We start from the raw sequence: 57,671 nt of genomic DNA on the forward strand, positions 1-57,671 counted from the left end.
ACCAGCGGGCAGGACGTAAACGTGAGCGTGGCGCCACAGTGAAGGGCCGGTTCCGCGACCGGCGCTTTTCCTTTTCTGCTAATGTTTGAGTCCTGATACATAAGCTTGGGCCAACTGCCGTGCGTCCGGCACGCCATCGTTCGCCCGCCGGCTGCCTGCCGCTGTAATGGTTTGTAATACGTCGGGCCGCCCGAAGTGCCGTGAAATCGGTCCTGGAACGGCCGAGGACGCGGCTGCAGGTTTAAAGTAAGGGCCGCCGGTCCGCAGCGGCTCACAGAAGCCTCCGGGCACGGCGGGACAACAGGAACGGGGAGCACCACGCAGCAGGCGTGGCGCAGGGCAGAGGGTTCGCATGAAAACGAAGGGGATCGACCAGGCCAAGGGCTTCGTCGAAAGTCACTGGACGCCGGCGACAGGAACCGGCCGGAGCCGCGTGTCGCCATGGCTGGTGCTGCTTGTCCTGCTGCTGCTGGCGGGCGGCGCCTGGCTGGCCTGGCGCGCCTGGTTCGCACCGAAGCCCCCGCCCGCCGCGCCCGCCACCATCCCGGTCAGCACGGCACTGGCCCGCCAGGGCGACGTTCCGCTGCGTATCAGCGTCAACGGCAACGTGACTTCGCTGTCGACGGTCGAGGTGCGGCCCCAGGTGTCCAGCACCGTGCGCACCGTCCATATCCGCGAGGGTCAGGACGTGCGCCCCGGCGATCTGCTGTTCTCGCTCGACACCCGCATGGACGAGGCCAATCTGGCCCGGGCGCGGGCGCAACTGCTGCGCGACAAGGCCGATTACGACGACGCGATGCGGGCACTGGCACGCAGCCAGGAACTGCTGGGGCGCAACTTCATTTCGCAAAGCGCGGTGGACACCGCCAAGGCGCGCGTCGATTCGCTGGCAGCAACCGTGCGCGCCGATCAGGCGGCCATCGAGGCCAGCCAGGTTGCCGTCAGCTACGGCCAGATCCGCGCCACGATCGCCGGCCGTACCGGAGTGATCAACGTCTTCCCGGGTTCGCTGGTGCAACCGGGCAGCACGACGCCGATGGTCACGGTGGCGCAGATTCGTCCGATCGCGGTGACCTTCACCCTGCCCGAGCGGCAGCTGGCCGCGCTGCGCGAGGCGCTGAACGCGGGACCGGTGCCGGTCATGGCGCAGCCGAACGACGGCAACCCCGAGCCGGTGCGGGGCCGCATCACCTTCGTGGACAACACCGTCGATCCGCAGTACGGCACCATCCGCGTCAAGGCGCAGTTCGACAACAACGAGCAGCGGCTCTGGCCGGGCACCTACGCGCGGGTCGAGGCGGTGGTGCAGACGTTGACCGGCGTGGTGTCGGTGCCGCCGCAGGCGGTGGTGACCGGACCCGAGGGCCGCTTCGTCTATGCGGTGGGCGCGGACGGCAAGGTCAAGGCGATGCCGGTGCAGTTGCGCGCGGCAACCGCCGACGCTGCGGTGGTCGAGGGCGTGCCGGCCGCCACCCGCGTGGTGGTCGAGGGTGTGCAGAACCTGCGCCCGGGCGTGCTGGTGCGGGAAGTGCCCGCCGCGGGAGGAAATGCCGGCGCCAGCGCCGGCAAGGCCGCTGGCCCCGCCGGACATTGACGCCATGACACTGTCCGAACTTTGCATCCGCCGTCCTGTGATGACGGTGCTGCTTTGCATCGCGCTGGTGGTAACCGGCATCGTGCTGTACCCGACGATCCCGATCGCGGCGCTGCCCAGCTTCAACTCGCCGGTGATCCAGGTCACCGCTACCCTGCCCGGGGCCAGCCCGGAAACCATGGCGGCCTCGGTCGCCACGCCGCTGGAGAAGCAGTTCTCCACCATCCCCGGCGTGTCGGTGATCACCTCGGCGAATACGCTGGGCAATTCGAGCATCACGATCGAATTCAACAGCGACCGCGATATCGACGCGGCAGCGGTGGACGTGCAGTCGGCGCTGTTCCGCGCGCAGCGCCAGCTGCCCACCGAGATGACGGTGCCGCCGTCCTACCGCAAGGTCAATCCGGCCGACGCGGCGGTGATCCTGCTGGCGATCAACTCGCCGGCGATGAGCCTGGCCGAACTCAACGCCTATGGCGACAACCTGATCGCGCCGACCCTGTCGACCCTGCCAGGTGTCGCCCAGGTGCTGATCTACGGCCAGAAGCGTTTCGCGGTGCGGGTGCGCGCACGGCCTGACGCGCTTGCCGCACGCGGCCTGACGCTGGACGAACTGGCCTCCGCGCTGAACCGGGCCAACGCCAACACGCCGGTCGGCACGCTGGACGGCCCGCGCCAGATGCTGACGATCCAGGCCAACCGGCAGCTGGCGAACGCCGAGGCGTTCCGGGACATCATCGTGGCCAGCCAGCCCAACGGCGCCGTGGTGCGGCTGTCGGACGTGGCCGAAGTCGAGGACAGCGTCGAGACGCTGAAGACCGGCAGCTGGCTGAACAACGAGCGCTCCATCGTGCTGGCCGTGCAGCGTCAGCCGGATGCCAACACGGTCGCCGTGGTCGACGCCATCCGCGCCGAATTGCCGCGCCTGATCCAGCAGATGCCGTCGTCGGTCAGCGTCAACGTGGTCAACGACCGTTCGCGCTCGGTGCGCGAGTCGATCCACGACGTGCAGTTCACCCTCGCCCTGACCGCGGCGCTGGTGATCATGGTGATCTTCCTGTTCCTGCGCCGTGCCGCGGCCACGCTGATTCCGACCGTGTCGCTGCCGATCTCGCTGATCGGCACCGTGGCGCTGATGAAGGCGTTCGGCTACAGCCTGGATAACGTGTCGCTGCTGGCCATCACGCTGGCGGTGGGGCTGGTGGTCGATGACGCCATCGTGATGCTGGAGAACATCGTCCGGCATATCGAGGAAGGCATGGCGCCGCTGAAGGCGGCACTGGTCGGCTCGCGCGAGATGGGCTTCACCATCGTGTCGATCTCGGTGTCGCTGGTCGCGGTGTTCATTCCGATCTTCTTCATGCCGGGGGTGATCGGGCTGCTGTTCCACGAGTTCGCCGCGGTGGTGTCGCTGGCCATCCTGGTCTCGGCGCTGGTGTCGCTGACGCTGATCCCGATGCTGTGCGCGCGCTATCTGTCCGCGGAGAACGTGCCGGTCGACGAATCGCAGCACGCCTATGGCGATGCGCCCGCGCATGCGGCGTCCCGGCCGGCGCAGAAGCAGTCGCTGGGCATGCGCTCGACGCAGTGGTTCGAGAACCTGTTCGAGTTCACGCTGCACCGCTATGCGCGCGGGCTGGACTGGTGCCTGGCGCACCGGGGCGTGGTGCTGGGCATCGCGGCGCTGACCTTCGTGCTGACCGCCGTGCTGTTCGCGGTGATCCCCAAGGGGTTCTTCCCGGAAGAGGATATCGGCCAGATCCAGGTCAACGCCGAAGGTCCGCAGGACATCTCGTTCGAGGCGATGTCGGAGCGCCTGCGCGATGCCGCGGAGCGGATGCGCCGCAATCCGGCCGTCAAGAGCGTGGTGGTGTCGATCGGCGGCGGGCCCTCTCCCGCCATCAACACCGGCCGCATGTTCATCGAGCTGCAGCCGCACGGCGAGCGCCCGAAGATGCCGCAGGTGGTCGAGTCGCTGCGGCGCGATGTCGCCGGCGTTCCCGGCCTGAACGTCTATTTCCGCCCGGTGCAGAACCTGCAGCTGGGCGGCCGTCAGAGCAAGAGCCGCTACCAGTACACCTTGCAGAGCGTGAAGGCGGCGGACCTGCAGACGGCAGCCGACCGGATGATCGAGAAGATGCGCGCCGACCCGATCTTCCGCGACGTGACCAGCGACTCCCAGCAGGCGGGCCTGGAGGCGCAGCTGTCGATCGACCGGGACAAGGCCAACTCGCTCGGCGTGCAGATGCAGGACGTGCGCACCGCGCTGTACAGCGCGTTCGGCGAGCGGCAGGTGTCGACCATCTACACGCCGCTGGACAGCTACTACGTGATCCTGCAGGCCGCGGAGGTGGACCGGCTCGACGAAACCGCCTTCGCCAAGATCTACGTGCGCAGCAACACCGGCCAGCTGGTGCCGCTGTCCGCGTTCGCCACCACCGAGCGGCGTGTCGGGCCGATCGCGGTCAACCACCAGGGGCAGCTGCCGGCGGTAACGATCTCCTTCAACCTGGCACCCGGCGCGGCGCTGGGCGACGCCTCGGTGAAGATGGAGCAGTTCAAGCGCGAGACCGCGCTGCCGCAGACCATCTTCACCAATTGGGGGGGCGACGCGGCGGTGTTCCAGTCGTCGCAGGCGACGCAGGTGATCCTGCTGATTGCCGCGATCGCGGTGATCTACGTGCTGCTGGGCGTGCTGTACGAGAGCTACATCCATCCGCTGACGATTCTCGCGGGCCTGCCCTCTGCCGCGGTCGGCGCGCTGCTGACGCTGTTCCTCTTCCGCGTCGAGCTGTCCCTGATCGCGATCATCGGCGTGCTGATGCTGATCGGCATCGTCAAGAAGAACGCCATCATGATGATCGACTTCGCGCTGGCCGCGCAGCGCGAGCAGGGCATGGTGCCGGCACGGGCGATCCGGCAGGCCTGCCTGCTGCGTTTCCGCCCGATCATGATGACCACGCTGGCGGCCATCATGGGCGCGCTGCCGATCGCGCTGGGCCTGGGTGCCGGTGCCGAACTGCGCCAGCCGCTGGGGCTGGCGGTGGTGGGCGGACTGCTGTTCTCGCAGGTGATCACGCTGTTCATCACGCCCGTGATCTATCTGGCGCTCGATCGCTTCTCGGGCAACGGGCCGCTGGAAATCGATGCGGACGGCAACCGCGTGCCGATTACCGCGGGCGGGCATGCGCACGGCTGACAGCCGCTGCGACCGCACGGCGACGCCGGGCACAGGCGGCTCGCCACGCCTTGCACTTGCCCGCGCCGCTGTCGCGCTCGGCGCGCTCGGCGCGCTTGGTGCAATTGGTGCGCTGCTTGCCGGCTGTGCCGGCCCTGCCCCGCAGCGCGCCTCCCCGCTGCCGCTCGCCTCGCATCGCTACGTGCTGCTGGGCGAGCAGCACGACAACGCCGACGGCCACCAGTTGCGGCTGCAGGCGCTGCAGGAATCGGTACGGGCCGGCTGGCGTCCGGTCATCGCCATGGAACAGTTCGACCGTGAGCGGCAGGGCGAACTCGACCGCGCTCGCCGCGAGCGTCCCGGCGACGCCGATCATCTGATCGCCGCCGCGGGTGGCCCCGGCTGGGACTGGTCCTTGTATCGGCCGGTCATCGCGCTGGCCTTGCAGTACGACCTGCCGCTGGTAGCGGCCAACCTGTCGCGCGCCGACGCCAGGCGCGTGGTGCGCGAAGGCGTGGCCGCGGTATTTGCCGCGCCGCAGCGCGCGCAGCTGGGGCTCGATACGCCGTTGGCGGCCGAACTGGCGCAGGCGCAGCAGGCCGGCATCGCCGCCGCTCACAGTGCGCAGATGCCCGCTTCGCTGCTGCCCGGCATGGCGGCGGCGCAGGTCGCGCGCGATGCCGTGATGGCGCATGTCATGGCGGCCTCGAGCGACGGCAGCCCGCCACCCCGGCCCGTGGTGCTGATCGCCGGCAACGGCCATGTACGCAAGGACATCGGCGTGCCCCGCTGGCTGCAAGAGCGGCAGGGCACGGCGGTTGCCGATGTGTTCGCCGTCGGTTATCTGCCAACCGAAGCCGGCGCTGGCGAGGACGGCGGTGACGCCGCGCCGGCGGCGGCCTTCGACCGGATCGTTGCCATCCCCGCCGTCCGCCCGCGCTGAAGGCGACCCGGTCAGACCGGGCCGAACAACTCCTCCGCCACGCTCGGATGCAGCCGCACCGTGGTTTCCAGATGCGACAGGCGCAACCCGAGCCGGATCGCCACCGCCATCGCCTGCACGATCTCCGGGGCGGCGTTATCTAGAATATGAATGCCGAGCACTCGTTGGCTGCGTGCGTTATAGATGATCTTGATTAGCGAGGGGATCGTGCTGCCGGCGAACCGGCTCTCCAGCGACACGAAGCGGCGCAGGCTGACGCCGATGCGCGCGGCGCTGCCCGCCGCTTGCACCGCCTGGGCTTCGGTCATGCCGACGCTGCCGACGGCCGGCTCGCTGAACACGGCAGTGGGGACGACATCGAAGTCGGGCCGCTCGCTGCTGCGGGCAAACAGCCGGTCGGCCAGCCAGCGCCCCTGCGCGATGGCCACCGGTGTCAGTTGCGGGCAGTCGATGACGTCGCCGATCGCATGCAGGCCCCGCACGCTGGTGCGGAACTGCCGGTCCACGCGCAGGTTGCCCGATTCGGCGCGGGCCACGTCGAGCGCGTCCAGTCCCAGCGTATCGAGCACCGGCTCGCGGCCGATGGCGGCCAGCACGGCCTGCACCCGCAGGCTGTGCACGTGCTGCGGGTCGGCGCCGTCGCGCTGCCGGTAGCAGACCTCGGTCGCGCCATTGGACTGGCTCAGCATGGTGACGTCGGTATTGAAATGCAGACGCACCCCCTTGGCGCGCAGGGCCTCGCCCAGCGCCGTGGCGATGGTTTCGTCGAAGTTCTCCAGCAGCCGCGGCCCGCGCACCAGCAGATCCACCTTGACCCCGTAGCGCGACAGGATCGAGGCCATCTCCACGGCGATATAGCCGCCGCCGACCACGGCCAGCGAGGCCGGCACGCCGGTCCAGCCGAACACGTCGTCGGAGGTCGCGGCCAGTTCGCCGCCGGGGACCGGCAGCGCCGTGGGCCGCGAGCCGGTGGCGATCAGGGTGCGCCACGCCTGCAGGGTTTCGTTGCCAACCTGCACGAAACCCGGCGACACCACGCTCGCCTCGCCATGCAGCAGCTGCACGCCCGCTTCCTGCAGCCGCTGCTTGTAGCTGGCATGCAGCCGGGCCATCTCGGCGGTGACGCGGGTAATCGCATCGTTCCAGTCCTCGCGTCCGCCGGTATGGGCCAGGCACCCGCTCAGGATGGAGGCCAGGCTGGCGCCATAGCTGAGCATCTTCTTCGGAATGCAGCCACGGTTCACGCAGGTGCCGCCGATGCGATCGCGCTCGACCAGGATCACGCTGGCGCCATGGGAAGCCGCCCGCATCGCCGCGGCGACACCGGCAGAACCGCCGCCAATCACGACGAAGTCCGCCTGGCGATAGGGGCCGGCCTTGGCGGGCTTGCCCCGGGGTACATGCTCCATCCTCGGCTCGGCGGATACCTTGTAGGCGCTCTGGCGTTCGTGTCCGGTGTCACCCTGGCGTCTGCTCATCTTGCCTCCTGTCGCGGCTTGCCGGCCGCATGTCGATTGGACGTTGCGATGCAAAGGATCCGGGGCGGCACCGTGCGTGCGGCCCGGCTATGAGATGGCCTCCAGCCCGGCGACGGTGCCTTCGGCCCATTGGCGCAGGAACGATTCGCCGTCGCGCCGCCCCAGGTCGTATGCAAGCGCCATGCCTTGCGGGCGGGTGTAGTCCCAGCTGGAGATGGGCACGCGCTGCGATGGCTGCAGGTAGAGGCGCCGCTGGCCGTCGATCTCCATCGAGAAGCAGCGCGGCCGCGGGTACAGGCGGGTCATCAGCACCAGCACGTCGCCGGGGCCGCGGTCCAGCGCATCGACCGGGACGTTGTCGACCAGCCCGCCGTCAAGCACGGCACGGCCATCGCGCCGCAGTACCGGCGTAAAGGGCGGCGTGCAGGAGGACTGCAGCAGCAGGTCGGCCAGTGCCTCGGGCGTGGGACAGTCCTGCGCGCGCACGAACTCGGGATGAAAACCCAGCGTCCTGCCCAGGCGCGGATGCAGCGTCTTGAGCAGATGCTTGTCGATGTTATAGGCGACCAGGCCCGCCAGCACCGCCAGGCGTGGCCCACACCAGCGCGGAATATGCGCGACGCCGATGCGGATTTCCGGCGCGGCGCGCAGCCGTTCCATGCGGCCGTCCGACAGGATCGACAGCAGCGCCGCGCGGTAGATGCCGTAATGCGGGAACACGCGCTGGTTGCCCAGCAGGTTGCGCCAGTACGCATTGCGCTTGTTGCCGGACAGCACTTGCTCGTAGTAGGCCATTACCTCCCGCGAGGCGTGGGTGTAGAGCATGCAGGCCGTGGCGGCACCGGCCGAGATGCCGGCGATCACGCGCGGGCGCAGCTGCAGCTCGGGCGCGACGGTGTCCCACCATCCGGCCTGCCACCAGCAGCGATTGCCGCCGCCGGCAAAGACGACCTGGTCGAAGGGACCCGATACCGGGTGCGCTGCCGTGCCGGTTTGCCCGGTTGCGGAAGCGGCTGGCATGGGCGCTTCAGAGCAGCGCATAGGTGGTGGTGGCCTGCACCGCCAGCTTGCCGTCATGCCCGCGTAGTTCGATGGCGCCGAACACCACCGTCTTGCCCATGCGCAGCACCGAGGCGCGCACCAGCATGTCGCCCTCGATCACCGGGCGCATGAAGTTGGTGGTCAGGCTCACGGTGGTCATCGGCTTGAAGCCGCCAAGCTGGCTGGCGATGGCCACGATCATCGCGGTGTCCGCCGCGGACATCAGTACCTGTCCGCAGACGACGCCGCCCGCGTGGCGCAGCGAGGGATCGAAGGGCAGCAGCAGCGTCACGCCATCGGCTTCGACCCGGTGCGCGCGCAGCCGCAGCTGGCGCACCCACGGCGCGAGAACTTCGTCGAGGATGGCATCGGCGTCGGCAAGGGAAAGGGTCGGCTCGGGCATCGGTGTCCTGTCGAACGTGGCGGCCGCCCGGCCCCGTCACCCCTTACTCGGTCTCCTCCGGAGCGGCTCGATATTTGAGCCAATGATACAGGGGGCCGGTGCACAGCACCACGAAGGCCATCCGGATCACGTGGAAGGCGGTAACCAGCGGCACGCCCAGCTCCAGCACCTTGGCGGTGATGCACATCTCGGCGATGCCGCCCGGCGTGGTGCCCAGGATCATCGTCGCCGGATGCTCGCCGGACAGCGCGGCCAGGCTCCAGCCGAACAGCGCGGACACCAGCAGCGCCACCAGCGTGTAGAGCGCGATGCCGGACAGGAAGCGCGGCGCGGTATGCAGGAATTCGCGCGAGAACCGCACGCCCAGCGACACGCCGATCAGCAGTTGGCCGGCATGGCTCATCGAGACGGGAATCGCGGAGAGCTCGATGCCCGAAGCGGTCAGCAGCGCGGCAGCGATCAGCGTGCCGATCACGAAGGGGTTGGGCAGATTGAACCGCCGCATCGCCAGCGCGGCGGCCACCGTGATGGCGATCAGCAGGGCAAGGCCGGGCAGGTCCACCGTGCGGGGCCCGGGAATATAGGGGTCGAGTCCGTGAATGCCGTTGTACTGGTACAGCGCCGGCACCAGGACTACCACCAGCAGCACGCGCAACGAATGCGCGGCGGCGACCTGGTCGATGCGCGCGCCATTGCGCTCGGCCAGGTTGGCCATCTCCGACGCACCGCCGATGGCGGTCGAGAAGAACGCGGTCTTGAAGGCGACCCCGGTGGTCTTGCGCACCAGCAGCGCGCCGGCGGCGCCCAGAGCCACCGCGAACAGCGAACTGCCGATGATATAGGGCAGGAAGTCGACCAGCTTGGCGACCACCGTCGGCGTGAAATACAGCCCCAGCGAGGTGCCGATGGCCCACTGCCCGGCATTGCGCGCCTGCGCAGGGGCGCGCAGGTCGGCGCCCGCCATCCGCATCGAAGCGACCGACAGCAGCGGACCGATCATCCAGGGCAAGGGGGTGCGAAGCCATTCGCACAGCAAGGCGGCGGCAAGGGCGAGCAGCAGCGTCTGCGCGATCGGACGCCAGCGGGAGAGAAAGGATGACATGGAAGGGCTGGCTGGCGCGCTGCGCCGCCGCTTTCTTGTATGACGGCCCTGCGCCCCCGAGAGGGCGCAGGGCCGGGCCCGGGTCCGAGGCGACCCGAGGTCGGCTGGCGGCGCGGTCGGCGCCGCCAGCCTGCATTGTGCCGCGAACTAGCGGGCGCCGTCAGCCATCTCGCGCGTCGCCGAGCGGCGCGCCAGCCAGCCCAGCAGTCGGGGCACCACCACCACGGCCACCGTCAGTGCGAGGATCGAAGCCGAGATGGGATGGCGCACGAACTGGCTCCAGTCGCCCTGGCTGATCGACAGCGCATTGCGCAGCTGCTTCTCCGCCAGCGGACCGAGGATCATGCCGACGATCACCGGCGCGGTGGGAAAATCGAAGCGCCGCATCGCCATGCCCAGCAGGCCGATCGCAAAGAGCAGCAGCAGGTCGAAGGCGGACTGGCGGATGCCATAGGCGCCCAGGCTGGCGAAGATCAGGATGCCGCCGTAGAGCAGCGGCGTGGGAATCCGCAGCATCCGCACCCACAGGCCGATCGCCGGCAGGTTCAGCACCAGCAGCATCACGTTGCCGATATAGAGCGAGGCAAGCAGGCCCCACACCAGATCGCCGGAAGTCTGGAACAGCATCGGTCCGGGCTGCAGGTTGTAGTTCTGGAACGCGGCCAGCAGGATGGCGGTGGTGCTCGAGGTCGGAATGCCCAGCGTCAGCAGCGGCGCCAGCGCGGCGGTCACGGTGGCGTTGTTGGCGGCCTCCGGTCCGGCCACGCCCTCGATCGCGCCGCTCTTGCCGAACTCCTCCGGATGCGCCGACAGCTTCTTCTCGCTGGCATACGACAGGAAGGTCGGAATCTCGGCGCCGCCCGCGGGGATCAGGCCGAACGGAAAGCCGATCGCCGTGCCGCGCAGCCAGGCCGGGATCGAGCGCTTCCAGTCCTGGCGCGTCATCATCACCGGGCCGGGCTTGTTGATGCCGCCATCGGCCTGCGGGAAGAACGCGTTGAACAGCGCCTCGCCCACCGCGAACAGCCCGACCGCGACCACCACGATGTCGATGCCGTCGTACAGCTCCTGCACGCCCCCGGTGTAGCGGGTCTGCCCGGACAGCGAATCCATGCCGACCAGGCCGATGGCCAGACCGATGAACAGGCTGGTCATGCCGCGCAGCAGCGACGAGCCGAGCACGGCTGACACCGTGGTGAAGGCCAGCAGCATGATCATGAAATACTCGCCGGGGCCGAACTGCAGCGCGAAGTCGGCCGCGACGGGGGCAAACATCGACAGCAGCACCGTGGCGATGGTGCCGGCGACGAAGGAGCCGATTGCCGCGGTGGCCAGCGCGGGACCGGCGCGACCCCGCTTGGCCATCAGGTTGCCTTCCATCGCGGTGATCATGGTCGACGACTCGCCCGGCGTATTCATCAGGATCGAGGTCGTCGAGCCGCCGTACATGGCGCCGTAGTAGATGCCGGCGAACATGATCATCGCCGCGGTCGGCTCGACCTTGGCGGTCAGCGGCAACAGCATGGCGACGGTCAGCGCGGGCCCGATCCCCGGCAGCACGCCGATCGCGGTGCCGAGAAAACAGCCAACCAGCGCCCACATCAGGTTCAGCGGCGTGATGGCGACGGCGAAGCCGTGCATCAATTGGTTAAGGGTATCCATCATCGATCTCCTGGCGGTGTGGACCGTTGCGGGCAAGCGTGCAACGATCAGCCGCCGGCGCGCTCAAGCAGCGGTAGCAGGGGCAGCTCGATGCCGAGCAGGGCGTCGAACAGCAGCCACATCGGCACGGTCAGCGCGAGGCCGATCAGGGCGTCGCGCAGTGGTCGGCGGCTGCCATAGCCGCGCGCCACGCAGGTCATCATCAGGGTGCTGGCGAGCACGAAGCCGATCGTGCCGATCAGCACGATATTGAGCACCAGACCTGCCGCCACCCAGAGGAAGCCGCGCGGGCTGTGCGGCCGGCTCGGCAGCGAGGCGTCCTCGGCCGGCATGGCTTGGAAGCCGCCGCGCAGACCCTGCAGCGTCAGCAGCGCGCCGCACACCGCCAGTCCCACCGCGACCAGCGTGGGCAGGAAGCGCGGCGACAGGCCGGCATAGCCGGCATCGCCCGAAATACCGGAGAGGCCGGCGAAGAACAGGGCCGACAGCAGCAGCACGACGATGCCGATGACGGTGTGGGACGGTTTCATGCGGAACTCCTGCCAGAGGGGCGGCCGGCAAGGAAGCTCGGTTCCGAGCCCCGGCCGCGCGGGTGCGAAGCGATGCAGGTGCCTTACTTGGCCACGCCCAGTTCACGCAGGATGGCGCCCAGGCGAGCCGATTCCGCGTCGACGAACTTGCCGAACTCGTCGCCGGTCAGCAGGAACGGCGTCCAGTCGTTCTTGGTCAGGGCGCTCTTCCACGACGGGCTTTCGGTGGCCTTGACCACCGCCTCGGTCAGCGCCTGGCGTTGTGCGGCGTTGATGCCCGGCGCACCGTAGACGCCGCGCCAGTTGTAGAGCTCGACGTTGATGTTCTGCTCGCGCAGGGTCGGGATGTCGGCGACCCGGTCCTTGGCCGTCACCGCCAGCGCGCGCATCTTGCCCGAGCGGATGAAGGGCAGGAATTCGGAGACGCCGGCGATGCCCGCCGTCACGTGGCCGCCCAGGATCGAGGCCGACGCTTCGCCGCCGCCCTGGAACGGCACGTAGTTGATCTTGCGCGGATCGACACCCACTTCCTTGGCCAGCAGCCCGGCCAGGACATGGTCGATGCCGCCCTTGGAGCCGCCGCCCCAGCTGACACTGCCCGGATTGGCCTTCAGTTGCGCGACCAGTTGCTGCATCGACTTGATCGGCGAGCTGGCCGGCACGGTGATGACCAGCGCGTCGGACAGCAGGCGTGCCACCGGGGTGGCGTTCTTCAGCGTCACCGGCGATTTGTTCGCTTCGATCGCGCCGACCATGACGGCGCCGGTCACCATCAGCGCATTGGGATTGCCCTTGTCGGTGTTGACGAACTGGGTCAGCCCGATGGTGCCGCCGGCACCGCCACGGTTGTCATAGGACACCGACTTGGCCACGCCGGCCGACACCATTGCCGCGCCGAGGGCGCGCCCTGCCTGGTCCCAGCCGCCGCCGGGATTGGCGCCGATCACGATCTTGGCGGTATCGAGCGCGAAGGCGGGCGCCGAGGCGAAGGCCGCCACCAGCGTCACCGCGGCGGCAGCGCCGGTGCAGCCCTGGCGGAACACGGCCGAAAAGCGAGGGAAGGAATGTCGCATGGGAAGTCTCCTGTGCCGGCTGGGCGGCAATCAAAGGGGGCGCGACGGCAGAGGCTGGGGCAAGGGCGGCAGGCGGCGCGGGCCGGGCCAATCCAGCCGGATCGGCCAGCGCCTTGTCTCCTGCCCGTGCAGTCCGCTGTGGCGCCGGGCGATGTCATCGTTGTTGTGGTGCGCGAAGGTGTGCGCGCATGGCGCATGAGGGCGCCATGGCAACGATTCTAGGAGCGGCTAACTGTCAAAACGCTGTCAAAAGCGGGGCCGCGATGCCGGGGTTTACGCTTAGGCCGGCCTGGACCGGCCTGGGCCGGGCTAGACGCGCGCCAGCGGCAAGCGCAGTGCCGCGCGCAGGCCCGGGCCATGCTGTCCCTCGTGAGGGGGGGACTGGCGCCGGGCGTCGCCCAGCGTGACACTGCCGCCCGAGCGCGCCGCCATCTCGCGCGAGATGGCCAGCCCCAGGCCAGAGCCCGGCTGCTCGGTGCCGACGCGCCGATAGAATCGCGCAAATACCTGGTCGCGCTCCTCGGCGGGAATGCCGGGGCCGTTGTCCTCGACCACCAGGCATGCCTGCCCGTCCTCGCGCGCGGCCCACAGCGTGATATGGCCCCCGCGCGGGCAGTACTGGATCGCGTTGTGAACCAGGTTGGCATAGGCCTCGCGCAGCAGCGCCGGATCTGCCCGGACCCACAAGGGCGGCGCTTGCCCCTCCTGCCCCTCCTGCCCGCCCTGCCCGCCTTCTTCCCCCTCAGCCCAGCCAAAGTCCTGCTGGCGCGCGCGGGCGAGCGGCAGGTAGTCCAGCGCGACCTGACGCGCCAGCGCGGCGGCATCGACGAGCGGCAGCGCGGCTGCGCCCTCGGCCGCATTGGCGGCATCCCCCGGCTCTTCCTGCCCCTGCCAGCCCTTCGCCGGCTTGCCGCCCTGCTGCCGTACCCGTGCCAGCATCAGCAGCTGGGACGTCAGCCGCGACGCCTGCTCCAGCTGCGCGACCGCCGCGTGCAGCGCTTCGCGCGCGGCAGGCAGGTTGCGCTCCCCTTCGAGTTGCCGTCCGGCGAACTCGGCCTGCGTCTTGACGATGGCCAGCGGCGTGCGCAACTGGTGCGCGGCGTCGGCGATGAACTGCTCCTGCGCGGCCGCCATCGCTGCCGACCGCCCCACATGCCGGTTCACCGCGTCGACCAGCGGCCGCACCTCCGCCGGCACCGTCGCGGTATCCAGCGGCGTCAGATCGTCTGCCGGACGCGCCTCCACCTCGTCGCGTACCCGCGCAAGCGGCGCCAGCACCAGGCTGATGCCGCCAACGAGAATGGCGGCGCTGGCGACGATCAGCAGCGCGTCGCGCGCCAGGGTATTGCGCCAGACAGCGGCCACCAGCGCGGCGCGCGGTTCGGCTGACTCGGCCACCTGGATGATCACCCGCATCTGCGCATCGGGGCGGTAGACCGGTCGCGCCAGCGCCGCGATGCGCACCGCCTCGCCGCGATAGCTGGCGTCGTAGTAGCGGGGGGCGTTGCTGGTCAGGCCTGCGGCACCGCCCGTCGGCAGCGGCAAGTCCTCGTATCCTGTCACCGTCTCCACGCTGCCGCCCCGCTCCAGCGCGATGCGGTAGAACACCCGGGTTTGCGCCGCGGTCTCGAACATCTCCATCGCGGCATCGGGCAGGGTCAGCTGGATCGATTCCCCTGCCATGCCGATGGCATTGTCGATCGCGCGCACCGAGCCGAACAGCGACCGGTCATAGGCGGCGTTGGCCGCTTCGCGCAGCGCGTGATAGGTCAGCCAGGTGTCGATCGCCATCATCGCCGCGAGCGCCGGCAGCAGCAGCACCAGCAGTTGCCGCCGCAGGCTCGCGCGCAACCAGCGTCCGCCCGGCACGGTCAGGCCGCCTCCGCTTCCAGCAGATAGCCGAAGCCGCGCAGCGTGACGATAGTGACGCCATGCCCGGCCAGTTTCTTGCGCAGGCGATACACCAGCACCTCGATGGCGTCCGGACTGACGTCGGCGTCCAGCGAGAACACCTTGTCCAGCAGCTGCGCCTTCGTCAGCGGCTGGCCGCTGCGGGCAAGCAGCGCGCCCAGCAGCGTCGATTCGCGCGGGGTCAGCGGCAGCGGGGCGCCGTCCAGGGTGAAGGATCGCGTCTCGCCATCGAACACCAGCGTCCCGCACTGCAGCCGTGGATGCGCGCGGCCGCGGCTGCGGCGGATCAGCGCGAGCAGCCGCGCTTCCAGTTCGGCGATGGCGAAGGGCTTGGCGAGGTAGTCGTCGGCGCCCAGGTTCAGGCCGCGCACGCGCTCGTCCAGCGTGTCCTGCGCGGTCAGGATCAGTACCGGCGTGCGGTCGTCGCGCGCACGCATGGCGCGCAGCACCGACAGGCCATCCTTGCCCGGCAGGCGCAGGTCCAGCACGACGGCGTCGTACTCTTCGGCCTGCAGCCGGGCGTCGGCCAGCAGGCCGTCGGCGACGTGCTCGATGACGAAGCCGCCCTGCCCCAGCGCGCGCGTCACCCAGTGCGCCAGTTCGTTCTCGTCCTCCACCAGAAGAATACGCATGCCGGCCTCCTTGCCGGTTTCGATGGCCGCGGTTTCGATCCCCCGTCTTGCCGCGATGCGGGCGCCTATAATACGCTGCGCCTGCGCCAATGGGCGCCCGGCGGCGCCATCCCGCACAGCCGCCCGTTCGCCTCCTCGCCCGCTCCCCTTGCCCGCCATCGGCCCGGACAGACGCGCCGCGCCCCATGCCCTCCCATCCTGATTCTCCGCCCTCCCCGCTTCGCCGCCGCCTGCTGCTCGGCGGGGGCGGCCTGCTTGCCGGTGGCGCCGGCGTTCCAGCTGCTGCGGGTGCTGGCGAGCAGGCGGCCGCTCCCCAGGGGTATCCGCCCGACTACGGCCGGCTGATCGCCGCGGCGCTGCGCGAGGGCGTGGTCAATATTCGCGCCTCCACCGACGAACCGATCGCCCGTCCCCTGGTGGCGGCGTTCGAGGCGCGCTACCCCGGCATCCGGGTGCGCTACCGGGACATCAACACGGTCGAGCTGCACGCCGGTTTCCTGCAGGAAGCGGCGCGGCCGGTGCGCGAGGACCATGCCGATCTGCTGTGGAGCACCGCGATGGACCTGCAGATCAAGCTCGTCAATGACGGGTACGCGCTGCCCTACCGCTCGCCCGAGCGCGGCGCGCTGCCCAGCTGGGCCAGCTGGCGCGACGAGGCCTGGGGTACCACCTTCGAGCCGGCGGTGATCGTCTACAACAACCGCCATTTCGCCGGCCTGCCCTTGCCACGCAGCCGCAGCGCCCTGGCGCGCCTGCTGCAGGACCAGGCCGCGCGCCTGCGCGGGCGCGTCGTCACCTACGATATCGAACGCTCGGGGATTGGCTACCTGCTCGCCCAGCAGGATGCCCGGATGGGCGGCGAGTTCTGGTATCTGGCGCAGTCGCTGGGTCGTGCCGGCGCCCGGCTGTCGGCGTCCACGGCGGAGATGATCGAGGGCATCGCCAGCGGCGAACTGGCGCTCGGCTACAACGTGCTCGGCACCTATGCACTGGCGTTGATGGACCGCGGCGCACAGATCGGCGTGATCGCCCCGTCGGACTACACGCTGGTGATGTCCAGGGTCGCGCTGATCCCCCGGCGCGCACCGCATCCCAACGCGGCGCGGCTGTGGCTCGATTTCCTGCTGTCGCGCACCGGGCAGGCGCTGCTGGCGCAGTCGGCGTCGCGGCTTTATACGATCCGCACCGACACCCGCAGCCCGCATACCGCGGTCGCGCTTGCCGAGCGGCTCGGCTATGCCTTCAAGCCGATCAGCGTCGGTCCGGGCCTGCTTGCCGGGCAGGACAGGTTGCGGCAGCAGGCCTTCGTCGCGCGCTGGCGGGAGGCGATGCGCGGATGACGCCTCCCGGCGTGTTGCGCGCGCCTGGCTATTGCGGGGGCAGCAGCCCGAAGCCGCCGCCCTGGCCGTCCTCGTCGTGCTCGTCCTGCCGCGGCAGCGACGCCGCGCAGCCATTGCTCTGCTGCGTCAGCGCGGCCACCTCCTCGTGCAGGCGGGCCATCGGGCGCGGCACATAGCCCTGCCGCAGCGACGGCGACAGCCGCAGCGTGTCGATGAAGGCATCGGCCAGCCGCTCTGCATTCACGTCCAGATCGAAGTCGCCCGGCGAGAACAGCCAGTGCGCGAGCACGCCGCCTATCGCGGCATGGAAGGCGTTGACCGCCAGTTCGAGATCGAGATCTGCGGGCAACTGCCCCCGTTCCATGGCCAGCCGCAGGTGCTCGCGCATCTTGACCATGCCCTCGGCGTGCGACTGCCGCTGGCGTTCGAGGATGGCGCCGTTGTCCTGCACCATCTCGCACTTGTGGAAGATGATCTCGAACACCCGACGCCACTGGGGATTGGTGACGGTCTCCCGCATCACGAAGGCGCAGATGTCGCGGATCCCGCCGAGCGGATCTTCCTGCCGTGCGATGCGCTGCGGCTCGCACAGCGCCTCGACCGGCAGATGCACGCGATCGCACATGGCCGCGAACAGGTCGCCCTTGTTCTTGAAATGCCAGTAGATGGCGCCGCGCGTTACCCCGGCTGCCTCTGCGATATCGGCCAGCGATGGCCTCGCCACGCCGCGCGCATGGAACACTGCCTCGGCGGCATCGAGGATGCGATGCCGGGTCTCCAGCGCTTCTTCCTTGGTACGTCGAACCATGGCGGGCTCTCAGCGAACGGTGGAAGACGGTAGCCGGCGGGCAGCGCCGGTGACTGTTACTGCTGTGACTATGAAGTCACGAGGATACTGCGACACGGCTCTCCTGATGGGTGACGGCTTGGGAATGCTGCACTGCGGGAAACGGCGCGTGCGGTTGTGCTTTCCGCGCAACAGATGAGGGCGGCGGCCGCTTTTCGCAACGCATTATTTTCTTACATACATGCTTGAATGTATATATACTACGCGCCAGTCACAACCAAGAATATCCGGCCAGACCCGCATGCTGATGCGCCACTGACACCAGCCTGCAACCTGTTGTGACGCATTCGCGACCTTTTGTCGCGTCTGTCACATCGTCCTTCAGTTTTGTGGCTAGTATTGTTCCCTTTCCCTCGCCGCCTTGCAGCGCCGAGGGCTCTGCCGCAAGACGAGCACGCCGGCCTTCGAGCCGGCGTTTGGCGTTCCGGCCGATCTCAATTTCCTACACGGGGTTATCGATGAGGAAGTCCCACCGTTCAAGTTTGCTTGCCGTTGCCGTCGTGGTCACGGCCCTGACGCTGTCTGCCTGCGGAGACAAGGCGCCTGAAGCCGCCGCGCCTCCGCCGCCGGAAGTCGGCGTCGTCACCGTCACCCCGTCGCGGATGCCGGTCATCAACGAACTGCCGGGACGCCTCGAAGGCGTGCGCACCGCCGAGGTGCGCGCGCGGGTCGAGGGCATCGTGCTGTCGCGCAACTATCGCGAGGGCGGCGAGGTCAAGGCCGGCCAGGTCATGTTCAAGATCGACCCGGCCCCGTATGAAGCGCAACTGGCCTCGGCCCGCGCCGATCTGGCCCGCGCCGAGGCCAACGCGGTCGCCGCCCGGCAGCGGGCCGAGCGTTACAAGCCGCTGGTTGCCGTCAATGCCGTCAGCAAGCAGGAGTACGACGAGGCGGTTGCCGCCGCCGGCCAGGCCAACGCCGAAATCGCTGCCGCCCGCGCCGCGGTGCGCACCGCCCAGATCAACCTGGGCTACACCACGGTGACCGCGCCGATCTCCGGCCGCGCCGGCCGCGCGCTGGTGACGGAAGGGGCCTTGGTCGGCAACGGCGAGGCGACCCGCCTGGCGCTGGTCGAGCAGGTCGATCCGATCTGGGTCACCTTCACCCAGCCGGCCACCGAAGTGATGCGCCTTCGCCGCGCCATCGAATCGGGCCAGATCCAGAACGTGAACGGCGGCGCACGCGTACGCCTGTTCCTCGACGACGGCACCGAATACAGCGAAACCGGCCGGCTGTTGTTCTCGGACATGACGGTCGACCCGACCACGGGCGCCATCACGCTGCGCGCGCAGTTCCCCAACAAGAACCGCGAGCTGCTCTCGGGCACCTTCGTGCGGGTGCGGGTGGAGCAGGGCATCGACGAGAACGCACTGACCGTGCCCCAGCGCGCGCTGATCCGCAACGCCAAGGGGGCCATGGTCATGGTCGTCGGCGCCGACGGCAAGGTGGGCGCCGTGCCCGTCAAGACCGGCATGGCGATCGGCGACCGCTGGCTGATCACCGAAGGGCTCAAGGGCGGCGAGCAGGTAATCGTCGAAGGGCTGCAGAAGGTGCAGCCGGGCGGCGTGGCCAAGGCGGTGCCGTTCCAGCAAGGGCAGGGCGCCAGCGCCCCGGCGGCGCAGGGTATTGCGGCACCGGCGGCAGCCCAGGGCGGTGCCAGCGGCGCGGCCGCGCCGGCTTCCGGCGCGCAGGCTCAGCAAGGCCAGAAGGGCTGAGGGCTGAGGGCTGAGTGCGCACGAAGCAGGAAACCAGATAGCGGAACAATTAGGGAGCCAGCCTCATGGCCAAGTTTTTCATCGACCGGCCGGTGTTCGCGTGGGTCATCGCGCTGATCATCGTGCTGGGCGGGATACTGTCGATCCTGAATCTACCGGTCGCGCAGTACCCCAATATCGCCCCGCCGATCATTTCGGTCACGGCCACCTATCCGGGGGCATCCGCCAAGACGCTTGAAGATTCGGTCACCACCGTGATCGAGCAGGAGCTCAATGGCGCGCCGGGCCTGATGTATTACAACTCGACCAGCGAGTCGACCGGTCTGGCGACGATCCAGATCGCGTTCCAGCCCGGCACCAATGTCGACCTGAACGCGGTGGAAGTGCAGAACCGCTTGAAGCGCGTGGAAGCGCGCCTGCCCGAGCAGGTGCGCCAGCAGGGCGTGCAGGTGCAGAAGGCCGGGAACAACTACATGATGTTCCTGACCGTCTCGTCCAAGTCTGGCACCGCCAGCGCGGTCGAGCTGGGCAACTACGTGTCGGCCAGCGTGCTCGACTCGATCCGCCGCGTGCCGGGCGTCGGCCAGGCCGACCTGTTCGGTACCGAGTACGCCATGCGGATCTGGCTCGATCCGGACAAGCTGATCGGCTTCAACCTGACCCCGCAGGACGTCACCAATGCGGTGGCCGAGCAGAACGTCCAGGTTGCCGTCGGTGAGCTGGGCGCGACGCCGTCGCCTCCCGGCACCGAGCTGAACGCGACCATCACGACTGAAAGCCGGCTTTCCACGCCCGAGCAGTTCGCCAACATCCTGCTGCGCGTCAACCAGGATGGCTCGCAGGTGCGCATCCGCGACGTCGGCCGCGTCGAGCTGGGCGGCTACGACTATTCGACGGTGGCCCGCACCAACGGCCGTCCGTCCGCGGCCATCGCCATCAAGCTGGCGCCGGACGCCAACGCGCTGTCGACCGCGACCGCCGTGCGCGAGCGGATGGAGGAGCTGGCGGCCAACTTCCCGCCGGACTACACCTACACCGTGCCGTACGACACGTCGGCCTTCGTCAAGATTTCCATCGAGGAAGTCATCAAGACGCTGCTCGAAGCCGTGGTGCTGGTGTTCCTGGTGATGTACCTGTTCCTGCAGAATTTCCGTGCCACCATCATTCCGACGCTGGTGGTGCCGGTCGCGCTGATGGGAACGTTCGGCATGCTGCTGGCCTTCGGTTTCTCGATCAACGTGCTGACCATGTTCGGCATGGTGCTCGCCATCGGTATCCTGGTGGACGATGCCATCGTGGTGGTCGAGAACGTCGAGCGGATCATGAGCGAGGAGGGCTTGTCCCCACGTGAAGCGACCCGCAAGGCGATGGGCCAGATTACCGGCGCCATCGTCGGCATCACGCTGGTGCTGACCGCGGTGTTCATCCCGATGGCGTTCTTCGCCGGCTCGGTGGGCAACATCTATCGCCAGTTCTCGCTGTCGCTGATCGCCTCGATGGCCTTCTCGGCGCTGCTGGCGCTGACGCTGACCCCGGCCCTTTGCGCCACCATGCTCAAGCCGGTGGAAGCAGGGCACCATCACGAGAAGAAGGGCTTCTTCGGCTGGTTCAACCGCACCTTCGCGCGCGCCTCGACCGGCTATCAGGGCATCGTCGCGCGCATCCTGGCGCGCAGCGGGCGCTACCTGATCCTGTACGCGCTGATCATCGCCGCCGTGGTGCTGCTGTTCACGCGCCTGCCGTCGTCCTTCCTGCCCGACGAGGACCAGGGCTACATGATCACGGTGGTCCAGTTGCCGAACGGCGCCACGCAGGAACGGACGCTGGGCGTGCTCAAGCAGATCGAGGACTACTACCTGCAGAAGGAAAGCGAAGTCGTCGACCAGATGATCACGGTGGCCGGCTTCTCGTTCTTCGGCCGCGGCCAGAACGGCGGTATCGCCTTCGTGCGGCTGAAGGACTGGAGCGAGCGCACCGGCGCCGACCAGACCGCGCAGGCGCTGGTCGGCCGGGCCTTCGGCGCGCTGTCGTTCATCAAGGACGCCATCATCTTCCCGCTGAACCCGCCCGCGATCCAGGAACTGGGCAACTCCTCGGGCTTCGACTTCCGCCTGCAGGACCGCACCGGTCAGGGCCATGAGAAGCTGATGGAAGCGCGCAACATGATGCTCGGCATGGCCGCGCAGAATCCGGTGCTGGTCGGCGTGCGTCCGGAAGGCCAGGAAGATGCGCCGCAGCTGCAGATCGATATCGACCGCGAGAAGGCGAGGGCGCTGGGCGTGGCCATCGCCGACATCAATCGCACCGTGTCGATCGCCTTCGGTTCGTCGTATGTGAACGACTTCATCTACGAAGGCCGGGTGCGGCGCGTCGTGGTGCAGGCCGAGGGCAGCGATCGTCAGCTGCCGCAGGATCTGACCAAGCTGCGCGTACGCAATGCCGACGGCGAGATGGTGGCGTTCGACGCCTTCGCGACCTCGAAGTGGATCATGGGCTCGCCGCGCCTGGAGCGCTACAACGGCCTGCCGGCGGTCAAGATCTCGGGTCAGGCCGCACCGGGGCGCAGTACCGGCGACGCGATGAAGGCGATGGAGGAAATGGCCGCCAAGCTGCCGCCAGGCTTCGGGTACGAGTGGTCGGGCCAGTCCTTCGAGGAGCGGGTCGCGGGTGCCCAGGAACCGATGCTGTACACGCTGTCGCTGATCATCGTGTTCCTGTGTCTGGCCGCGCTGTATGAAAGCTGGTCGATCCCGGTGGCGGTGCTGCTGGTGGTGCCGCTGGGCGTGCTCGGTGCACTGCTCGGCGTGACGCTGCGCGGCATGCCCAACGACGTCTACTTCAAGGTGGGCCTGATCGCGACCATCGGTCTGTCGGCGAAGAACGCGATTCTGATCGTGGAATTCGCCAAGGACCTGCAGGCGCAGGGCAAGAGCCTGATGGATGCGACCCTGGAAGCGGTGCATCTGCGCTTCCGGCCGATCCTGATGACCTCGTTCGCGTTCATCCTGGGCGTGCTGCCGCTGGCGATCTCCACCGGCGCGGGCTCGGGCAGCCAGCGCGCCATCGGTACCGGCGTGATGGGCGGCATGATTACCGCGACCGTGCTCGCGATTTTCCTGGTGCCTGTGTTCTTCGTGGTCATCCGCAAACGCTTCAAGGGTAGCGAGCGTCAACGCATGCTCGACCAGAAGTGGCACGACCCGAAGGAGGAAATCTGATATGACAAAGACTCTGACCGCGGTGCTGCTGCTCGCCGGCGTGTTGTCCGGCTGCACCCTGGCGCCTCGCTACGAGCGGCCGGGCGCGCCGGTGTCGACCAGCTTTCCGGCGGCGCCGGAAGGCTACGGCCAGGCCGAACCGAAGAGCGGTGAAACGCGCCGCGCCACGGAAATCGGCTGGCGCGAGTTCTTCACCGATCCGCGCCTGCAGGCGATGATTGCCACCGCGCTGGAAAACAACCGCGACCTGCGTACCGCCGCGCTGCGCATCGAGGAAGCGCGCGCGCAGTACCAGGTCACGCGCGCCGACCTGCTGCCGACCGTCAACGCGACCGGCGGCTACACGCGCCAGCAGATCTCCGGCGCCGCGTCGCCGGTGGGTACCGGCTATATCGCCGAGTACTGGCAGGCGGGCGGGGCGGTGACCTCGTACGAGCTGGACTTCTTCGGCCGCGTGCGCAGCCTCTCCAATGCGGCGCTGTCGCAGTACTTCGCCACCGAAGAGGCGCAGCGCGCCGCGCATATCTCGCTGGTGTCGGAAGTCGCCAAGGCCTACCTCGCCGAGCGGTCCTATGACGAGCAGTATGTCATCGCGCAGAACACGCTGAAGACGCGCGAGGAATCGCTGCAGCTGGCTCGCCAGCGCTTCGAGGCCGGCGCCACCTCGGCACTGGACCTGCGCGACAACGAGTCGCTGGTCGCGCAGGCGCGCGTCTCCGCCGCCGAACTGGCACGTCTGCGGGCGCAGGCCCGCAACGCGCTGGAACTGCTGGTCGGCACGCCGCTGGCTTCCATCCCGAACCTGCCACCGGCGCCGATGCTGTCGGAGGAGCGGCTGATCTCGGATATCCCGCCGGGTCTGCCCTCGGATCTGCTGGAGCAGCGCCCCGACATTCGCCAGGCCGAGCAGGCACTGCTGGCCGCCAACGCCAACATCGGCGCCGCGCGCGCGGCTTTCTTCCCGCGCATCACGCTGACCGGCAGCGTCAGCAGCATGAGCCGTGACTTCAGCGGCCTGTTCGAAGCCGGCACCAAGGCCTGGGCCTTCACTCCGCAGCTCGTGCTGCCGATCTTCGACTTCGGCCGCAATATGTCGAACCTGGACCTGGCACACGTACGCAAGAACATCCAGATCGCCAACTACGAGCGCACCATCCAGACCGCCTTCCGCGAGGTGGCAGATGCCCTGGTGGCACGCGGCACGCTGGAAGAGCAGGTCGCCGGTCAGGAGCAGGTGCGGGAAGCTGAAACGCAACGCTTCGAACTGGCCAACCTGCGGTTCCGCAGCGGCATCACCGGCCAGCTCGAATTGCTCGACGCGCAGCGTCAGCTGTTCACCGCCGAACAGGCACTGATCCAGGCGCGCCAGCTGCGCCTGAACAACGCCATCGACCTGTACCGCGCGCTGGGCGGCGGCCTGACCGAAACCGGTCCGGTCGCGACGGCAGCGACGCCGCAGACGACCGCCACGCCCTGACAGGCGCGGCGAAGGCATCAGGGCGCCCCTCGGGGCGCCTTTTTTTTCGTCCGCGATTTGCTAAAGGATCGTCCGCTATCGGCAAGCTGCCCAGTTGGAGCGACGTAAGATGGCTTGTCGGTTCGATCGTTGTTACGGGCCCGGTTGCTTCTTTCCGGCGCCGCTTGTGATAACGACTTTTGCGGGAGCCAGCTGCCATCCCAGTTCCTTGCTGGGCGCACGCTGTCACGATGGCAGCTGGCCTTTTTTTCCTCAAAGATGCTGCACATGCAGCGCTGGTTGCCGCAGCCAGTTCACATCGAGTTGATCAGGAGGCCTTGGATGATCCGGCGCGGAGCGCCCCTAACTGCGCCCGCCGTATTGCTCGGGGACATCCGGACTCTTATCCAATCGGCGCAACAGCGCGTGGCTTCAGCCGCCAACGCTGAGCTAACTCTACTCTTCTGGCAAATTGGTCTGCGAGTGCAGACGGAGGTCCTTGCTCGTCAGCGCGCCGGCTATGGTGAGGAGGTCATCTCCGCCCTTGCTGCCCAATTGGTCCAGGAGTTTGGCCGTAGCTTCGCGGAGAAGAACCTGCGTCGAATGGTTCAGTTCGCAGCGACATTTCCAGACCAACGAATTGTCGTGACACTGTCACGACAATTGAGCTGGTCTCACTTCGTGGCACTGTTGCCGCTCAAAGACCCTCTTCAGCGCGAGTTCTACGTTCACATGGCGAGGGCCGAGCGCTGGAGCGTCCGCACATTGCGCGAGCGGATCGACTCGATGCTCTACGAGCGTACGGCTTTGTCCCGGAAACCGGCGACACTAATCGCGCACGAATTGGCGACCATGCGCGAGTCTCAGCGAATGTCACCGGCGCTTCTTATGCGCGATCCCTACATATTGGATTTTCTGGGACTCCAGGATACCTGGCAGGAGGGAGATCTCGAAGCCGCCATCATTCGTGAAATGGAGGCATTCCTGCTGGAATTGGGCGCCGGCTTCACCTTTGTCGCCCGGCAGAAGCGCATCCAGATTGACAACGAGGATTTCCACTTGGACCTGCTGTTCTACAACCGCAAATTGCGCCGGCTGGTAGCGGTTGAGCTGAAGGTCGGCGAGTTCAAGGCAGCGTACAAGGGCCAGATGGAGCTTTACCTACGATGGCTGGACAAGCACGAGCGCGAGCCGGAGGAAGCATCGCCCTTGGGCGTCATTCTCTGCACCGGCAAGAAGTCGGAGCAGATCGAGTTGCTGGAACTGGACAAGTCCGGTATTCATGTCGCGGAATACCTCACTAGCCTGCCCCCGAGAAGCCTGCTGCTGGATCGCCTGCGGCAGGCGGCTGAAAGAGCCCACGCTACGTGCACTTCAGGTGTAGTCGAGGCGGAGCAAAGCGGCCTATCAAGCTGAAGGTCCTTGACGCGGATACAAAAAAGCCCGGCGCTCATACGAGCTCCGGGCTTTTTGCATTGCACCGTTCGCGCGGCAGCGCCGCGCGGTAGGGGCGTCAGCTCTTGACCGGCGCCGCCGTCTTGCCCTTGCCGAGCATCCGGTTGATCTGCCATTGCTGGGCGATCGACAGGATGTTGTTCACCACCCAGTACAGCACCAGGCCGGCCGGGAAGAAGAAGAACATCACCGAGAACACCAGCGGCATGACCATCATCACCTTGGCCTGGATCGGGTCCGGCGGCGTCGGGTTCAGCTTGGTCTGCACGAACATCGACACGGCCATCACGATTGGCAGGATAAAGAACGGATCGGGTACCGACAGATCCTTGATCCAGCCCAGCCACGGCGCGCCGCGCATTTCCACCGACGACAGCAGCACCCAGTACAGCGCGATGAACACCGGAATCTGGATCAGGATCGGCAGGCAGCCACCGAGCGGATTGACCTTCTCGGTGCGGTACAGCGCCATCATCTCCGTGTTCATCTTCTGCGGGTCGCCCTTGTAGCGCTCGCGGATGGCGGTCATGCGGGGCTGCAGGTCCTTCATCTTGCCCATCGAGCGGTAGCTTGCCGCCGACAGCGGGAAGAACACCAGCTTGATCAGCACGGTCAGCGCGATGATCGACCAGCCCCAGTTACCCAGCAGGCCGTGCAGCTTCTCCAGCAGCCAGAACAGCGGCTTGGCCAGGATGGTCAGCCAGCCGTAGTCCTTGACCAGTTCCAGGCCCGGCGCGATCTGCTCGAGCATGTGCTCTTCCTGCGGGCCAGCGAACATGCGTGCCTGGGTGCTGACGGTTGCGCCCGGGGCGATCTCGCCCAGCGGCTGCTGCACGCCGACGCGGTACAGGTTTGGATCGATCTGTTCCACATAGAAGCTGTGCTGCTTGCCGGTCTGAGGCAGCCATGCGGAGGCGAAGTAGTGCTGCACCATCGCCACCCAGCCGTTGTCGGCCGGGGCGGGCAGGGTGGCCTTGCCCTTGGTGATGTCTTCGAAGCTGATCTTGTGATACTTGTCGGCGTCGGTGTAGACGGCCGGACCCGTGAAGGTGCTGTAGAACTGCGACTGCTCGACCTGGGTGCCGTCGCGCGCCAGTTCCATGTACAGCGTCGGCGAGACCGGCTGGGCACGGCTGTTGGTCACGTCAAAGCGCGTGTCCACGACGTAGCTGCCCTTCTGGAAGCGATACGTCTTGACCAGCCGCACACCGTCCTTCTCGGCGGTCAGCACTACGTCCAGCGCGCCGGCATCGCCCAGCTGGCGCGGGCCCGGTGCGGCGGCAAAGACGGTAGTGTGATTGGGCAGGTCGCCGTTGATCAGGCCCGAGCGCGCCATATAGGTATGGGCGGCGCTGCGCTGGAACAGCACGACCGGGTTGCCGGCTTCGTCCTTGTGACGCAGCAGTTCCAGTCGCGACACGATGCCGCCAGCGGTATCGATCTCCGCACGAACCACATCGGTCGTCACGACGATCTTCTCGCCCACGGGCTGCGCGGCCTGCGGAGCTGCCGCCGGCGTGCCGGTCGGCGAAGCGCCGCCAACGGCCTTGGGCACGTCGCTGCGCGCTTCCGGGGCGCTGGCCGGCGACGCGGTGGTGGCAGCGGGCTGCGAGGCGCTCGGGAAGAACATCGAGGCGTGGCCGTTTGCGCGCTGCCAGTTGTCGTAGAGCAGCACGAGGGACATCGAGAAGATGACCCAGAGTATGGTGCGTTTGATATCCATGTCTCGCTGTGTCGGGGGAATTTCAGGGTCGGGGCAGGCGATGCGTGACGGCGCTCCGGTCCTGCCGGCCAGTCTCCGCCGCATTGGCGGTAGAGCAGGGCGGCACCGGATCATACCCGCCTTGCGCGAAAGGATGGCAGCGGCAAAGCCGGCGCGCGGCCAGCCAGCTGCCACGGCCGGCGCCATGGGTGACGATTGCCTCGCGCGCGTAATCGGAACACGTCGGCAGGAAGCGGCACTGCGAGCCGAAATACGGGCTCAGCGCCACCTTGTAGGCGCGAAGCAGGGCAAGCCGTAGCGGCTTCATACGGCGCTCCGGAAGTCAGGAGCCGGCCGGCGGCGATGGCGGCGGCGATGGTGGCGATGGTGGCGGTAGCGGCGGCAGTGGCCGGGCGGCCACCTCCATCAGCCCCCTCAGTTCGGTCAGGCAGGCTGCCCGGACGGCACGCCGGCTGGCAAAGGCCGCACGGGGGAATTTCGCCTGCAGGCGCAGCAACACGTCCCGGCCAGCCAGTCGATCCTGGCACTGCCTGAACAGTTCCCGCACCGTGCGCTTCACCAGATTACGCTCGACGGCGCGCGGCGCGAACTTCTTGCCCACGACAATGCCGAGCCGGGCCTGCGGAAGACCGTTGGGCCTGACATAGAGCACGAAGTGTTCGCTGCGGCGGCGCGGGCGCAAAGCAAAAACGGATGAAAACTCATCCGTCTTTGTGAGCCTCGCGGCTTTGGGGAAGGCATGCGTCGGCACGCTGGGGCCGATGCGCTGCGGGTGGGATGGCACGAGGCCGCCCACACCCGCGGCTGGTCCTTAGACCGCCAGGCGCTTGCGACCCTTGGCGCGGCGCGCGTTGATCACGGCGCGGCCGCCACGGGTCTTCATGCGCACGCGGAAGCCATGGGTACGCTTGCGGCGGGTAACGGAAGGTTGGTAGGTACGTTTCATGTTGCACTCTCTGGTTGATCTTGGCGTCCCCGGCTGCCGCGCAGGGTGCCAGGGCCGCCGCGTATGGTTCGCTTGGGCCGCCGCGGATGCGGTAACGCCGACGATGGAGGTTGTTCCGGTTGCCGGCCAAGTGCCGGCGCCCATCTGCTGTTTGGGGCTGGCGGGACGGCCAAACCGCACCGCGTCCCGGCCGCCGGTCATTCAGATCGACGAAAAGGACGCGAGGGCCGGAGTCAGACCCGGCGATGCGCATACGTGATCCCCTGCCGCATCGCAGAACCCGCCATTTAACTGATTTTTGCGGAAGCTGTCAAGGCAGTAAACCGTGCGGAGAAGCGCCTTCCCGGCCAACGCCACTTTTGTCCACAGTATCGCAGTGCAACAGAGAGGGTGCCTGAAATGCCACATTTGCGTCGATGAGGCGGGCTTTTTGCCTTTGAAATCAACGGTTTCGCTAAATAAAGTGCTTCCTGCGGCGCTGCTGCTTCTCGAGTTGTGCACAGCCATCCACCGCATCTTCACAAGTTGTCCACAGACTTATCCTTTGTGGATAACTTGGCGAGGGGGGTACAATCCCGGTCCAAACACAACACGGCCTGCGTGGCGCACGCGACCCGGGTGTTGGATGCATGCAGGCCGGTCGGTGGCGAGGGGGGTACTCGCCGCCTGCCATGACGTGGCCGCCATGCCCTTCCCGGAGAGAGCGGCGCCTTTTTTCTTTCGGCGATCGAGAAACGGCGTGGCACCAGGCGACCGTGGCACTAGCAAACAAGAACCAATGCAAGACTTCTGGCAGGCGGCAGCCGCGCAACTCGAGCGCGAACTGACGCCCCAACAGTTCAAGACGTGGATCAAGCCGCTGGCTCCCGTTGCGTTCGATGAGGACGCGCTGGCGCTGCGCATCGCCGCGCCCAACCGATTCAAGCTGGACTGGGTCAAGAGCCAGTTCGCCGGCCGCATCACTGCGCTCGCCTGCGAGTACTGGGAAGCGCAAGTCAGCGTCCACTTTGTCCTCGACCCGACGGCTTCCGGCCGAGCGGCGGCCGGATATGCGGCTCCCGCTCCCCATCCTGCCTATCCGCAGACGGGCGGCCACGGCGAGGCCGGCATGAACGGCAACGCGGGCGGTCCCGGTCAGCCGGCCGGTCCTGCCGCCCACCTTGCGCCGCCGTACGCCGGCAACCCGGCCGGGGCGGCGGCGTATCCGTCCGCGCCTGGTCAGCCGCTCGGCTATGGCGCCGCCGAGCAGCCGGGCGCGGGCGTGGCTGCGCCCACCCCCTATCCGGGCGCGGAGATCAACGCGCAGCATGCTGCCGCTCACCCGGGGGGTACGCATTCCGGCGCTGCACATTCCCGCTATGGCTCGACGGGCTATGGCTCGACGGGCTATGGCGCGCAGGGCATGGGTGCTGGCGGAATGGGCCAGGCCGTGCCGCAGGGAATGCATGGCGGCGCCGACGGCCAGGATATCGACATCCCGCAGCTGGACCCCGCCGAGGCCGCCGCACGCTCGTACCGCGTCGCCCAGCCACCGCTGCCCGGCGCCCAGCAGCCGGACACGGTGCATGAGCGCTCGCGTCTGAATCCGATCCTGACCTTCGACAACTTCGTCACCGGCAAGGCCAACCAGCTTGCGCGCGCGGCGGCGATCCAGGTTGCCAACAATCCGGGCAAGTCGTACAACCCGCTGTACCTGTACGGCGGCGTGGGCCTGGGCAAGACTCACCTGATCCACGCCATCGGCAATTTCATGCTGATGGAAAATCCGCGCGCGCGGATCCGCTACATCCATGCCGAGCAATATGTGTCGGACGTGGTGAAGGCATACCAGCGCAAGGCGTTCGACGAATTCAAGCGCTACTACCATTCGCTGGACCTGCTGCTGATCGACGATATCCAGTTCTTCTCCGGCAAGAACCGGACGCAGGAGGAGTTCTTCTATGCGTTCGAGGCGCTGATCGCCAACCGCGCCCAGGTCATCATCACCAGCGATACCTATCCGAAGGAAATCACCGGCATCGACGACCGGCTGATCTCGCGTTTCGATTCGGGGCTCACCGTGGCCATCGAGCCGCCCGAGCTGGAGATGCGCGTGGCCATTCTGATGAAGAAGGCCGCCGCGGAAAACGTCTCGGTGCCGGAGGAAGTCGCCTTCTTCGTCGCCAAGCATCTGCGCTCGAACGTGCGCGAGCTGGAAGGGGCGCTGCGCAAGATCCTCGCCTTTTCCAATTTCCATGGCAAGGACATCACCATCGAGGTCACGCGCGAGGCGCTGAAGGATCTGCTGACCGTGCAGAACCGCCAGATCTCGGTGGAGAACATCCAGAAGACGTGCGCCGACTTCTACAACATCAAGGTCGCCGACATGTATTCGAAGAAGCGACCTGCCAATATCGCGCGGCCGCGTCAGATCGCCATGTATCTGGCCAAGGAGCTGACGCAAAAGAGCCTGCCCGAAATCGGCGAGCTGTTCGGCGGCCGCGATCACACCACCGTGCTGCATGCGGTGCGCAAGATTGCCGACGAACGCAGCAAGGACGCCCAGCTGAACCACGAACTGCACGTCCTGGAGCAGACGCTCAAGGGCTAGACGAGCCAGTGCCGTCCGCCGGGGCGGCTGCGGCCGCCGTGCTGGCATACTTCGGTAGTGACGGCACGATCCCGGCGCGCCGCGCAAGCCCTGGCATTGGCCGGAAAGCCGCGCCCGGCAAGGCTTTGCAGCTCGTCCGCCAGGTTTGGGGGATCGTGCCTTTTCATGCACAATACGTGCGCGGGCCGAAGGCTCGCAACCTTTGCCCGGACAACGGTTTCAGGGTAAAATGGCGCATTAACTTCTTGATTACTAAGTGATTTTGGAGTTATGCGGAAAAGCCGCCGCGCGGGGCGGCCTGGCGGACGCTGAATACAAACGACGAAGGACAGAAATCGATGCAATTGGTCAAAACCTCGCGAGACAATCTGCTGCGTCCGCTGCAAATCGTGAGCGGCATTGTGGAACGCCGTCATACCCTCCCGATTTTGGCCAACCTGCTGATTCGCAAGTCCGGCGCCAACGTATCCTTCCTCTCCACCGATATCGAAATCCAGATCACCACGCACGCTGAATGCGGCGTGGGCAGCGACGACGTGGCGACCACCGTCGCGGCCCGCAAGCTGCTCGATATCCTTCGTGCCATGCCCGAGGGCGACGTAGCGCTGTCGCTGACCGACAAGCGCATGACCGTGCAGTCGGGCAAGAGCCGGTTCGCGCTGCAGACGCTGGCCGCGGAGGAATTTCCGACCGTCGCCGAAGCGACCGAATTCACCGCGGGCGTCACGCTGCCGCAGAAGACCTTCAAGCATCTGCTGGCGATGGTGCATTTCGCCATGGCGCAGCAGGACATCCGCTATTACCTGAACGGCATGCTGCTGGTGGTCGATGGCAAGAAGCTGATGGCCGTGGCGACCGACGGTCACCGCCTGGCCTATTGCGCCGTCGAGCTCGAGCAGGAGCCCTCGGGCGCTGGTACCCGCCAGGAAGTCATCATTCCGCGCAAGACCATCCTGGAGCTGCAGCGTCTGCTCGAGGACAACGACGATCCCGTGCAGGTGCAGCTGGCCGCCAACCAGATCAAGTTCACCTTCGCCAACGTCGAGCTGATCTCGAAGCTGGTGGAAGGCAAGTTCCCGGATTTCCAGCGGGTCATTCCGAAGGGCTACAAGAACGCGTTCTCGATCGACCGCGTCCAGCTGCAGCAGGCGCTGCAGCGTACCGCCATTCTGACCACCGACAAGTTCAAGGGCGTGCGCTGCATCCTCGATACGCACACCCTGAAAATCAGCTCGACCAACGCCGACCAGGAAGAAGCGCAGGAAGAGCTCGAACTCGATTATTCGGGCGACGCGCTCGATATCGGCTTCAACGTGACCTATCTGCTCGACGTGCTGGGCAACCTGAAGAGCGAGCAAGTCCAGGTCAGCCTCGGCGACTCGAATTCGAGTGCGCTGATTACCGTGCCGGAAGACGACGACTTCAAGTACGTCGTCATGCCGATGCGCATCTGATGCTCCACTCTCCGATGTCCGCCCGAGAATCCGTTGGCGCGGGGCGAGCATCGGACGATACGAACAACCGGAGCATCGGACGGCAAGCTGGCCGGCCCCGACGTGGCGCTATGTGACACCACGGCGCGCCGGGCATAGCAGGGGCAGGATCTTCGGGGATCCGCCCCTTTGCCGTTTTTATGTAACCGCCATGCGGAATTCCCGTCGCCCGCGCAAGCGCGCGCGGCGGGCCATTCGTATTTGCCGTGAGTAGGAAAACATGACCCAACAGCAGAACCCGCAACAGGAAAACAGCTACGGCGCCTCCTCGATCCAGATCCTGGAGGGGCTGGAGGCGGTACGCAAGCGGCCGGGCATGTATATCGGCGACACCTCCGATGGCACCGGCCTGCATCACCTCGTCTTCGAAGTACTCGACAACTCGATCGACGAAGCGCTGGCCGGCTATTGCACCGAGATCCAGGTCACCATCCACACGGACAACTCGATCTCCATCGTCGATAACGGCCGCGGCATTCCGCACGGCATCAAGTTCGACGACAAGCACGAGCCCAAGCGCAGCGCGGCGGAAATCGCCATGACCGAGCTGCACGCCGGCGGCAAGTTCAACCAGAACAGCTACAAGGTGTCCGGCGGCCTGCATGGCGTTGGCGTGTCCTGCGTCAACGCGCTGTCCAAGTGGCTGCGCCTGACGGTGCGCCGCGATGGCCAGGCGCATTTCATTGAATTCGCGCAAGGTGCGGTGCAGAACCGCATCGTGGAAACGGTCAACGGCCCGGACGGACAGGCAACCGAAGTCTCGCCGATGAAGGTGCTCGGGCCGACCGACAAGCGCGGCACCGAGGTGCATTTCCTGGCCGATGAAGTGATTTTCACGAACGTCGAGTTCCACTACGAGGTGCTGTCCAAGCGCATCCGTGAACTGTCGTTCCTGAATAACGGCGTGCATATCAAGCTGACCGACCAGCGTACCGGCAAGGAAGAGGACTTCGCGTTCTCTGGCGGCGTGAAGGGGTTTGTCGAGTACATCAACCGCGCCAAGTCCGTGCTGCACCCGAATATCTTCTACGCGAATGCGGAGAAGGAGGGCATCGCCGTCGAAGTCGCCATGCAGTGGAACGACGGCTATAACGAGCAGGTGCTCTGCTTCACCAACAATATTCCGCAACGCGACGGCGGCACCCACCTGACCGGGCTGCGTGCGGCGATGACGCGCGTCATCAACAAGTACATCGAAGAAAACGAGATCGCCAAGAAGGCCAAGGTCGAAACCAGCGGCGACGACATGCGCGAAGGCCTGTCGTGCGTGCTGTCGGTCAAGGTGCCCGAGCCCAAGTTCAGCTCGCAGACCAAGGACAAGCTGGTGTCGTCCGAAGTGCGTCTGCCCGTCGAGGAACTGGTCTCCAAGGCACTGACCGACTTCCTGCTGGAAACGCCCAACGACGCCAAGATCATCTGCGGCAAGATCGTTGACGCCGCCCGCGCCCGTGAAGCCGCACGCAAGGCCCGCGAAATGACCCGCCGCAAGGGCGCGTTCGACGGCATGGGGCTGCCGGGCAAGCTGGCCGACTGCCAGGAGCGCGATCCGGCGCTGTCCGAACTGTTCCTGGTCGAGGGCGACTCCGCAGGCGGCTCCGCCAAGCAGGGGCGCGATCGCAAGTTCCAGGCGATCCTGCCGCTCAAGGGCAAGATCCTGAACGTCGAGCGCGCGCGCTTCGACAAGATGCTGTCCAGCCAGGAAGTGCTGACGCTGATCACCGCGCTGGGCACCGGCATCGGCAAGGACGACTACAACCTGGACAAGCTGCGCTATCACCGCATCATCATCATGACCGATGCGGACGTGGACGGCTCGCACATCCGCACGCTGCTGCTGACGTTCTTCTATCGGCAGATGCCCGACATCATCGAGCGCGGCTACGTCTACATCGCGCAACCGCCGCTGTACAAGGTCAAGCATGGCAAGGACGAGCGCTACATCAAGGACGACAGCGAGCTGAACGCCTACATGCTGCGCCTGGCGATGGAAAAGGCATCGCTGGTGCGTCCGGATGGCAGCGATATCAGCGGCGATGCCCTGGCCGAACTCGCGCGCCAGTACCAGCTGGCCGAAGGCGTGATCACCCGCCTGTCGCGCGTGGTCGATAGCGATGCGCTGCGCGCCATTGCCGACGGCGTCGAGCTGAACCTCGACTCCGCCGAAGGCGCCGAAGCCTCGGCCCGAACGCTGAAGGCCAAGCTCGCCGAGATGCATGCCAAGCGCCTGAACGGTGCCGCGGTCAACGACGACGGCACCGCCGACGTCTACGCGCAGTACGACGAAAAGAACGAGAAGCACCGCCTGATGGTCGCGCGCCGCCACCACGGCAACGTGCGCCTGTCGCATATCGACTCGGAGTTCGTGCACGGCGCCGACTACGCCGCGCTGGCGCTGGCCGCCAAGACCTTCCAGGGCCTGATCCCCGACGGCACCAAGGTGCGCCGTGGCGAAGGCGAGAAGATGCGCGAGCAGACCGTCAGCGACTTCCACGCGGCGATGCAGTGGCTGCTGTCCGAAGCGGAGCGGGGCGTATCGCGCCAGCGCTACAAGGGCCTGGGCGAGATGAACCCCGAGCAGCTGTTCGAAACGACGCTGGACGTGACCCAGCGCCGCCTGCTGAAGGTGCAGATCGAGGACGCGATCGCCGCCGACCAGATCTTCACGACGCTGATGGGCGATGAAGTGGAGCCGCGGCGCAACTTCATCGAGAGCAATGCGTTGGTGGCGCGGAATATCGATGTCTGACACCGTGGCGGCGTCGTAGGGCAAGGGGCCGTCCCTTTGCCATGCGGCACCACGCGCAACGCCCACAGCCCGGCCCTCGCGCCGGGCTGTTTCATTGCTGCCTGACCCGGTAGGTCGATTGCACCAGCCCCGACGGAAAACTGCGGCTGGACACCAGCACAAGATCGACGTCGCTGGCCAGCGTGCCGAACAACGGTCGTCCCGATCCAATCAGCACCGGGGCCGTGGTGATGACCATATCCTCGACCAGTCCTTCCCGCAGGAACGACTGCACGACCTGCCCGCCATCGAGATAGATGCGTCGCACGCCCTCGCCGGCCAGCGAGTCCATCAGTTCCCGCGGTGACGCGCCGGTGAAGCGTACCTTCCCCTGCAATGCCTCGGGCACCGGCGTACCGGCCAGCTGCCGGGACAGCACTACAACCGGCCTGTCATAGGGCCAGGGGTCGAAGCTCGACACCTTCTCATAGCTGCCACGGCCCATGACGATCACGTCCTTGTCCGCGATGAAGTCGTTGTAGCCGTGATCCTCGGTGGGGTCGTCACGTTGCAGCAGCCAGTCGATGTCGCCGTCCGAGCGGGCGATATAACCATCGAGGCTGATGGCGATGAAGACATGCGCGGTGGTCATGGAAGGGTCTCATTGTTCTTGTTGGGCTGTATAGCCTACCTTCCCGGATCGGCGCATTCAAGCGAATCAGTGAGGGCCAGGATGGGTGTGTCCGCCATGGCGCGAATGCCCATCCGCGTGGTGTTCCTCATGCTCGTGGTCGTCGTGCGGCGCGACCCCTTCGCGGGATTTCAGCGTCCAGAACTTCGCCTGGGCCAGGTCCTGCTGCACGCCGCGGCCCGTTTCGTAGGCGATGCCGAGAGTGCGCTGCGCGATCGGGTTGCCTGCCTCGGCCGCGCGTTTCAGCCAGTTGATGGCGGTCGGCATGCTGCGCCTGACGCCCCGGCCTTCCGCGTACGCGACGTACAGCTCGTACTGCGATTTCGGCGCGCAGCGGTCGTTGCTGGTGGCGGTGCGCTTGTACCACTGAAATGCTTGCGCGTGATCCTGCGGCGCTCCCCCAAGGCCGTTCTTGTAGAAGTCCCCGAGCATGCATTGCGCAACGACGGCGCCGCCGGCGGCAGCCTTGCTGAACCACTGGAAGGCGAGCGGCAGGTCCTTCGGCACGCCGCCGCTGCCGTTCATGTGCAGGAATGCCAGATCGACCTGTGCGGGGCCGTGCCCGTGCTCGGCGGCCCGCTGCAGGTAGCGCAGCGATCGGACCGGGTCGAACGCGTCTCCGGACAGCCCCTTGTAGTACTGGGCCACCTCGTATTCCGCGGGAGCGAAGCCTTGATCGGCCGAGGCGACATACAGCTCGAATGCGCGGCGCCGGTCCATGGCGACGCCGCTGCCCCTGGCATGGCGCTGGGCAAGCTCGTACTGCGCGGCGGCATTGCCTCGTTGCGCCTGCATTTGAAGCGGTTCGAGCGAGGCGGAGGCCCGCGCGCCCGGTGAACTGGCAGTTGAAGGGGCGGCAGCGCTGGCGGGTGCCGGTATCGCACAGCAGAGGCACGACGCGAGCACGAGAGCGCGGATCGAAGGCAGCGGGATCATGGGCGGACTCGGGTGGCCGGATGGAGAGGATCGGACATCGGGAGGCGAGCGGCCTTGCGCCGCTCGCCTCGTCCCGCCTTACTGGAACGTCTTGCTGACGTCCGCCGGCACCACGATTTCGCTGGCAGGGGTGAGCGAAATGGTCACGGTCTGATCCTTCGCGATGGTCGCCAGCACCTGCTGCGCTTCCGCCAGCGAGCCAAGCCGCTGGGTGCGCAGGACCTCCGGCGGATGGAAGGTGCCGCGCGCGGCGTGGATCGACTCGACCGGCCCGCCCTTGTAGGTGATGTTGCTGCCGGTCCCCGGGCTGAACTGCAGCAGCCCTTCGGGGATAATTCCCTTGTAGCCGGCGTCCTGCACGTCGATCGAGACCTGCACGTAGTAGCCGTTCGGGTCATTGACGAAGGTATCCGAATTGCTCGGAATGCCCTGTGCCAGCAGCGGGATCAGCGGGTTCTTGTTCTGCGCCGCGACAAAGCCCTGGATGATCTTGCCGCCATCGAGCAGCTTCGCCCGCACGGACGTCAGGCCAGCTTCCCGTCCCGGCTTGAACGGGCCTGACGTTTCCAGGCTCTTGTAGGACGGATTGGCGGCGTCGCTGCCCTTGTACGAAATGACCGAACGGCGCTTTTCCAGCTGGTTGGCGAATTCGCTGGTGATATTGACGCCGTTGACGACGGGCGAGTCGTACACCTTCGAGCGCATCGCATCCATCATCGTCAGCGGCTTGCCGGCGTTCTGCGGGTCGCGGTTATACGCCTTCAGCGCCTGGTAGACCTCGACGATGGGGAACTGGTTGGTGTGCTGGGGCGCAACGAAGTCGACATCGACGCTGTTCTGCAGATAGCTGAAGCCGTGCTGGAACGACAGCCGGCGCCAGCCGTTGTCCGGGGTAGGCGTGGTCAGGCCGTTGACCCCATAGCCGCCGTGATAGCCGAACGTGTAGAACTTGCCGTCGTCGGGATTGCGCACCTTGAACAGCATGTTGGTGGTGCCCGGCGTATGGCCCGGAGACCAGATCACCATGATCTGCACGTTGCCGAAGTCGTACCACTTGTCGTACTCATAGAAGTTCGTGGTACGGGTGCGGACAACGGTTTCGTTTTCGGGCAGTGCCCCGGGAATGCTCCAGCGGTTGCCCTGCGGATCGGTCTCGATGCCGATAGTGTCCTCGCGCGAACCCCACAGCGCGACGGACTTGCCGGCGTTGTCCATCATCTTCAGCTGTTCGGCGACGGTACCGTAGTGGTCCAGGTGCCCGTGCGTGAGCCAGATGTCGGTCACGGCGCGCGGGTCGATGCCGACCAGTTCCATGTTCTTCCAGTACTGGTACCCGCTATTGGGCCAGCCGGCATCGACCTTGATCAGCTTGTCGTCGGCGGGATCGTTCGGGGTACCCATGTCGGCCTTCAGCAGATACGAGGCGACCTCGTTGTCGCCAACGTAGTACATGGTGTCCCTGACCATTTCGAACGGTTCGGTGCTGCGGGTATACGGCGCGGTGGTCGGGGAGGTCGCGTTGATCGCGCTATACGGCTGCCCGGAGACGGGATCGTTGCCCTTGTCATCGAGCAGGACGCTGCGCGTTGGCACATCCCAGACCGGCTTGCCGTCGGATGTGGACTGCGGCGTGAAATACCAGATGGCGATGACCTTGGCGTTGGCCGCATTCTGGTAGTTGTCGTCGAACAGCAGATAGGCGGCCTGGCGCGAGGTGGTGCCGTGGTGGTAGTCGGCGGTCACTGGAATCGAGGCGAAATCGGCGGCGGCGCTGCGGCTGTAGTCCTCGGTGTTGACGTTGAAGACCTTCACGTCGGGAGAGACGGTGTAGGTTTCCTCGTAGCGCTTGATCGGGGTGTCGTAGGGGCGTCCGGCGATATCGGCGGTGACGATGCGGCCGTCGCCGACGGTGATCGAGTTTCCGGTCTTGTTGTAGATCCAGCCCGCCGCGACCATGGCGCCGGGTTTGTCGTTGTGGCGGGTCACCGCAGCGCCGTACCTGGCCAGGTTGAACTGGGTGGCGCCCGCCGTGCCCTTGGAGAGGATGACGTTGAAGGTCCGCTGCGCGTCCTGAGGCACCGTCGCGCTGTCGGGGCTGCTGCCCGGAATCCAGTCGACCAGATCGCCGGGGGCAAGGCTAGCCTGGAGCGCTTGGGCGGCGCCGGCGGGCAATGCGCCGGTGGAGATCGTCCGGACGCCGCCGGGCGTGAGGATGCCGGCCTTGACCACCTGGGCGCCGGATGCGTCGGCGGCAACCTGGGGCGCCTGGACCACCAGTCCGGCGGAACGGACGACCTGCGCGGTCGGCGGATTGGGATTCGGCCCGGCTGGCGGTGGCGCGTTGTCGTCCCCACCTCCGCAGCCAAAGAGGGTGGCTACCGCAATCAGGACGGGCAGGGGCGCCCAGGGTCGTGTTGCTGTCTGCATGTCTCTCTCCTTGTGGTTGTGGCCCTTGCGACATACCGCCGACAGCAAGATGCCCGCTCGGATGTTAACGTTAACAAGCGGGCACTCCCAATGCGTGTAAACGCTGGCGTGGCAAGCGCTTTAGTGACTCTTTCGTGACTTTGTGGTTCTTCCCGCGGGGTTCACTCGAGTTCGATGACGCGGCGGACGGCGTCCTCGAAGGCGGCGACGGGCTGCCCGCCGGTAATCAGATACTTGCCGTTGAAGATGATGGCCGGAACCGAGTGGATGCCCATGGCGTGATTCTCGCGCTCCTGCTCGCGCACCTCGTCGGCATGCGCGCCGCTGGACAGCACCTGCCGCGCCTGCTCGCCGTCGAGCCCCACGGATTGCGCAGCGCCGACCAGCACCTCGTGGTCGCTCGGGTTCTTTCCTTCGGTATGGTAGGCGCGCAGCAGTGCCAGCTTGAGCGGCAGCTGCTTGTCCTGCAGCCCGGCCCATTGCAACAACCGGTGGGCGTCGAAGGTGTTGAAGGTGCGCACGCGTTCGCCGAACGTGAAGCCGACCTCGGCGCCGCGCTCGCGGATCATCGCCTGCGTTTCCGCGATCTGCGCGGGTGTGCGGTTGTATTTCTTCCCCAGATACTCGACGATGACTTCCCCTTCCGGGCCCATGTCGGGGTTCAGTTCGAAGGGGTGGATGGTGATGTCCGCCTGGACTTCCTCGCGCAGGTTGTCCAGCGCGCGCAGCAATGCGCTCAGGCCGATGGCGCACCACGGGCAGGTGATGTCGGAGACGAAGTCGATTGTCAGGGCGTTGGTCATGGCGGTTCGGCGAAAGGCACTGGGAGCGCGCGGGATGCGCGCTCCTCGATAGCCGCAGCGTAGCCGGAAATGCCTGCGCCTGCCGGCGGGCGATGTTCAGCGAAAGGCGGGGCGGACGTATCATTTCGGTCCGCCGCTTCGCCGTATCGTCCGGCACGCCACAGATCGACCGCTACCGACCGAGGAAAACCCATGCGCTTGTTACCCCGCTTGTTACCCCGTCTGTTTTTGTTGCTCGCCACCGTGGCGCTGGGCGTCACACCTGGGCTAGCGCACGCGCAAGGCGATTTTCCGCAACGGCCCATCAAGCTGATCGTACCGTTTGCCGCCGGCGGAGCGACCGACGTGCTTGCCCGTCTGCTGGCTGCGGACATGGGTGAGAAACTGGGACAAGCGGTAGTCGTCGAAAACAAGCCGGGCGGCGGCACCATGGTGGGGGCGGCGCTGACGGCGAATGCGCCGCCCGACGGTTATACGTTGCTGCTGGCGGCGAGCACGACATTGACGCTCAATCCGGTGATCCGGCCGAGCCTGCCTTATGACCCGCTCAGGAGCTTCACGCCGATCGGGCAGGTTGCCGACATGGCGCTGGTGCTGCTCGCGGGTCCGGCGACGAAGGTGACGACGTTGAAGGAGCTGGTGATGCAGGCGAAAGCCGCGCCGGACCGCTTTTCCTACGGCTCGTTTGGCGCGGGCTCGTCGGTGCATTTCGGCGGCGAAATGCTGAAGTCGGCGGCGGGCATCCGCATGGTGCACGTGCCCTTCAATGGCAGCGCGCCAAACCTGACGGCGCTGGCAGGCGGACAGGTGCAGGTGGCGGTGGATACCATCGTCGCTTCGTTGCCACTGATCAAGGGCGGCAAGATCCGGCCGCTTGCGGTGCTGTCGCCGCAGCGGCTGCCGGCGCTGCCGCAAGTCCCGACGGTGGCGGAGAGCGGCTATCCGGGTTTCCAGATGGGAACCTGGTTCGCGCTGGTGGCGCCCGCCGGTGTGCGGGACGGGGTGCGGGCGAAGCTGGAGACGGCGCTGGCCGAGGTCGCGACCGCGCCGAAGTTTCGCAACCGGATGGTCGAGCTTGGCTTGACGCCGGCGCATGCGGATGGCGCCGCGGTGACCGCCCGGATCGAGCGGGAGCTGCCGCAAATGCGGGCGGTGGCAGCGCGGGCGGATATCAAGGCGGACTGAGGCGTAAAAAAGCCGGCCATCGCGACCGGCTTCGGTTCGCCGACAGCGCCTGAACGCAAGCGCTGCGAACCCTCTCCCCCGGCCCCTCTCCCGCGCGCGGGAGAGGGGAGCAAACCGGCGCGAGCCTGGAGGGGTGCCGCTGCAGCTTGTGCGGGGGCGTTCGAGCGTGGCGGCGCGGCTACTGCCGCGCCTTGCGCGTCATGCCCGGCGACTGCTGCAGGTACTGGCCCGGCAAGTACGTCTCGAGCCAGTCGATGCAGACCTTTATCTTTGCCGACGATTCGAGCCGTTCCGGATACACGGCCCAGACGTTGGCTTCCTGGTAGTAACCGGGCAGGACCTGCCGCAGTTTGCCGGCCTCGATCAGCGGCCCCACATTCCACATCGAGCGCAGCAGGATGCCGCGCCCTTCGACGGCCCAGCCCACCGCAATCTCGCCATGGTTGGTGGACAACTGCCCGCGCACCTTGACCGCGGCCTCGCCGCCGGGCCCACGCAGCCGCCATACGCCGAAGGCGTGATCGCGTTCCTTGATGATGAGGCAGTCGTGGTTCGCCAGATCGCCGGGCGTGCGAGGCGTGCCACGGCGCCTGAGGTAGGCATCCGAGGCGCACAGGACGCGGTGGTTGGCCGCGAGCTTGCGTGCGATATGGTGCGGCGCGATTTCGTCGCCGATGCGCACGTCCAGGTCGAAGCCCTCGGCGCCGACGTCGACGAGCCGGTCGAACACCTCGAAGCGGATGCTCAGCGCCGGGTAGCGCTGGGCCAGCGCGGAGATGGCGGGGGCGACGACCTGCCGACCAAAGCCGAAGCTGCTGCAGATGCGCACCGTGCCGCGCGGCGCCTTGCGCCTGGCGGAGAGGTCGTCATAGAGATGATCGACGTCGCCCAGGATCTTCTGCGCCCACTGGTAGGTGCGCTCGCCGTCCTCGGTCACCACCACGCGCCGGGTCGTGCGGTTCAGCAGCTTGGCGCCGACCGCCGCTTCCAGCGCCTGCACGCGCTTGGTGATGTAGGCCGCGGACATGCCGAGGTCGAGCGCGGCGGCGGCAAAGCTGGAGCGCTGTGCAACATGGACGAAGACGCGCAGGTCTTCGAGATTCGGCAGCCGATTATGCATGTTTCGTGAATTGAAACTTGACGGATGGGCCGATTATGCACCGCGGGACTCTCTATACTGACGCAAACGTCGATACCGATCGTTTCCCAATCTCTTCTGGACTTGTGACCATGACGACCCGCCTGTTCAAGATCGCCGCGCTCGCCGGAGACGGCATCGGCAAGGAAGTGCTGCCCGAAGGCATCAAGGTGCTGCAGGCCGCCGCGCAACGCTTCGGCATCACGCTGCAATTCGATTCGTTCGACTGGGCGAGCTGCGACTACTACATGCAGCACGGCAAGATGATGCCGGACGACTGGAAGAGCACGCTGCAGGGCTACGATGCGATCTTTTTCGGTGCGGTCGGCTGGCCCGCGCTGGTGCCGGACCATGTGTCGCTGTGGGGCTCGCTGATCAAGTTCCGCCGCGAATTCGACCAGTACATCAACCTGCGGCCGGTGCGACTGTTCGATGGCGTGCCGTGTCCGCTGGCCAATCGCAAGCCGGGCGAGATCGACTACCTAGTAGTGCGCGAGAACACGGAGGGTGAGTACACCTCGATCGGCGGCATCATGTACGAGGGCACCGAGCATGAGGTGGTGCTGCAGCAGGCGACCTTCTCGCGCCGCGGTTCGGACCGGCTGCTGCGCTATGCCTTCGAGCTGGCGAAGAAGCGCCAGCGCAAGCATCTGACGCTGGCGACCAAGTCCAACGGCATCGCCATCAGCATGCCCTGGTGGGACAAGCGCGCCGATGCGGTCGCGCAGGACTATCCGGAGGTGACGGTCGACAAGCAGCATATCGACATCCTTTCCGCGCGCTTCGTGCTGCAGCCCGACCGCTTCGACGTGGTGGCGGCGACCAATCTGTTCGGCGACATCCTGTCCGATCTCGGCCCGGCCACGACCGGCACCATCGGCATCGCGCCCTCGGCCAGCCTGAACCCGGAGGGCAAGTTCCCGTCCCTGTTCGAGCCGGTGCACGGCTCCGCGCCGGATATCGCCGGCCAGGGCATCGCCAATCCGATCGCGATGATCTGGTCGGGCGCGCTGATGCTGGATTTTCTTGGCCACACCGAGGCGCACGATGCCATCCTCGCGGCCATCGAGACGGTGCTGCGCGATGGCCCGCACACGCCGGACATGAAGGGGAGCGCCAGCACGGCGGCTGTCGGCGACGCGATTGCGGGGATCGTTGCGGGACAGTCGCGCTGACAGGCGCGCTGACGACAGACACCTGGGCCGGAACGCATGAGCGAGCCTGCTGCCTTCCCCACCACGGTTGCCACGCCGGAGGGGATCGTCGGGCAATTGCGAGCGCTGGGCGTGATGCCCGGCGATGTGCTGCTCGTGCATGCCTCGCTGCGCAGTGTCGGACCGGTAGCCGGCGGTGCGGCGGCCCTGATCGGCGCGCTACAGGAGGCGGTCGGGCGCAGCGGTACGGTGGCGATGCCGTCGTGGACCGGGGATGACGATCGCGTCTTCGACCCGGCCACGACGCCGTCGGCGCCGGACCTCGGCGCGCTGGCCCGGCTGTTCTGGCAATCCGAGGGGGTGCAGCGAAGCGATCATCCCTTCGCCTTTGCTGCCGCCGGCCGGCATGCGCGGGAGATCGTTCGCGGTCCGCTGCCGCTGCCTCCGCACGGCCCGGATAGCCCGGTTGGCCGCATCCATGCGCTGGATGGGCAGGTGCTGCTCCTGGGGGTGGGGCACGACGCCAACACGACCTTGCATCTGGCGGAGGTGATGGCGGGGGTGCCTTACGGCGTGCCGGGGTATTGCACAGTGGCCGGCGCCGGCCATGTGGTGCGGGTGCGGTATCGGGAGAACGACCACTGCTGCCAGCGCTTTGCGCTCGCCGATGAGTGGCTTCGGGAGTCCGGACGGCAGCGCGAGGGCCCGGTCGGGCAGGCGCACGCGCGGCTGATGCGCGCGCGGCATCTGGTCGAGGCCGCCATGACGGCGCTGGCGGACGATCCGCTGGTCTTCCTGCACCCGCCCTCGGCCGATTGCGAGGAGTGCGACGCGGCCCGGCGCTCGATCGGATGATCGGGCGCGGGCCGCGCCGGCCTCAAGGTAACAGGACGGGGCGCCCGCCCCGCGGCAGGCGCGTCAGCCGCCGATGCCCAGCAGTTCCACTTCGAAGTTCAGCGTCGCATTGGGCGGAATCGTGCCCGGCACGCCGCGCGGGCCATAGGCGGTCTTGCCCGGGCACACCAGCTTCGCCTTGCCGCCCACCTGCATCTTCTGCACGCCTTCGGTCCAGCACGGGATGACGCGATTGAGCGGGAACGAGATGGGCTGGCCGCGCTTGTAGGAGCTGTCGAATTCGGTGCCGTCGGTCAGCGTGCCGCGGTAGTGCACCTTGACGGTGTCGGTGGCCCTGGGGGAGGCGCCATTGCCTTTGGTCAGGTGTTCGATCGTGACGCCGGAGGGCAGGGTCTGCGTCGCGCCGGTGTCGGCGGCGTGGGCCGTGGCGGACAGCGTGGCAATGGCGAGGCAGCAGAGCAGGGCGGCACGGATGGGGCGATTCATCTGGAAGATCCTTCGGTTCGGTCAGTTGGCCAGGAAGAACCGCAAGGATAAGCCGCCACGGGCGGCGCGTCACTCCCGGAGGTCTGCTGAGGGCTGGCAGGGTCCGCCTGCGGTCCGCTTCGGGGCCGGCGCTCTTCGTGCGGCCATGTGTCGCATTCCATGTGCCGGGCCCAGTGCCTAGAATCGGTCGCTTCTGCCGCTCGATTTCTTGCCATGTCCTCTGCCCCGACGCATTCGGAGGCTTCGGCCACCGCCGCCTCCTACCGTCATCGGCGCACCGCACCGCTGGCGCAGCGCCGCGGGTCATGGACGGCAGCAAGCCTGCTGGCAGCCGCCGCGGTGACGGTCCCGCCGGCCCGCGCACAGGACATGCAGGAGCAGGAGCTGGCGCCGGTGACGGTCAGCGCCGAGGCCCAGACCCTGCTGGAGGAGCCGGTCGCCGCGGGATCGAACCTGGGGCTGAGCGCGATGCAGACCCCGGCCAGCGTGGACACCATCGCCCGCGACCAGCTGGAGGAGCGTGGCGACGCGGACCTGATCGACGCGGTGACGCGCGCGCCCGGCCTGTCCGAGCTGGCGCACCCCGGCAATGGCGGCTCCGCGCTGTCGGCGCGCGGCTTCACCGGCTCGTCGTCGGTGATGCAGCTCTACGATGGCGTGCGCCAGTATGGCGGCGTGGGCGTGACCTTCCCCTTCGATACCTGGCCCGTAGAGCGCATCGAGGTGCTGCGCGGGCCCGCCTCGGTCATCTACGGAGAGGGGGCGATCGGGGGCGTCGTCAATGTCGTGCCCAGAAAGCCCACGCGCGGGGCGATCCGCAACGAAATCCAGGCGACGGTCGGCACCGAAGACACGCAGCGGCTGGCGTTCGGCAGCGGCGGCGCGCTGGACGAGCGCTGGTCGTACCGCCTGGACGTCAGCGGCAACCGCAGCGACGGCTCGGTCGACTTCGGCGACTCGCGCAATCTGTCGCTGTCCGGGGCGCTGCAGTGGGACCCGTCTGCGGAATGGAGCATCCGCCTGAGCCACGCGCGGGGCTGGCAGAAGCCGGCGCGCTATTTCGGCGTGCCGCTGGTCGATGGCCGTCCGGCCCCGTCGCTGCGGGACAAGAACTACAACGTCGCCGATGCGCGCATCCGCTACGACGACCAGTGGACCGAGCTGAACGCGCAATGGACGCCCAACGACGCCACCACGGTGCGCTCCCGCGTCTATTACATCGACAGTGACCGGCACTGGCGCAATGCCGAGTACTACGACTGGCTGCCCGCCAGCGGACAGGTCCGCCGCTCGTCGTACACTGAAATCCTGCATGACCAATGGCAGCTGGGCAATACGACCGACGCGGTGTTCCGCCACGGGCTGCTCGGGATGCGCAACAGCGTGTCGGTGGGGTTCGATGTCAACCGCGCCTCGTTCCAGCATGCGAACAACTCGCCCTACGGCGGCAGCTCGGTGGTGGACCCGTACGACTTCGAGCGCGGTGGCTTTATCAATGTGGCCGGTACGTCCCCGCGCTATCGCAACGAGGCCACCCAGTACGCGCTGTTTGTCGAGGATCGGCTGGAAGTCACGCCACGCTGGTCGGTGCTGGCCGGGCTGCGCTACGACCATGCCCGTCTGTCGCGCGAGGATCTGGTCACGGGGCAGCAGTCCTTCGCTAGAACCTTTGCCAATGTGGGATGGCGTGCCGGCACCGTCTACAACGTCACGCAGGACCTGGCGCTGTACGCGCAGATTTCCGAGGCGGCCGACCCGGTCAGTGCGTTGCTGATGCTGTCCACCGCCAATAGCAATTTCGATGTCTCCACAGGCAGGCAGATCGAGGTGGGTGTCAAGCAGACCTTCCTGGGCAGCAAGGGGGAATGGACACTTGCGGCGTACCGCATTGTCAAGAAGAACCTGGTCAGCCGCGACGCTGCCGATCCCGCGCGCAGCGTGCAGATCGGCCAGCAGTCGTCGCGCGGCCTCGAGGCAACGCTGGGCATCAGCCTGCCGCGCGGCTGGCGCATCGACGCCAATGCTGCCGTGCTGGACGCGCGCTATGACGACTTTACCGAGTCGGCAGGCGGGACGGCGGTATCGCGCAATGGCAATGTGCCGACCGATGTGCCGGAACGGCTGGCGAACCTGTGGACAAGCTGGCGCTTCCATCCGCAATGGACCGCCGCGGCGGGGCTGCGCTACGTGGGGGCGCGCTATGCCGACCGGGCCAATTCGCTGCGGATGCCGTCCTATACCACCACGGACCTGCTGCTGCAGTGGCGGCCGCGCAAGGATCTGACGCTGTCGTTGCGCGGCTTCAACGTGTTCGACCGGCACTACTTCACCACTGCCTACTACAACCAGACGCAGTGGCTGCAGGGCCCGGGCCGCCGCGTCGAGCTGACGGCGAACTATCGGTTCTGATGACGCTGGCGGCGGTGCCCGTCGTAGCCGGGCACCGCCGGTCAGCGCGGGGCGGCCTCGCCCTGCAGGAACGGCAGCGCGCGTGCCAGCAACTGCTCCGGCGCTTCCTCGGGGATGTAGTGGCCGCAAGGCAGCGGCTCGCCGCGCACGTCGTCGGCGACCTCGCGCCATTCCTGCAGCGGCTGGAAGCAGCGATGCACCACGCCCTGCTCGCCCCACAGCACCAGCAGCGGCATCGCCAGGCGCCGGCCCTGTTCGCGGTCGGCGCGGTCATGCTCGAGGTCGATGCCGGCGGCGGCGCGATAGTCCTCGCACATGCCGTGCGCGGCGCCGGGCAGGGACAGGCAGCGCACGTACTCGGCGAACGCGCGCGGGTCGAACGGCGACAGTCCTGCGCTGCGCCGGCCCATCACGTCGCGCAGATAGGCGGCCGGATCGGTTTCGATCAACCGCTCCGGTAGCGGCGCGGGCTGGATCAGGAAGAACCAGTGCCAGTAGGCGCGGGCGAAGGCCTCGTTGGTCTTGCGATACATCGCCAGCGTGGGGGCGATATCCAGCAGCACCAGCCGCTGTACGGCGTCGGGGTGGTCGGCGGCGAGGCGGTGCGCAACGCGAGCACCGCGATCGTGGGCCATCACCGCGAATTGCGCAAAGCCAAGCGACTGCATCACCTTCACCATGTCGGCCGCCATGGTGCGCTTGCTGTAGTTGCCGTGGTCGTCGTCGCCGCGGGGTTTGGACGAATCGCCATACCCGCGCAGGTCGCAGGCGACCACCGTGTAGCGCTGCGCCAGTTGCGGCGCCACCTTGTGCCAGATCGCATGGGTCTGGGGATGGCCGTGCAGCAACAGCAGCGGCGGGCCCTCGCCGCCGACGACCGCGTGCAGGTGCAGATCGCTGCCCACTTCGACGCGGATGGTGCGAAAGCCAGGAAAGAGAGGTGCGGACATGGTGCTCGCTTGCAATGGCGGGATGCGGGCATTCTAGGTCACGAAGGCTCCCGGATTGTGTGCCGGGAGGAACCACATTCTTTCCCGTAGGGAACGAATCTGCTTTGCCCGCTACCCGTGACCAATGCGCGGGGCACGAACGACAGGCGCCGGGTCGAAGCCCGATGCGGATTATCCCCGTGCCGGCGGCATCTCGATCCCGAACTTGTCCAGCCATGGCCGCAACAGGGGAACGATTCCTGGATTGAGCGCGACGCCATGTTCGAGCTGCGCGGCCTTGCGCTCCAGCGCGGCCTGTCCCGGCAGGCGTACCCGTTCCACGCCGGGGCGAGGCCGATTGTCCTGGCAGGCGGCGGCGATCCAGTCCATCTGATGGGCGAAATCCGCCTCGCCAGCGAAGGCGGCAGGATCGAGAATCTGCAGGAACACGGTATTGCCCCAGCGCTTGCCCGGGTCATCGCGGCCATGGCCAGCAAGGCCGGCGGTCAGCACCTCCACCATCAGCGACAGCGCGAAGCCCTTGTGACCGACGTCGAGCCCGCCGAGCGGCAGGATCGAGCCGGCGTGCGGAGGCTGCAGCACAGTCGGGTCGTTGCTCGGGTTGCCGTGCTCGTCGAGCAGCCAGGGATGCGGCAGCGTCTTGCCTTCCCGGTAGAGGCGGGTCGTCAGACCGACGGTGGTGATCGAGGTGGAAATGTCGACGAGCACCGGGCCGCGCGCGGTCGGAAAGCCCACCGCCACCGGGCTGGGGGAGAACAGCGGCTGCGTGCCGCCGAACGGCGCGACCATCTTTGCGGCCGGTGCGGACGAGTACAGCAGCATCACCAGGCCGGCACGCGTCGCGCGCTCGAGATAGGCGGCAAGACAGGCGATATGGTGGCTGCGGCGGATGGTGACGGTGCCGGTGCCGTAGTCGCGCGCCTTGGCGATCGCCACATCGAGCGCACGCAGCGTCAGCCAGGGGCCGGGCAGGCGCTTGCCATCCCAGGTGGCCACGGCGGCCCGATCGGAGACGACGTCGTAGTCCTCGCGCACCAGCATGCTGCCGCTATCGATCTCGGCCAGATACACGGGCAGCAACTGCAGGCCATGAGTGTCATGGCCCATCAGGTCGCCCTCGATCAGGATGTCGGCCACGTCTGCCGCCCGGTCGGCCGGCATGCCCGCGCGCTGGAACAGCGCGGCGGCCATGGCGCGCAGGGCGCTGGCATCATAGCGGGGGCGATCCGGGGAAGGTGCGGTGGGGTTGGCCATGGTGTCTCCTGATTGTCGGTGTTTCCTGTCTTCCCTTCGAGGGGAGACAGGGTTGGTCTTTTTGCCGGGCGGCGGCAGCGCCCACGCCCGTTGCCCTCTCCCCCGGCCCCTCTCCCGCAAGCGGGCGAGGGGAGCAGACCGGCGGTGCATCCATCCTCGCCGGTGTTCCCCTTCCCCCCTTCCAGGGGAGAGGGGTGCAAACCGGAACCTTCAGTCCTGCAACCGCATCGCAGGGGTGATCTGGCGCGGATCGGTGCGCAGTTCCAGCACCGCGGGCCGTCCCGCGGCGCAGGCGCGCTCGAACGCCGCCGGGAACTGGTCCGCGTCGTCGACCCGTTCGGCCCATGCACCGCAGGCCTGGGCCATCGTGACGAAGTCAGGATTGCGGATGCCGGTACCGCTGACCCGGCCCGGATAGCGCTTTTCCTGATGCATCCGGATGGTGCCGTACATGCCGTTGTTGACGATCACGACGACGATATTGGCACCGGCTTCGGCAGCGGTGGCCAGTTCCTGCGGATACATCAGGAAGCAGCCGTCGCCCGCGAAGCAGACCACGGTACGCTGCGGGTCCCGCAATTTGGCGGCGATGGCGGCGGGCAGACCGTAGCCCATCGCCCCGCAGGTGGGCGCCAGCTGCGTGCGCGGCCGGCGATAGGCGTAGAAGCGGTGGAGCCAGACAGTGTAGTTGCCGGCGCCATTGCTCAGCGCCGCGTCGTCCGGCAGCACCTGGTTCAGGTACGCCATGACCTTGGCCATGTCCACCCCTTCCAGCTGCGGATGCGGTGCGGGCGGGGCGACGAAGGCGAGGTGGTCCGCCCGGCCGCCGGCGGTCCAGTCGCGCCATTGGGTTCGGTCCGGCGCGGTCAGCGACGCCAGCATCGCGGCGCCCGCTGCGATGCCGGTATGGATCGCCAGTTCGGGCTGATAGACGCGGCCAAGCTCGGCGCTGTCAGCATGCAGATGAATCAGCCGCTGGCGCGGGCACGGCGGCTCCAGCAGGGTATAGCCGTCGGTGGCGATATCGCCCAGCCGGGTGCCGAAGGCAACGATCAGGTCGGCGTCGCGCACGCGCTGGGCCAGCTTCGGATTGACGCCCAGGCTCAAGTGGCCGATGTAGTGGTCGTCGCGGTTGTCGAACACGTCCTGGCGACGGAAGGCGCAGGCCACCGGCAGATCCCACGCATGCACGAAGGCGCGGAAATCCGCGACTGCCTGTTCGGACCAGTTCGCGCCGCCGGCGATCACCAGCGGCTGGCGTGCACCGGCCAGTGCGGTGGCCAGGCTCTGGGCCGCGGCGGCCGAGGGCGACGCGGAAACGGGCTGGTAGCGGCCGGTGTCGCGGCACTCGCACAGTCCGTCCAGCACGTCCTCGGGCAGCGCCAGTACCACTGGACCGGGGCGGCCCGAGGTCGCGCACTGGAATGCGCGCGCCACCAGCTCCGGAATTCGCGCCGGATCGTCGATCTCCGCTACCCATTTGGCGACGGAGCCGAACATGGCGACGTAGTCCACCTCCTGGAACGCTTCGCGCCCCTTGTGCTCCCGCGCGATCTGCCCCACGAACAGGATCATCGGGGTCGAGTCCTGGGCAGCGATATGGACGCCGATGCTGGCATGGGTGGCGCCCGGTCCGCGCGTGACGAAGCAGATGCCGGGCCGCCCGGTCAGCTTGCCGTCGGCCTCCGCCATGTTCGCTGCCGCACCTTCGTGCTTGCAGACGACCAGGTCGATGGCGGGCTGATCGTGCAGCGCATCCAGTACGTCGAGGAAACTCTCGCCCGGGACACAGAAGATGCGCTCCACGCCGTGGATGCGCAGGGCGTCCACCAGCACACGGCCGCCAGAGCGGGTGGGCGGCGTGGCAGACGACGGATTGGTGGAAGCGGCAGGGGTGGATGCGGCGTTGGCTGTCATCTTGTCGGCAAGCTGGAAAGGATACGGCGGAGATGCCGGGAACGGCGACCCAGTGCCGCCGGCGTCGGTACAAGGCGAATCTTGCGATTCACGGCGCGCCGCCGCCCATGGCACACTGCATTTCTGTTATGCAGAATCTGCAAGGCTCTGGGAGAAGCACCCGTGTAGATTCCATCAGGCCACCGCACCCTGGAGCAGCAGGGTCCAGCGGAAGACGGATGGCGAATCCCATAAGAAACAGGAGACAACCATGCCGATTTTCCTCCGGCCGAACCGTGTTCGGCTATCCGCGCGGTTTTCCTTCCACGCCGCCTCGCTGGCCGCGGTGCTCGGCGTCGGGGCGGCGCTTGCCATCGCCACCCCGGCGGCACGCGCGCAGTCGGGCGGGACCGGCGACTGGCCCAGCAAGCCCATTACCTATGTCGTGCCGTTCGCCGCCGGCGGCACTACCGACGTGCTGGGCCGGCTGGTTGCGCAGGGGCTGACCAAATCGCTGGGGCAGTCGGTGGTGGTGGAGAACCGCCCCGGCGCCGGCGGCAATATCGGCAGCGACGTGGTGGCCAAGGCCGCCCCGGACGGCTACACCATTCTGGGCGGCACGATCAGCTCGCACTCGATCAATGTGAGCCTGTATCCCAGGATGCCGTACGACCCGGTCAAGAATTTCCAGCCGGTGGCGCTGATCGGCACGCTGCCGAACGTGATGGTGGTCAACGCCGACAGCCCCTGGAAAACCGTCGCGGACGTGATCGCGGCGGCCAAGGCCAAGCCTGGCAGCATCAATTTCGGCTCCTCGGGCAATGGCACCTCGCAGCATCTGGCCGGCGAGCTGTTCGCGACCATGGCGGACGTGAAGCTGGTGCACGTGGCCTACAAGGGCAGCAGCCCCGCTACCCAGGCACTGCTGGGCAAGCAGGTCGACCTGCTGTTCGAGAACAGCGTGGCCGCCATGCCGCTGATCCAGGCCGGCAAGCTGCGCGCGCTGGCCACCACCGGACCCCGCCGTTCGGGAGAGCTGCCCGACGTGCCGACGATGGCCGAGGCGGGCCTGAAGGGCTACGAGATCGTGTCGTGGCAGGCGGTGTTCGCACCGGCCGGCACGCCGATGCCGATCGTCAACCGGCTCGCCGCCGACATCGGCAAGATCATCAAGGACCCGGAAATGCGCACGCGGCTGACAGGCCTTGGCATCGAGCCGTCCGGGGCCGGCCCCACCGAACTCGGCGCGTTCCAGAAGGCCGAAGTGGAAAAGTGGGCGAAGCTGATCAAGACCGCCAATATCAAGCTGGAGTAGCAGGCAATAGCGGGCCGCCGCCGTCGCGGCGCTTCCTCGTCTCCTGCCGATCATCCCGCCCGGGCATCGTGTCCTGCCTGTCCCGCCCGGGCCGACTCTTCCTTCTTCGCATATGACCGAACATTACCTTCCCACAGACGCGCTGCACCAATGGGTCGAAGACCTGTGGCGCGCCGCCGGCTCGGACGAGCGCGAGGCCCGGCTGACCGCCGACCATCTGATCGGCGCGAACCTGACCGGGCACGACTCCCACGGCGTGGGCATGATTCCCAAGTACGTGCAGTCGTGGCTGGGCGACCAGTTGCAGCTGAACCGGCATGTGACCGTGCTGAGCGACAGCGGCAGCCTGCTCAGCCTGGACGGCAATCGCGGCATGGGCCAGGCGGTGACCGAGGAGGCGATGCAGATGGCGATCGAGCGCGCGCGCCAGCATGGCGTCGCGGTGCTCGGCCTGCGCGAATCGCATCACCTCGGACGCGTCGGCCACTGGGCCGAGCAGGCCTGCGCGGCCGGCATGATCTCGATCCACTTCGTCAATGTGCTGTCGCGGCCGATGGTGGCGCCCCATGGCGGCTGCCAGCCACGCTATGGCACCAATCCGTTCACCATCGGCATTCCAGTCGAAGGCGCGCCGCCGCTGGTGCTGGATTTCGCCACCAGTGCGATCGCCATGGGCAAGGTGCGCGTCGCCCATAACAAGCGCGTGCCGGTGCCCGAGGGCTGCCTGCTGGATGCCGACGGATTGCCCACCATCGAGCCGGGCGTGATGTATCCCGAGGCCGGCGCCACGCCGGGCGCGCTGCGCGCCTTCGCCGAGCACAAGGGCTATGCGCTGGCCTTCATGTGCGAACTGCTCGGTGCCGCGGTCACCGGCGGCCATACCGTTCGCCCGGAAACCCTGACGCACCCGCAGGCAATCTGGAACAATATGCTCGCGCTGGTGTTCGATCCGGCCCGACTGGCGGGCAGCACCAGTTTCGGCGCCGAGCTCGATGCCTTCGTCAACTGGCTGCGCTCCTCGCGCCTGCAGCAGGGGCACGAACAGATCCTGTTGCCGGGCGACCCGGAACGTGCCACCCGGCGCGCACGGGCGGAGCGGATTCCGGTCGATGCGATGACGTTGGCCCAGCTGGACGAAGCCGCCGCCTTCGTGCAGAAGGCAACCGGCCGCTCGCCTGGACCCGCGTCCCGGCTGAGCACGGCCACGGCTTGAGCCGGTCGAGCCGGACCCGGCCGAGCCGGACCCGGCCGAGCCTGACCCATTACCGAATGCAGCGCGGCGGCCGTCGGCGCCGCGCTTTCTCTTTGGTGGCCCCCGCGGGCGGCCCCATCCATCCTGACAGGAGACCCGCATGCAGCCAACCTCGCCCTTGTCGTCGCCATTGCCGAACCGCTTTCGCGCCGCCATCCGCGCACAGCAGCGGCTGATCGGCTGCTGGTGTTCGCTGGGCAGCCCCATCACTGCAGAGATCATCGGGCTGGCCGGTTTCGACTGGATGCTGCTGGACAGCGAGCATGCCCCGAACGACGTGCTGACGCTGCTGCCCCAGCTGATGGCGCTCAAGGACAGCCCGAGCGCGCCGGTGGTGCGCCCGCCCTGGAACGATCCGATCCTGCTCAAGCGGCTGCTGGACGTCGGCTTCTACAACTTCCTGATTCCGTTCATCGAGAATGCCGAGCAGGCCCGCCGCGCGGTGGAAGCGACCCGCTATCCGCCGCAGGGCACGCGCGGCGTATCGATGACCCAGCGCAGCAACCGCTATGGAACCGTCCCCGATTACTTCACCACCATCAACGACAACATCTGCGTGCTGGTGCAGATCGAGAGCCTGCCCGGGGTGGAGGCGGCCGAGGAAATCTGCGCGGTGGAGGGCGTGGACGGCGTCTTCGTCGGTCCGTCCGACCTCGCGGCGGCCTGCGGCCATCTCGGCAATCCCAACCATCCCGACGTACAGCGGCAGGTCGAGCGCGTCTATCGTGCGGCGAAGGCGGCCGGCAAGGCGATCGGCACGCTGACGCCGGTGGAAGCCGACGCCCGCCGCTATCTGGACATGGGCGCGACCTTCGTGGCGGTCGGGCTGGACCATGTGATGCTGCGCAACGCCAGCCAGGCGCTGCGCGACCGCTTCGCCGAGGCGCCATGAGCGGCACGGCAAACCAGACCCTCAATTCGGACGATCTCGCCTGCTTCGTCTGCGTCGCCAGCACGCAGAGCATCTCCCGGGCGGCGCTCGAACTGGGCGCGGACCAGTCCACCGTCAGCCGGCAGATCGCGCGGCTGGAGGCGGCGCTCGACACCCGGCTGTTCCACCGCAGCGGCCGTGGGGTGGTGTTGACCGAGGCCGGGCAGACGCTGCTCGGCTACGCCCGTCAGGTCGCCGCGACGCTGGCCGAGGCGCGCGACGCGATCCGCGCTTCCACCGCGCAGGGACCGGCCCAACTGGTGATTGCCGCGCAACCGACCATCGCGACCACTGCCTTCGCCAGCATCGGCACCGCGCTCAAGGCGCGCTTTCCGGCCACGCGGGTGCGCTTTGTCGAGGGGCTCGCCAGTCCGCTGCTGCAATGGCTGGCCGCGGGCGAGGTCGACGTGGCGCTGCTCTACCTGCCCGAGCAACACGGTGCGTTGAAGGTGGACCTGCTGCTGGAGGAAGACCTGACGCTGGTCACGCCCACCTCGTGGAGCCATATCGGTCCGACGTTCCCCGTACGCAAGCTGGCCGATGTGCCGTTGATCCTGCCCAGCACCGGCCACGGGCTGCGCGTGCTGGCCGAAGGACTGGCGGCCCGCGCCGGCACCAGCCTGTCGATGGCGCTGGAGTGCGACGCGTCGAACACCGTGTCGATGCGGCTGGTGGAGGAGGGCTGCGGCGCGACGCTGCTGCCGTTTGCCGCGGTCGCCGACCGGGTCGCGCAGGGCCGGCTGCTGTCGGCGCGGCTGGTCGAGCCGGTGGTGACGCGTCAGGTGGCGCTGGCAACCGCGCGCAACCGGCCGCCGGTGCCGGAACTGTGGGACATCATGCAGTCGGTGCGCCAGTCGGTGCGCAATATCGTGATGTCGGGCGCGTGGCCGGGCGCGCGGCTGGTGTGACAGCCTCGCAAGGCCCGGGCTACTCCTGACTGATGCGGGATCGCGCGATTGGGGTGATTGGCGTGATTGGCGTTATTGCGGCGGCTGTCCGTTGGAGGCGCTGAGCCCGCCATCGACCGGAAGATTGACCCCGGTCACGAAGCGCGCATCGTCGCTCGCGAGGAACGCGATCGCCGCCGCGATATCGTCGGGCTCGGCGACACGACCCAGCGCGATCCTCTCGCGGAACTTCGCGATCAGCGCCTCGTCGGCCATCATGTCCTCGGTCAGGTCCGTGCGGGTCAGCGACGGGCATACCGCGTTCACCCGCACGCCGTCACGGCCGTAGTCCAGCGCCATCGCGCGCGTCAGGTTGGTGACGGCTCCCTTGGCGGCGTTGTAGAAGGCCATGTTCCAGTCGGCGCCCAGGCCCGAGACCGACGACACGTTGATGATGCTGCCGCGCGTCTTCATCAGTTCGGGCAGCGCAGCGCGGCAACCGTAGAAGACACCGTCCAGGTCGATCGACATCACCTGCCGCCAATCGTCCACGCTGGCTTCGTGCACGCGGCCGCCCGGGGCGACGCCGGCATTGTTGACGAGCACGTCCAGGCGGCCGAAGCGCGATACGGCCGCGGCGACCAGCGCCTCGACCTGTTCCAGCTGTGAAACATCGGCCGGATGCACCAGGCAGCGGTCCGCCGGCAGATCCGCGGCGGTGCGCTCCAGCTTCTCCCGCGTGCGTCCCGTCAGCACCACACTCGCGCCTTCCGCGGCGAAGCGCCGGGCAGTGCCGGCCCCGATCCCCGAGCCCGCGCCCGTGACGATTACCACCTTTCCATCGAATCGTTGCATGTCGATCTCCCCTGGATATCCTGCAGATGTCGTCATGACAGGGTGGACGCGCGAGAAGGGGCGAAGGTTCCTGCGCAAATCGAGGCGTCACCGCGGGTCGCACCCGCTCACAGGTAGCCGGCGCGACGCAGCCGGCGCCACAGCGCGATGCAGCCGACCAGGGTGACACCCACCACCGCAGGATAGGCGAAATGCCACTTCAGCTCCGGCATGAAATCGAAGTTCATCCCGTACAGGCTGAACATCACGGTAGGGATGGCGAGGATGGCGCCCCAGCCCGCCAGCCGCTTGACGACCTCGTTCTGCCGCACCGAGACCAGCGCCAGGTTGACCTGGATCGCCGTGGTCACCATCTCGCGCACCACGTCGAGCGTAGCCAGCAGCCGCCGCGAATGATCCTCGACGTCGCGGAAATAGGCACGCAGCTCTTTCGGCACGATGTTCTCGTGCAGCCGGATCAGTTGTCCGCAAATCTCCTCGACGGGGTAGACCGCATTGCGCAGCCGCAGCACCTGCCGCTTGATGTGGTACAGGTGCTCGATCGCGGCGCGGTCGAAGCTCTGCTCGAACAGCCCCTGCTCTAGCGTTTCGAAGGCGTCCTCGAGCCGGTTGACGATCGGCATGTAGTGGTCGACCACGAAGTCCAGCAGGGCGTACAGCACGTAGCCCGGCCCGTTGGCCAGCCCATGCGGATCGTGCTCGCAGCGGTCCCGCACCGGCGCATAGGTACTGCCCGGACCGTGACGCACCGACACCACGTAGTTGTCGCCGACGAACAGGTGGGTTTCACCCAGCTCCACCGTCTCGCCGTTCAGCTGCGCCGTATTGAGGACCACGAAGACGCTCTGGCCATAGCTTTCCAGCTTGGGTCGCTGGTGCGCGTTGCGCGCGTCCTCGATCGCCAGATCGTGCAGGCCGAACTCGCGCTGTACCTTGGTCAGCAGGGCCGGGTCCGGCTCGTGCAGCCCGAGCCAGACGAAGGTGCCGGGGGAGCGCAGCACCTCGTCGATGTCGTCGATGGCGACATCGCCCAGCCGTTTTCCCTCGCGATAGGCGACACAGTTGACGATCGGGCCCATGGCATCTCCCTTGTTGGCGGTGCGTCATCGTAGCAAGGGCCGCTCCAGGGGACCGCCCGGCCCCGCGCGAGCCGCTTCGGAACCGCTGCGGCGCCCCATGCCGCACAACTTCC

Annotated in this window: 45 protein-coding genes (1 of these 45 only partly in view); 20 read left to right on the forward strand and 25 right to left on the reverse strand. The window is 67.4% G+C overall.

Annotation, left to right across the window (positions count from 1 at the left end):
• From K6V06_RS12015 to K6V06_RS12030, 4 genes are all read left to right on the forward strand, one after another.
• Positions 1–19, forward strand: the 3' portion of a protein-coding gene (locus tag K6V06_RS12015; RefSeq protein ID WP_222243680.1) for an MFS transporter. It extends 1,169 nt beyond the left edge of the window; 19 of the gene's 1,188 nt are visible here — the last part of the coding sequence; the start codon falls outside the window, past its left edge; it ends in the stop codon at positions 17–19.
• A gap of 333 nt (positions 20–352) precedes the next feature.
• Complete coding sequence (locus K6V06_RS12020) at positions 353–1,594, forward strand: efflux RND transporter periplasmic adaptor subunit (RefSeq protein ID WP_222243681.1); 1,242 nt, start codon at positions 353–355, stop codon at positions 1,592–1,594.
• Positions 1,595–1,598: 4 nt separating this feature from the next.
• Entirely contained in the window at positions 1,599–4,793 is a 3,195-nt protein-coding gene (locus K6V06_RS12025; RefSeq protein ID WP_222243682.1) for an efflux RND transporter permease subunit, read from the forward strand.
• Complete coding sequence (locus K6V06_RS12030; RefSeq protein WP_222243683.1) at positions 4,780–5,715, forward strand: ChaN family lipoprotein; 936 nt, start codon at positions 4,780–4,782, stop codon at positions 5,713–5,715. Before K6V06_RS12025 ends, K6V06_RS12030 begins: the two co-directional genes overlap by 14 nt.
• A gap of 11 nt (positions 5,716–5,726) precedes the next feature.
• On the opposite strand, the gene K6V06_RS12035 is transcribed toward K6V06_RS12030, so the two are convergent.
• The 9 genes from K6V06_RS12035 to K6V06_RS12075 form a co-directional block, all read right to left on the reverse strand.
• Positions 5,727–7,193 carry an NAD(P)/FAD-dependent oxidoreductase gene (locus K6V06_RS12035; protein ID WP_222243684.1) on the reverse strand — a complete coding sequence of 489 codons (1,467 nt, stop codon included), beginning with the start codon at positions 7,191–7,193 and terminating at the stop codon, positions 5,727–5,729.
• A gap of 87 nt (positions 7,194–7,280) precedes the next feature.
• The gene (locus K6V06_RS12040; RefSeq protein WP_222243685.1) at positions 7,281–8,213 is read right to left on the reverse strand and encodes a patatin-like phospholipase family protein; all 933 of its coding nucleotides are present in this window, start codon (positions 8,211–8,213) and stop codon (positions 7,281–7,283) included.
• Positions 8,214–8,220: 7 nt separating this feature from the next.
• On the reverse strand, positions 8,221–8,637 hold the full coding sequence (locus tag K6V06_RS12045) for a PaaI family thioesterase (RefSeq protein ID WP_222243687.1): 417 nt from the start codon (positions 8,635–8,637) through the stop codon (positions 8,221–8,223).
• A gap of 43 nt (positions 8,638–8,680) precedes the next feature.
• A complete protein-coding gene (locus K6V06_RS12050) occupies positions 8,681–9,739 on the reverse strand; it encodes an AbrB family transcriptional regulator (protein WP_222243689.1) in 1,059 nt (352 codons plus the stop codon).
• Between the two features lie 147 nt (positions 9,740–9,886).
• Complete coding sequence (locus K6V06_RS12055; protein ID WP_222243796.1) at positions 9,887–11,401, reverse strand: tripartite tricarboxylate transporter permease; 1,515 nt, start codon at positions 11,399–11,401, stop codon at positions 9,887–9,889.
• Between the two features lie 47 nt (positions 11,402–11,448).
• On the reverse strand, positions 11,449–11,931 hold the full coding sequence (locus tag K6V06_RS12060; RefSeq protein WP_222243691.1) for a tripartite tricarboxylate transporter TctB family protein: 483 nt from the start codon (positions 11,929–11,931) through the stop codon (positions 11,449–11,451).
• Positions 11,932–12,014: 83 nt separating this feature from the next.
• The gene (locus K6V06_RS12065; RefSeq protein ID WP_222243693.1) at positions 12,015–13,004 is read right to left on the reverse strand and encodes a tripartite tricarboxylate transporter substrate binding protein; all 990 of its coding nucleotides are present in this window, start codon (positions 13,002–13,004) and stop codon (positions 12,015–12,017) included.
• Between the two features lie 309 nt (positions 13,005–13,313).
• Positions 13,314–14,873, reverse strand: coding sequence for a sensor histidine kinase (locus tag K6V06_RS12070; RefSeq protein ID WP_370637456.1), 1,560 nt, complete (start codon positions 14,871–14,873; stop codon positions 13,314–13,316).
• Between the two features lie 2 nt (positions 14,874–14,875).
• On the reverse strand, positions 14,876–15,547 hold the full coding sequence (locus K6V06_RS12075; RefSeq protein WP_222243695.1) for a response regulator: 672 nt from the start codon (positions 15,545–15,547) through the stop codon (positions 14,876–14,878).
• 185 nt (positions 15,548–15,732) lie between these two features.
• Here K6V06_RS12075 and K6V06_RS12080 point away from each other — a divergent pair, with 185 nt between their 5' ends.
• On the forward strand, positions 15,733–16,887 hold the full coding sequence (locus K6V06_RS12080) for an ABC transporter substrate-binding protein (protein ID WP_222243697.1): 1,155 nt from the start codon (positions 15,733–15,735) through the stop codon (positions 16,885–16,887).
• Positions 16,888–16,915: 28 nt separating this feature from the next.
• Here the strand turns inward: K6V06_RS12080 and K6V06_RS12085 are convergent, their stop codons facing one another.
• Positions 16,916–17,695, reverse strand: a complete 780-nt coding sequence (locus tag K6V06_RS12085; protein ID WP_222243699.1) for a TetR family transcriptional regulator — start codon at positions 17,693–17,695, stop codon at positions 16,916–16,918.
• 497 nt (positions 17,696–18,192) lie between these two features.
• Between K6V06_RS12085 and K6V06_RS12090 the strand changes: the two genes are divergently transcribed.
• From K6V06_RS12090 to K6V06_RS12105, 4 genes are all read left to right on the forward strand, one after another.
• Entirely contained in the window at positions 18,193–19,449 is a 1,257-nt protein-coding gene (locus K6V06_RS12090; RefSeq protein WP_222243701.1) for an efflux RND transporter periplasmic adaptor subunit, read from the forward strand.
• A gap of 65 nt (positions 19,450–19,514) precedes the next feature.
• Entirely contained in the window at positions 19,515–22,667 is a 3,153-nt protein-coding gene (locus tag K6V06_RS12095) for an efflux RND transporter permease subunit (protein ID WP_222243703.1), read from the forward strand.
• A 1-nt stretch (position 22,668) separates the two neighbouring features.
• Positions 22,669–24,144 carry an efflux transporter outer membrane subunit gene (locus K6V06_RS12100; RefSeq protein WP_222243705.1) on the forward strand — a complete coding sequence of 492 codons (1,476 nt, stop codon included), beginning with the start codon at positions 22,669–22,671 and terminating at the stop codon, positions 24,142–24,144.
• Positions 24,145–24,465: 321 nt separating this feature from the next.
• The gene (locus tag K6V06_RS12105; protein WP_222243798.1) at positions 24,466–25,539 is read left to right on the forward strand and encodes a YhcG family protein; all 1,074 of its coding nucleotides are present in this window, start codon (positions 24,466–24,468) and stop codon (positions 25,537–25,539) included.
• 97 nt (positions 25,540–25,636) lie between these two features.
• Here the strand turns inward: K6V06_RS12105 and yidC are convergent, their stop codons facing one another.
• Genes yidC through rpmH form a run of 4 tightly spaced genes read right to left on the reverse strand, consistent with a single transcriptional unit; the run spans position 25,637 to position 28,247 of the window.
• Positions 25,637–27,301: a membrane protein insertase YidC gene (gene yidC / locus K6V06_RS12110; protein ID WP_222243707.1), complete on the reverse strand. Its 1,665-nt coding sequence runs from the start codon at positions 27,299–27,301 to the stop codon at positions 25,637–25,639.
• 22 nt (positions 27,302–27,323) lie between these two features.
• On the reverse strand, positions 27,324–27,608 hold the full coding sequence (gene yidD, locus K6V06_RS12115) for a membrane protein insertion efficiency factor YidD (protein WP_222243709.1): 285 nt from the start codon (positions 27,606–27,608) through the stop codon (positions 27,324–27,326).
• Between the two features lie 15 nt (positions 27,609–27,623).
• Complete coding sequence (rnpA, locus tag K6V06_RS12120) at positions 27,624–28,052, reverse strand: ribonuclease P protein component (RefSeq protein ID WP_222243799.1); 429 nt, start codon at positions 28,050–28,052, stop codon at positions 27,624–27,626.
• Between the two features lie 60 nt (positions 28,053–28,112).
• Complete coding sequence (gene rpmH / locus K6V06_RS12125) at positions 28,113–28,247, reverse strand: 50S ribosomal protein L34 (RefSeq protein ID WP_006578231.1); 135 nt, start codon at positions 28,245–28,247, stop codon at positions 28,113–28,115.
• Between the two features lie 778 nt (positions 28,248–29,025).
• Here rpmH and dnaA point away from each other — a divergent pair.
• From dnaA to gyrB, 3 genes are all read left to right on the forward strand, one after another.
• A complete protein-coding gene (dnaA, locus tag K6V06_RS12130) occupies positions 29,026–30,837 on the forward strand; it encodes a chromosomal replication initiator protein DnaA (RefSeq protein WP_222243711.1) in 1,812 nt (603 codons plus the stop codon).
• 338 nt (positions 30,838–31,175) lie between these two features.
• A complete protein-coding gene (gene dnaN, locus K6V06_RS12135; protein ID WP_222243713.1) occupies positions 31,176–32,291 on the forward strand; it encodes a DNA polymerase III subunit beta in 1,116 nt (371 codons plus the stop codon).
• Positions 32,292–32,550: 259 nt separating this feature from the next.
• The gene (gyrB, locus tag K6V06_RS12140; RefSeq protein ID WP_222243715.1) at positions 32,551–35,076 is read left to right on the forward strand and encodes a DNA topoisomerase (ATP-hydrolyzing) subunit B; all 2,526 of its coding nucleotides are present in this window, start codon (positions 32,551–32,553) and stop codon (positions 35,074–35,076) included.
• A 91-nt stretch (positions 35,077–35,167) separates the two neighbouring features.
• On the opposite strand, the gene K6V06_RS12145 is transcribed toward gyrB, so the two are convergent.
• The 4 genes from K6V06_RS12145 to K6V06_RS12160 form a co-directional block, all read right to left on the reverse strand.
• Positions 35,168–35,707: a dihydrofolate reductase family protein gene (locus K6V06_RS12145; RefSeq protein WP_222243717.1), complete on the reverse strand. Its 540-nt coding sequence runs from the start codon at positions 35,705–35,707 to the stop codon at positions 35,168–35,170.
• Positions 35,708–35,773: 66 nt separating this feature from the next.
• Entirely contained in the window at positions 35,774–36,541 is a 768-nt protein-coding gene (locus tag K6V06_RS12150; protein ID WP_222243719.1) for a tetratricopeptide repeat protein, read from the reverse strand.
• Between the two features lie 219 nt (positions 36,542–36,760).
• Positions 36,761–39,109, reverse strand: coding sequence for an MBL fold metallo-hydrolase (locus K6V06_RS12155; protein WP_222243721.1), 2,349 nt, complete (start codon positions 39,107–39,109; stop codon positions 36,761–36,763).
• Between the two features lie 161 nt (positions 39,110–39,270).
• On the reverse strand, positions 39,271–39,912 hold the full coding sequence (locus tag K6V06_RS12160; RefSeq protein ID WP_222243723.1) for a DsbA family oxidoreductase: 642 nt from the start codon (positions 39,910–39,912) through the stop codon (positions 39,271–39,273).
• 192 nt (positions 39,913–40,104) lie between these two features.
• On the opposite strand from K6V06_RS12160, the gene K6V06_RS12165 reads away from it, so the two are divergent.
• Positions 40,105–41,097, forward strand: coding sequence for a tripartite tricarboxylate transporter substrate binding protein (locus tag K6V06_RS12165; RefSeq protein WP_222243725.1), 993 nt, complete (start codon positions 40,105–40,107; stop codon positions 41,095–41,097).
• Between the two features lie 178 nt (positions 41,098–41,275).
• Here the strand turns inward: K6V06_RS12165 and K6V06_RS12170 are convergent, their stop codons facing one another.
• Positions 41,276–42,217, reverse strand: coding sequence for a LysR substrate-binding domain-containing protein (locus K6V06_RS12170; RefSeq protein ID WP_222243727.1), 942 nt, complete (start codon positions 42,215–42,217; stop codon positions 41,276–41,278).
• 110 nt (positions 42,218–42,327) lie between these two features.
• Here K6V06_RS12170 and K6V06_RS12175 point away from each other — a divergent pair, with 110 nt between their 5' ends.
• The gene (locus K6V06_RS12175) at positions 42,328–43,410 is read left to right on the forward strand and encodes a tartrate dehydrogenase (RefSeq protein WP_222243729.1); all 1,083 of its coding nucleotides are present in this window, start codon (positions 42,328–42,330) and stop codon (positions 43,408–43,410) included.
• Positions 43,411–43,446: 36 nt separating this feature from the next.
• Positions 43,447–44,244 (forward strand): AAC(3) family N-acetyltransferase, encoded by a 798-nt coding sequence (locus K6V06_RS12180; protein ID WP_222243731.1) that lies wholly within the window; start codon positions 43,447–43,449, stop codon positions 44,242–44,244.
• A 63-nt stretch (positions 44,245–44,307) separates the two neighbouring features.
• Here K6V06_RS12180 and K6V06_RS12185 read toward each other — a convergent pair whose 3' ends face one another.
• Positions 44,308–44,730: an FKBP-type peptidyl-prolyl cis-trans isomerase gene (locus tag K6V06_RS12185; RefSeq protein ID WP_222243733.1), complete on the reverse strand. Its 423-nt coding sequence runs from the start codon at positions 44,728–44,730 to the stop codon at positions 44,308–44,310.
• 213 nt (positions 44,731–44,943) lie between these two features.
• Between K6V06_RS12185 and K6V06_RS12190 the strand changes: the two genes are divergently transcribed.
• The gene (locus tag K6V06_RS12190) at positions 44,944–47,139 is read left to right on the forward strand and encodes a TonB-dependent receptor (RefSeq protein ID WP_222243735.1); all 2,196 of its coding nucleotides are present in this window, start codon (positions 44,944–44,946) and stop codon (positions 47,137–47,139) included.
• A 41-nt stretch (positions 47,140–47,180) separates the two neighbouring features.
• Here the strand turns inward: K6V06_RS12190 and K6V06_RS12195 are convergent, their stop codons facing one another.
• From K6V06_RS12195 to K6V06_RS12205, 3 genes are all read right to left on the reverse strand, one after another.
• The gene (locus K6V06_RS12195) at positions 47,181–48,089 is read right to left on the reverse strand and encodes an alpha/beta fold hydrolase (protein ID WP_222243736.1); all 909 of its coding nucleotides are present in this window, start codon (positions 48,087–48,089) and stop codon (positions 47,181–47,183) included.
• 171 nt (positions 48,090–48,260) lie between these two features.
• Complete coding sequence (locus K6V06_RS12200) at positions 48,261–49,343, reverse strand: Ldh family oxidoreductase (RefSeq protein ID WP_222243737.1); 1,083 nt, start codon at positions 49,341–49,343, stop codon at positions 48,261–48,263.
• Between the two features lie 210 nt (positions 49,344–49,553).
• Positions 49,554–51,260 carry a thiamine pyrophosphate-binding protein gene (locus tag K6V06_RS12205; RefSeq protein ID WP_222243738.1) on the reverse strand — a complete coding sequence of 569 codons (1,707 nt, stop codon included), beginning with the start codon at positions 51,258–51,260 and terminating at the stop codon, positions 49,554–49,556.
• A gap of 250 nt (positions 51,261–51,510) precedes the next feature.
• Between K6V06_RS12205 and K6V06_RS12210 the strand changes: the two genes are divergently transcribed.
• From K6V06_RS12210 to K6V06_RS12225, 4 genes are all read left to right on the forward strand, one after another.
• Positions 51,511–52,554, forward strand: a complete 1,044-nt coding sequence (locus K6V06_RS12210; protein ID WP_222243739.1) for a tripartite tricarboxylate transporter substrate binding protein — start codon at positions 51,511–51,513, stop codon at positions 52,552–52,554.
• A gap of 112 nt (positions 52,555–52,666) precedes the next feature.
• The gene (locus tag K6V06_RS12215; protein ID WP_222243740.1) at positions 52,667–53,767 is read left to right on the forward strand and encodes a malate/lactate/ureidoglycolate dehydrogenase; all 1,101 of its coding nucleotides are present in this window, start codon (positions 52,667–52,669) and stop codon (positions 53,765–53,767) included.
• Between the two features lie 139 nt (positions 53,768–53,906).
• Positions 53,907–54,698 (forward strand): 2-dehydro-3-deoxyglucarate aldolase, encoded by a 792-nt coding sequence (gene garL, locus K6V06_RS12220; RefSeq protein ID WP_222243741.1) that lies wholly within the window; start codon positions 53,907–53,909, stop codon positions 54,696–54,698.
• On the forward strand, positions 54,695–55,645 hold the full coding sequence (locus tag K6V06_RS12225) for a LysR family transcriptional regulator (protein WP_222243742.1): 951 nt from the start codon (positions 54,695–54,697) through the stop codon (positions 55,643–55,645). Before garL ends, K6V06_RS12225 begins: the two co-directional genes overlap by 4 nt.
• 72 nt (positions 55,646–55,717) lie before the next feature.
• On the opposite strand, the gene K6V06_RS12230 is transcribed toward K6V06_RS12225, so the two are convergent.
• Together K6V06_RS12230 and K6V06_RS12235 are read right to left on the reverse strand one after the other, a co-directional pair.
• A complete protein-coding gene (locus K6V06_RS12230) occupies positions 55,718–56,479 on the reverse strand; it encodes an SDR family NAD(P)-dependent oxidoreductase (protein ID WP_222243743.1) in 762 nt (253 codons plus the stop codon).
• A gap of 107 nt (positions 56,480–56,586) precedes the next feature.
• Entirely contained in the window at positions 56,587–57,558 is a 972-nt protein-coding gene (locus K6V06_RS12235) for a magnesium and cobalt transport protein CorA (RefSeq protein WP_222243745.1), read from the reverse strand.
• Positions 57,559–57,671: the final 113 nt, after the last annotated feature.

The sequence above is a fragment of the Cupriavidus sp. AU9028 genome (assembly GCF_019795295.1).
Lineage (GTDB): Bacteria > Pseudomonadota > Gammaproteobacteria > Burkholderiales > Burkholderiaceae > Cupriavidus.

Excerpts from the sequence above, each read along its gene's own strand:
- K6V06_RS12080 (WP_222243697.1), top strand. The coding sequence starts at position 15,733 with ATGCCCTCCCATCCTGATTCTCCGCCCTCCCCGCTTCGCCGCCGCCTG.
- K6V06_RS12235 (WP_222243745.1), bottom strand. The coding sequence starts at position 57,558 with ATGGGCCCGATCGTCAACTGTGTCGCCTATCGCGAGGGAAAACGGCTG.
- K6V06_RS12145 (WP_222243717.1), bottom strand. The coding sequence starts at position 35,707 with ATGACCACCGCGCATGTCTTCATCGCCATCAGCCTCGATGGTTATATC.
- dnaA (WP_222243711.1), top strand. The coding sequence starts at position 29,026 with ATGCAAGACTTCTGGCAGGCGGCAGCCGCGCAACTCGAGCGCGAACTG.
- K6V06_RS12105 (WP_222243798.1), top strand. The coding sequence starts at position 24,466 with ATGATCCGGCGCGGAGCGCCCCTAACTGCGCCCGCCGTATTGCTCGGG.
- K6V06_RS12095 (WP_222243703.1), top strand. The coding sequence starts at position 19,515 with ATGGCCAAGTTTTTCATCGACCGGCCGGTGTTCGCGTGGGTCATCGCG.
- K6V06_RS12030 (WP_222243683.1), top strand. The coding sequence starts at position 4,780 with ATGCGCACGGCTGACAGCCGCTGCGACCGCACGGCGACGCCGGGCACA.
- K6V06_RS12170 (WP_222243727.1), bottom strand. The coding sequence starts at position 42,217 with ATGCATAATCGGCTGCCGAATCTCGAAGACCTGCGCGTCTTCGTCCAT.
- K6V06_RS12055 (WP_222243796.1), bottom strand. The coding sequence starts at position 11,401 with ATGGATACCCTTAACCAATTGATGCACGGCTTCGCCGTCGCCATCACG.
- yidC (WP_222243707.1), bottom strand. The coding sequence starts at position 27,301 with ATGGATATCAAACGCACCATACTCTGGGTCATCTTCTCGATGTCCCTC.
- K6V06_RS12205 (WP_222243738.1), bottom strand. The coding sequence starts at position 51,260 with ATGACAGCCAACGCCGCATCCACCCCTGCCGCTTCCACCAATCCGTCG.
- K6V06_RS12200 (WP_222243737.1), bottom strand. The coding sequence starts at position 49,343 with ATGGCCAACCCCACCGCACCTTCCCCGGATCGCCCCCGCTATGATGCC.
- K6V06_RS12150 (WP_222243719.1), bottom strand. The coding sequence starts at position 36,541 with ATGCAGGCGCAACGAGGCAATGCCGCCGCGCAGTACGAGCTTGCCCAG.
- K6V06_RS12190 (WP_222243735.1), top strand. The coding sequence starts at position 44,944 with ATGTCCTCTGCCCCGACGCATTCGGAGGCTTCGGCCACCGCCGCCTCC.
- K6V06_RS12020 (WP_222243681.1), top strand. The coding sequence starts at position 353 with ATGAAAACGAAGGGGATCGACCAGGCCAAGGGCTTCGTCGAAAGTCAC.
- K6V06_RS12075 (WP_222243695.1), bottom strand. The coding sequence starts at position 15,547 with ATGCGTATTCTTCTGGTGGAGGACGAGAACGAACTGGCGCACTGGGTG.
- K6V06_RS12160 (WP_222243723.1), bottom strand. The coding sequence starts at position 39,912 with ATGACCAACGCCCTGACAATCGACTTCGTCTCCGACATCACCTGCCCG.
- K6V06_RS12165 (WP_222243725.1), top strand. The coding sequence starts at position 40,105 with ATGCGCTTGTTACCCCGCTTGTTACCCCGTCTGTTTTTGTTGCTCGCC.
- K6V06_RS12100 (WP_222243705.1), top strand. The coding sequence starts at position 22,669 with ATGACAAAGACTCTGACCGCGGTGCTGCTGCTCGCCGGCGTGTTGTCC.
- K6V06_RS12040 (WP_222243685.1), bottom strand. The coding sequence starts at position 8,213 with ATGCCAGCCGCTTCCGCAACCGGGCAAACCGGCACGGCAGCGCACCCG.
- K6V06_RS12225 (WP_222243742.1), top strand. The coding sequence starts at position 54,695 with ATGAGCGGCACGGCAAACCAGACCCTCAATTCGGACGATCTCGCCTGC.
- K6V06_RS12035 (WP_222243684.1), bottom strand. The coding sequence starts at position 7,193 with ATGAGCAGACGCCAGGGTGACACCGGACACGAACGCCAGAGCGCCTAC.
- rpmH (WP_006578231.1), bottom strand. The coding sequence starts at position 28,247 with ATGAAACGTACCTACCAACCTTCCGTTACCCGCCGCAAGCGTACCCAT.
- K6V06_RS12210 (WP_222243739.1), top strand. The coding sequence starts at position 51,511 with ATGCCGATTTTCCTCCGGCCGAACCGTGTTCGGCTATCCGCGCGGTTT.
- K6V06_RS12195 (WP_222243736.1), bottom strand. The coding sequence starts at position 48,089 with ATGTCCGCACCTCTCTTTCCTGGCTTTCGCACCATCCGCGTCGAAGTG.
- K6V06_RS12025 (WP_222243682.1), top strand. The coding sequence starts at position 1,599 with ATGACACTGTCCGAACTTTGCATCCGCCGTCCTGTGATGACGGTGCTG.
- gyrB (WP_222243715.1), top strand. The coding sequence starts at position 32,551 with ATGACCCAACAGCAGAACCCGCAACAGGAAAACAGCTACGGCGCCTCC.
- K6V06_RS12180 (WP_222243731.1), top strand. The coding sequence starts at position 43,447 with ATGAGCGAGCCTGCTGCCTTCCCCACCACGGTTGCCACGCCGGAGGGG.
- K6V06_RS12085 (WP_222243699.1), bottom strand. The coding sequence starts at position 17,695 with ATGGTTCGACGTACCAAGGAAGAAGCGCTGGAGACCCGGCATCGCATC.
- K6V06_RS12050 (WP_222243689.1), bottom strand. The coding sequence starts at position 9,739 with ATGTCATCCTTTCTCTCCCGCTGGCGTCCGATCGCGCAGACGCTGCTG.
- K6V06_RS12065 (WP_222243693.1), bottom strand. The coding sequence starts at position 13,004 with ATGCGACATTCCTTCCCTCGCTTTTCGGCCGTGTTCCGCCAGGGCTGC.
- garL (WP_222243741.1), top strand. The coding sequence starts at position 53,907 with ATGCAGCCAACCTCGCCCTTGTCGTCGCCATTGCCGAACCGCTTTCGC.
- K6V06_RS12045 (WP_222243687.1), bottom strand. The coding sequence starts at position 8,637 with ATGCCCGAGCCGACCCTTTCCCTTGCCGACGCCGATGCCATCCTCGAC.
- K6V06_RS12060 (WP_222243691.1), bottom strand. The coding sequence starts at position 11,931 with ATGAAACCGTCCCACACCGTCATCGGCATCGTCGTGCTGCTGCTGTCG.
- K6V06_RS12090 (WP_222243701.1), top strand. The coding sequence starts at position 18,193 with ATGAGGAAGTCCCACCGTTCAAGTTTGCTTGCCGTTGCCGTCGTGGTC.
- K6V06_RS12185 (WP_222243733.1), bottom strand. The coding sequence starts at position 44,730 with ATGAATCGCCCCATCCGTGCCGCCCTGCTCTGCTGCCTCGCCATTGCC.
- K6V06_RS12230 (WP_222243743.1), bottom strand. The coding sequence starts at position 56,479 with ATGCAACGATTCGATGGAAAGGTGGTAATCGTCACGGGCGCGGGCTCG.
- dnaN (WP_222243713.1), top strand. The coding sequence starts at position 31,176 with ATGCAATTGGTCAAAACCTCGCGAGACAATCTGCTGCGTCCGCTGCAA.
- K6V06_RS12215 (WP_222243740.1), top strand. The coding sequence starts at position 52,667 with ATGACCGAACATTACCTTCCCACAGACGCGCTGCACCAATGGGTCGAA.
- K6V06_RS12175 (WP_222243729.1), top strand. The coding sequence starts at position 42,328 with ATGACGACCCGCCTGTTCAAGATCGCCGCGCTCGCCGGAGACGGCATC.
- K6V06_RS12155 (WP_222243721.1), bottom strand. The coding sequence starts at position 39,109 with ATGCAGACAGCAACACGACCCTGGGCGCCCCTGCCCGTCCTGATTGCG.
- yidD (WP_222243709.1), bottom strand. The coding sequence starts at position 27,608 with ATGAAGCCGCTACGGCTTGCCCTGCTTCGCGCCTACAAGGTGGCGCTG.